Genomic DNA, 57,671 nt, shown 5'->3' on the forward strand with positions numbered 1-57,671 from the left:
GGATGGCTGGTCGCGCAGTTCCCCGCGCCCCTAGAGGTGCCCCTCCGGGGCATCCAGGGGATTGCCGCGCAGCGGCATTCAAGGGGCGCGGGGTTGTGACATTTGCGGCTCCGCCGCGTGGGCGCGACCAGCCCACCACCGGCCCGCGGACAAAGACCGGGCTCAAACAGCCGCGCTACGCCCCGTAGTTCGTCGGTTCCGTTTAGATTGGCCGCTGGACTCGGTTACGGACCTGGCTGGTCAGGGGGCAAAGGGTCGATGGACACCGAAGGCACGCACGACGCACGGGGCACCGAGGCGCGGTCGGTGCCGCGGCCTGCCGCGCCGCCGCCCGTCCCGGCGCTGCCGCCCGCCTTCCCGCCGCAGCCCGCCCGGCCCCCCGGGCGCCCGCCGCTGGGCGAGTGGCTGCGGACCCCGCGCGCCGCCGCCGAGCCGGGGCTGTGGCGGTACGGGCACCGGCCGCGCCCCACCGACGCCGTCCACCGGGTGCCGGACCGGGCGCTGCTCAGCGGCGCGGTGATCGCGCTGCTCGGGGCCGTCCTCGTGTGGTCGCTGTGGCGCAACGGGTACGTGCCGCACCGGATGGTGCTGCTCGAACTGTTCACGCCGTCCGACTGGTGGGGGCTGCACCGCAGGCCCCCGGCCGCACTGACCGCGCTCGCCGCCTACAACAGCCTGGTCGCGGTCGCGGTCATCTATGTCTTCGGCCACTTCGGCAACTGGCGCGAGGTCTTCAGGCGGTACGCGGTGGACCACCCGCAGCCCGCGCGCGCGGTGCGCACCGCGCTGGTCGCCGTCGCCCTGGCGTGGTTCGTGATCTGGGCCGACGACTGGCTGCCGTTCTACTCGCTGGCCTTCGGTGTGGTGCCGCACTCGTGGATCTTCAGCGACGACCCGGTGGCCACCAAGGACGCCACCGACACGGTGACCACCGTCTACCACGTAGTGGTAGTGGTGGCCGCGCTGTGGGTCTGCGGCCGGGCGGGCGACTGGCTCGGGCTCTTCCGCGAGCGCACCGGCCGTGCCCCGGACGGCCGGACGGCCGCGCCCGCCGGTGCCCCCGCCGACCGGACCCCCGCCGACTGGCCCCAGCTGCGCGAGGCCGGGCAGCACGCGGCCGCCGACCGGCTGGCCGCGGATGCGGAGAGCGGCAGGATGAACGACGTGGACTGCGCCCGCGTCCGCCGCGCCTGGACGTCGGTGGTCGCCGACCCGGCCCGGCTCCCCGCGTTCACGGACGCGGTGCTGCGCGACGGCTCGCGCGCCTGCCTGCACCCCTCCGGCGACCGCGACCTGCCCGCCCGCGCCGCCACCCACGACCTGCTCACCTCCCAGGTGCGGATCGGCCGGTTCGCGGACCTGGAGAACAACCCGCCCGCCCGCCGGGGCGCGGGCGCGGCCGTCGACCCGGCGGCGCTCGGCACCTCGCTGCTCGCCCTCGGCCCCTCCGGCGCGGGCAAGACCCGGCAGCTGGTGCGGCCCGTGGTGGAGTCGCTGGCGCTCCAGGCGCTCGCCGGACAGGCCGCCGTGGTCGCCGTCGGCGCCGCGGGCACGCCGCTGGGCGCGGACGAGGCGTACGACGTGATCGTGCGGCCCGGCGACCCGGCCTCCGAGTACGACCTGGACCTCTACGGCGGCACCGCCGACCCCGACGAGGCCGCCGCCCTGCTCGCGGAGGCCTGCGCCGGGGACCTGCCCGACGCCGACGTCCGGCGCGCCGCGACCGCGCTCGCCCAGCTCCTCGGGCCCTACCGGGCGGCGTACGGCCGCTTCCCCTCGGTGCCCCGGCTGCGCGAGCTCCTGGACGGCTCGGGCGACGCGCTGGACGAGCTCCGCGCCGACCTCGACCGCCAGGCGCACCCCGCGCTCCACCGCGAACTGGACGCGCGCGCCCGGCAGGCCGACATCCCCGGCGACCCGGGCCTGGTCCTCGCGGACCGCCTGGCCTGTCTGGACCGGCCCGCCTTCGCCGCCTTCTTCGACACCACCGGCCACAGCCGCCCGTTCTCGCTGCGCGCCCTGGAACACCCCGTACGGGTGAGGGTCGACCTGCCCGAGCGGGCGCACCCGGAGGCGGCACGGCTCCTCAACCGGCTGCTGCTCGCCCAGTTCACGACGAACGCCGTGGCCCGCCAGGACCGCTCCCTGTTCGCCTGTCTGGTCCTGGACGACGCCACGCACGCCGTGACCGCGGGCTCCGTCCGGGCCCTGCAGCGGCTGCGGCAGGCCAACGCCGGGGTGGTGCTCACCCTGCGCGCGCTCGGTGACGTGCCCGAACGGCTGCACACCTCGCTGCTCGCGGCGGTCGGCTGCCACATGGCGTTCTGCGGGGTCACCACCTGGGACGGGCAGCTCCTGGCGCAGCTGTGGGGCACCGAGTGGGTCGAGACGACGGAGGTCGCCAAGCACGCGGTCTTCGCCGACCAGCCGCTGACCCGGGCGCTGCACTCGCTGCGCAAGCTGGCCACGGGCAAGCCGGTGACCCGGGACGCGGTCACCGTGCGCAAGGTCGAGCGGGAGCGCTGGTCCGCCTCCCAGCTCGCCCACCAGGTGCCCGCCGGGCACGCGGTGCTCTCCCTCACCGACGTCGGGGGCGAGCACGCGCCGCCGCTCCTGGTGGACCTGCGGGGCTGAGACGGGCAACGCGGCGGGGTCACGGCGGGCGCCGTGACCCCGCCGTCCTGGCAGAATCGAGGTGCGCCCTTCATACGGGACGGCGCATTTCCCCTCGTACCGTCGAAGGTCGTCGAATTCCCCCATGCCGCCCACCCTCGCCTCCCTCGTCCAGCACTCGGCGCTGAAACTCACCGTGCGCGCGGGCGGGGACCGGCTGGACACGCCGGTGCGCTGGGCGCACGTCAGCGAGCTCGCCGACCCCGTCCCGTACATGGAGGGCGGCGAGCTCCTCCTCATCACCGCGATGACACTGGACGCCGAGGACCCGCAGGCGATGCGGCGCTATGTGCGCAGGCTCTCCGGCGCCGGGGTCGTCGGGCTCGGCTTCGCCGTCGGCGTCAACTACGAGACGGTGCCGGACGCGCTGCTCGACGCGGCCCGCGAGGAGGACTTCCCCCTTCTGGAGGTGCCGCGCCGCACCCCGTTCCTGGCCATCTCCAAGGCCGTCTCGGCGGCCATCGCGGCCGATCAGTACCGGGCGGTGACGGCGGGCTTCGAGGCCCAGCGCGAACTGACGCGGGCCGCGCTCGCCGGTCCGGGCGAGCTGCTCGCCCGGCTCGCGGCGCACGTGGACGGATGGGCCGCGCTGTACGACACGGCGGGCGCGGTGGTCGCGGTGCAGCCGGAGTGGGCGGGGCGCCGGGCGGCCCGGCTCACCGCCGACGTGGCCCGGCTGCGCGACCGGGCCGCCCCGGCCAGCGCCGTGGTCGGCGGCTCCGACGACCGCTCGGACGACCGCGTCGAGCTCCAGTCGCTCGGCACCGGGCGGCGGGTGCGGGGCGCGCTGGCGGTCGGTACGGGGGCGCCGCTGGGCACCGCCGAGCGGTACGCGGTGCACTCCGCGGTCGCGCTGCTGACCCTGACCACCGAGCGGTCGCGGGCCCTGCAACTGGCCGAGCAGCGCCTGGGCGCGGCGGTGCTGCGGATGCTGCTGTCCGGGCAGCAGGACCACGCCCGGGCGGTGGCGGGCGATCTGTACGGCGGGCTCCTCGACGCCCCGTTCCGGCTCGTCATCGCGGAGGCCGAGGGGGAGTCGGCCGACCTCGGGGTGCTCGCCGAGGCGATGGAGTCGGCGGCGGCACGCTCCGGCGAGGCGGTCCTGGTGGTCCCCGAGGGCGACCGGCTCGTCGTCCTGGCCGCGGACGGCGGCGACGCGGTGGCCGCCTGTGTCTCCTTCGAGCCGGAGGAGGGCGCCGAACTGGTGATAGGCCTGTCCGCCCCGGCCGGGCCGATCGCTGCGGCGTCCGCGTACAAGCAGGCCGAGCAGTCGCTGTCGGTGGCGCGGCGGCGGGGGCGGCCGCTGGTCGAGCACGAGGAGCTGGTGGCGGGCTCGCTGGTGCCGCTGCTCGCCGACGACGCGGTACGGGCGTTCGCGGACGGGATGCTGCGGGCGCTGTACGAGCACGACGCGACCGGGCGGGGCGATCTGGTGGCGTCGCTGCGGGCGTGGCTGTCGCGGCACGGCCAGTGGGACGCGGCGGCGGCGGACCTGGGGGTACACCGGCACACGCTGCGGTACCGGATGCGGCGGGTGGAGGAGATCCTGGGCCGGTCCCTGGACGACCCGGATGTCCGGATGGAGCTTTGGCTGGCGCTGAAGGCGGGGTCGCAGGGCGGGGGCTGAGTTTCGTCTGCGGGCCGTCTGTGGCTGGTCGCGCAGTTCCCCGCGCCCCTAAAGGCACCTCCAGCCCCGGCGGCACGAAAGTCAGCCCCTCGGGCGTTTGAGGAGCGGGGTCCGGGGCGGAGCCCTGAAAGCGGGGTGCAGGGGCCGCAGGCCCCGCTCGGGGGTCCGGGGGCGCAGCCCCCGGAAAACCACCTCCACCCCCCACCCACCCCCGGAGGGTCTAGGCGAAGGGGCGGGGTGGGGCCATCCAAACCGGCGCACCCCCCACCCCCACCACTCCACCCCGGACAAACGCCGACCCGGCCTGACCGGCCTACGGTGGGAGGGACAGTAGACCCACTACCTCGGAAGGGCCGGGATTCGTCATGACTTCCACCCACGCCTTCTGGCTCGCCGGCCGCCAGGCCACCGGTGAGGACAGCTTCGACGTCACCTCTCCCTGGGACGGGCGGCTGGTCGGCAAGGTGAGCGTGCCGACCGAGGCTCAGGTCGAGGAGGCCGTCGCGGCCGCGCACGCCGTGGTCGACGAGTTCGCCGCGACCCCCGCGCACGTACGCGCCGCAGCCCTCGACCACGTCTCGAAGCGCCTCGCCGAGCGCACCGAGGAGATCGCCCAGCTCATCTCCGCCGAGAACGGCAAGCCCATCAAGTGGGCCCGCGGCGAGGTCGGCCGTGCCGTGTCGGTGTTCCGCTTCGCGGCCGAGGAGGCCCGGCGGTTCAACGGCGGCGAGGCCCAGCGCCTGGACACCGACGGCGGCGGCGTGGGCCGGCTCGCCCTGACCCGCCGCTTCCCCAAGGGCGTCGTCCTCGGCATCGCGCCGTTCAACTTCCCGCTGAACCTGTGCGCCCACAAGGTCGCCCCGGCCATCGCCGTCGGCGCGCCGATCATCCTCAAGCCCGCCCCGGCCACCCCGCTCTCGGGTCTCATCCTCGGTGAGCTGCTCGCCGAGACCGAGCTGCCGGCCGGCTCGTGGAGCGTCCTGCCGGTCGCCAACGAGAAGATGCCGGCCCTGGTGCAGGACGAGCGGCTGCCCGTCATCTCGTTCACCGGTTCCGACAAGGTCGGTTACGCGATCATGGACTCGGTGCCGCGCAAGCACTGCACCCTGGAGCTCGGCGGCAACGGCGCGGCCGTGGTCCTCGCCGACTTCGCCTCCGAGGCGGATCTGGACTGGGCGGCGACCCGTATCGCCACCTTCTCCAACTACCAGGGCGGCCAGTCCTGCATCTCCGTGCAGCGCGTGATCGCGGACGCCGCCGTGTACGACCGGCTGCTGCCGAAGATCGTCGCGGCCGTCGAGGCGCAGGTCACCGGTGACCCGTCCGACGCGTCCACCGACGTCGGCCCGCTGGTCAGCGAGGACGCCGCCAAGCGCGTCGAGTCCTGGGTCGACGAGGCCGTACAGGCGGGCGCCAAGCTGCTCGCCGGCGGCAAGCGCGACGGCGCGGCCTACGCTCCGACCGTCCTCACCGAGGTTCCGGCCGACACCACCCTCGCCTGCGAGGAGGTCTTCGGACCGGTCCTCACGGTGCACAAGGTGGACGGCGAGGAGGAGGCCTTCGCGGCCGTCAACTCCTCCAAGTACGGCCTCCAGGCGGGCGTCTTCACGCACGACCTGCAGACCGCCTTCCGCGCCCACCGCGCTCTGGAGGTCGGCGGCGTGATCGTCGGCGACGTCCCCTCGTACCGCGCGGACCAGATGCCGTACGGCGGTGCCAAGGCCTCCGGCGTCGGCCGCGAGGGCGTCCGCTACGCGATGGACGACTACACGTACGAGCGCGTCCTCGTCCTGACGGGCCTCGCCCTCTAGGACGTACGTACGCAGACGGCCGGAGCCCACCAGCGGGCTCCGGCCGTTTCGCGTCCCAGGGGTGGTCGGGCCGCCCGGAATCGGGTACATACGGACGAGTAGCACTGTCCGGTAACGGGGTGCGTGCGCGCCCCGCACACGTCGCGGCGAGGAGAACCCCTCAATGACCGCACCACACGGCACACCGAAGGTCTCGGAGCGCGAAGCGCGCCGGGTCGCCGAAGCCGCGCGCGAGCAGGACTGGCGCAAACCGAGCTTCGCGAAGGAACTCTTCCTCGGGCGCTTCCGGCTCGACCTCATCCACCCGCATCCGCTGCCCGCCACGGACGACGTGGACCGTGGCGAGGCGTTCCTAGCCAAGCTGCGGGACTTCTGCGAGACGAAGATCGACGGCGCCCTCATCGAGCGCGAGTCCCAGATCCCCGACGAGGTGATCAACGGGCTCAAGGAGCTCGGTGCCCTCGGGATGAAGATCGACACCAAGTACGGCGGCCTCGGCCTCACCCAGGTGTACTACAACAAGGCGCTCGCCCTTGCCGGTTCCGCCAGCCCCGCGATCGGCGCGCTGCTCTCGGCGCATCAGTCGATCGGCGTACCGCAGCCGCTGAAGCTCTTCGGCACCCAGGAGCAGCGGGACACGTTCCTGCCGCGCTGCGCCCGTACCGACATCTCCGCCTTCCTGCTCACCGAGCCCGACGTCGGCTCCGACCCGGCCCGGCTCGCCACCTCGGCGGTCCCGGACGGCGACGACGCGTACGTGCTCGACGGGGTGAAGCTCTGGACCACCAACGGCGTCGTCGCGGACCTGCTGGTCGTGATGGCCCGGGTGCCGAAGTCCGAGGGGCACAAGGGCGGCATCACGGCCTTCGTCGTCGAGGCCGACTCGCCCGGCGTCACCGTGGAGAACCGCAACGCCTTCATGGGCCTGCGCGGCATCGAGAACGGCGTGACCCGCTTCCACCAGGTCCGCGTCCCCGCCTCGCACCGGATCGGCCCCGAGGGCGCCGGTCTGAAGATCGCCCTGACCACGCTCAACACCGGTCGCCTCTCGCTGCCCGCGATGTGCGTCGGCGCGGGCAAATGGTGTCTGAAGATCGCCCGCGAGTGGTCGGCGGCGCGCGAGCAGTGGGGCAAGCCCATCGCCCAGCACGAGGCCGTGGGCAGCAAGATCTCGTTCATCGCGGCCACCACCTTCGCCCTGGAGGCGGTGCTGGACCTCTCCTCGCAGATGGCCGACGAGGACCGCAACGACATCCGCATCGAGGCCGCGCTCGCCAAGCTGTACGGGTCGGAGATGGCCTGGCTGATGGCGGACGAGCTGGTCCAGATCCGCGGCGGGCGCGGCTTCGAGACCGCCGACTCGCTGGCCGCCCGCGGCGAGCGGGCCGTACCGGCCGAGCAGATCCTGCGTGATCTGCGCATCAACCGGATCTTCGAGGGCTCCACCGAGATCATGCACCTCCTGATCGCCCGGGAGGCCGTCGACGCCCATCTGTCCGTCGCGGGGGACCTGATCGACCCCGACAAGAAGCTGCCCGAGAAGGCGAAGGCAGGCGCGGGCGCCGCCGCCTTCTACGCCCGCTGGCTGCCCAAACTGCTCTCCGGTCCCGGCCAACTCCCCAACTCCTACCAGGAGTTCGGCGACCTGGCCCAGCACCTTCGGTACGTGGAGCGGTCCGCCCGCAAGCTGGCCCGCTCCACGTTCTACGCGATGTCGCGCTGGCAGGGCCGGATGGAGACCAAGCAGGGCTTCCTCGGCCGGATCGTGGACATCGGCGCCGAGCTGTTCGCGATGAGCGCCGCCTGCGTACGGGCGGAGCTGATGCGCACCACCGGCGAGCACGGCCGCGAGGCGCACCAGCTGGCCGACGTCTTCTGCCGCCAGGCCCGGATCCGGGTGGACGAGCTCTTCGAGCGGCTCTGGGCCAACACCGACGACCTGGACCGCAAGGTCGTCACCGGCGTCCTGGCCGGTTCGTACACCTGGCTGGAGGAGGGCGTCGTCGACCCCTCCGGCGACGGCCCGTGGATCGCGGACGCGACACCCGGACCGGCGAAACGGGACAACGTCCACCGCCCGATCCGCTGAATCCGCCGGGCAGTTGGGACACCGGAGGGGCCCCGCTCCCCGGTGTCCCGGCGGCCCCCGGACAGCGCCGCGCGGGCCCGGCACGGGGGAGTGCTGTCCCGGCGCACAGCCGATGCGGCAAGAATGGGGGCATGAGCGACAGCCCAGCCCCCCTCGCCGACCCGCACATCGCCTTCGATCCCGCCGAAGGCCGCCGGGACATCGTCGTCCTCGGCTCCACCGGGTCCATCGGCACCCAGGCCATCGACCTGGTGCTGCGCAACCCCGACCGGTTCCGCGTCACCGCGCTCGCCGCGTCGGGCGGACGGGTCGCGCTCCTGGCCGAACAGGCGCGCCGGCTGCGCGTCCGCACGGTCGCGGTCGCCCGGCCGGACGCGGTGCCCGCGCTGCGCGAGGCGCTGAAGGAGGAGTACGGCGCCGAGCCGCTCCCGGAGATCCTCGCCGGACCCGACGCGGCCACCGAGCTCGCCGGCTCCGACTGCCACACCGTCCTCAACGGCATCACCGGCTCGATCGGCCTCGCGCCCACCCTGGCCGCCCTGACGGCGGGCCGCACCCTGGCGCTCGCCAACAAGGAGTCGCTGATCGTCGGCGGCCCGCTGGTGAAGGCGCTGGCGAAGCCCGGCCAGATCATCCCGGTCGACTCCGAGCACGCCGCCCTCTTCCAGGCCCTGGCCGCCGGCACCCGCGCCGACGTACGGAAGCTGGTGGTCACCGCCTCCGGCGGCCCCTTCCGCGGCCGTACGCGCGCCGAGCTCGCCGATGTGACCCCCCAGGACGCGCTGGCCCACCCCACCTGGGCCATGGGCCCGGTGATCACCGTGAACTCGGCCACCCTGGTCAACAAGGGCCTCGAAGTCATCGAGGCGCACCTGCTGTACGACATCCCCTTCGACCGGATCGAGGTCGTCGTGCACCCGCAGTCGTACGTCCACTCCATGGTCGAGTTCACCGACGGCTCCACGCTCGCCCAGGCCACCCCGCCCGATATGCGCGGCCCGATCGCCATCGGCATCGGCTGGCCCGAGCGGGTGCCCGACGCGGCCCCGGCCTTCGACTGGACCAAGGCGTCGAGCTGGGAGTTCTTCCCGCTCGACACCGAGGCCTTCCCCTCGGTCGGACTCGCCCGGCACGTGGGGGAGCTGGGCGGAACGGCGCCGGCGGTGTTCAATGCCGCGAACGAGGAGTGCGTGGACGCTTTCCTCGCGGGACGGCTGCCTTTCAACGGAATCATGGATACGGTCACAGAGGTCGTCGCCGAGCACGGCACCCCCGCCGAGGGAACTTCCCTTACGGTCTCGGACGTCCTGGAAGCGGAGACCTGGGCACGGGCCCGGGCCCGTGAACTAGCGGTGAAGGCGACAGCGGAGGCGCGCGCATGACGATTTTGATGACGGTTCTCGGCATAGTCGTCTTCGTGGTCGGCCTGCTCGTCTCGATCGCGTGGCACGAACTGGGCCACCTCTCCACGGCCAAGATGTTCGGCATCCGGGTGCCGCAGTACATGGTCGGCTTCGGCCCGACCATCTGGTCGCGGAAGAAGGGCGACACCGAGTACGGCATCAAGGCGGTCCCGCTCGGCGGATACATCCGCATGATCGGCATGTTCCCGCCCGGCGAGGACGGGCGGATCACCGCGCGCTCCACCTCGCCCTGGCGCGGCATGATCGAGGACGCCCGCTCGGCCGCCTTCGAGGAGCTCCAGCCCGGCGACGAGACGCGGCTCTTCTACACGCGCAAGCCGTGGAAGCGCGTGATCGTGATGTTCGCCGGGCCGTTCATGAACCTGATCCTCGCCGTGGCGATCTTCTTCGGCGTGATGATGACGTTCGGCGTCAACACCCAGACCACCCAGGTGGGCAAGGTCTCCGACTGCGTGATCTCGCAGAAGGAGCAGCGCGACAGCTGCAAGGCCTCCGACCCGGTCGCCCCGGCCAAGCAGGCCGGTCTGAAGGCCGGTGACAAGATCGTCGCGTTCAACGGCGAGAAGGTCGGCGACTGGTCGGCGCTGCAGAAGCACATCCGCGACACCATCGGCCCCGCCACCATCACGGTCCAGCGCGACGGCAAGCCGCTCGACCTGCACGCCAGCCTGATCAAGAACGATGTCGCCAAGATCGACGGCTCCGGCAACTACACCTCCGGCACCACCTCGGCGGGCTTCCTCGGCTTCAGCCCCGCCACCGGCATCATCCAGCAGTCCTTCGGCGAGTCCGTGGACCGCATGGGCGACATGATGCGCTCGGGCGTGAAGTCGCTGATCGCGATCCCCTCCAAGGTCCCGGACCTGTGGAACGCGGCCTTCAACGGCGAGGACCGCAAGGCCGACTCCCCGATGGGCGTCGTCGGCGCGGCCCGGGTCGGCGGCGAGGTGTTCACCCTGGACATCCCGCCGGAGAACCAGATCGCGATGATGCTGTTCCTGGTCGCGGGCTTCAACCTCTCCCTCTTCCTCTTCAACATGCTGCCGCTGCTGCCACTGGACGGCGGGCACATCGCGGGCGCCCTGTGGGAGTCGCTGCGCCGCACGGTCGCGCGCGTCTTCAAGCGCCCCGACCCGGGCCCGTTCGACGTGGCGAAGCTGATGCCGGTCGCGTACGTGGTGGCCGGGATCTTCATCTGCTTCACGCTGCTCGTGCTGGTCGCGGACGTGGTGAACCCGGTGAAGATCTCCTGACGCTCGTACGTGAGTGTGGGCGGCCCGGGGCGCATGGAGCGCCCCGGGCCGCCCCTTCGCGTGAACTCTTGGGGCACGGTGTGCTCGGGTGCCCCCGCGTGACGTAACCTCGAAGGCTGGAGCCCGCCGATCTCGGGACCTGATCCACACCTTGATCCATACGTTGGGGTTGCACAGCAGATGACTGCGATTTCACTGGGAATGCCGTCCGTACCGACCAGGCTGGCCGAGCGCCGCAAGAGCCGCCAGATCCAGGTCGGGTCCGTGGCGGTCGGCGGGGATGCTCCTGTGTCGGTGCAGTCGATGACGACGACGCGGACGTCGGACATCGGGGCGACGTTGCAGCAGATCGCGGAGTTGACGGCGTCGGGCTGTCAGATTGTGCGGGTGGCCTGCCCCACGCAGGATGATGCGGATGCGTTGGCGGTGATCGCGAAGAAGTCGCAGATCCCGGTGATCGCGGATATTCATTTCCAGCCGAAGTATGTGTTCGCGGCGATTGACGCGGGGTGTGCGGCGGTGCGGGTGAATCCGGGCAACATCAAGCAGTTCGATGACAAGGTGAAGGAGATCGCGCGGGCGGCGAAGGACGCGGGGACGCCGATTCGTATCGGTGTGAACGCGGGGTCGCTGGATGCGCGTCTGCTGAAGAAGTACGGGAAGGCGACGCCGGAGGCGTTGGTGGAGTCGGCGCTGTGGGAGGCGTCGCTCTTCGAGGAGCATGATTTCCGGGAGATCAAGATCTCGGTGAAGCACAACGATCCGGTGGTGATGGTCGAGGCCTACCGTCAGCTGGCGGCGCAGTGTGACTATCCGCTGCATCTGGGTGTGACGGAGGCGGGTCCGGCGTTCCAGGGGACGATCAAGTCTGCGGTGGCGTTCGGTGCGCTGTTGAGTCAGGGGATCGGGGACACGATCCGGGTTTCGCTGTCGGCGCCGCCGGCGGAGGAGATCAAGGTGGGGATGCAGATTCTGGAGTCGTTGAATCTGCGTCAGCGTCGTCTGGAGATTGTGTCGTGTCCGTCGTGTGGTCGGGCGCAGGTGGATGTGTACAAGTTGGCGGAGGAGGTCACGGCGGGTCTGGAGGGCATGGAGGTGCCTTTGCGGGTCGCGGTGATGGGGTGTGTGGTGAACGGGCCGGGTGAGGCGCGTGAGGCGGATCTGGGTGTGGCCTCGGGTAATGGCAAGGGGCAGATCTTCGTGAAGGGTGAGGTGATCAAGACGGTTCCCGAGTCGAAGATCGTCGAGACGCTGATCGAAGAGGCGATGAAGATCGCGGACCAGATGGAGCGGGATGGGGTGGCGTCGGGAGAGCCGCAGGTGTCTGTGGCGGGTTGATTCCCCCACCCCGCCCGTTCCCTTAACCCTCCGGGGGTGGGTGGGTGGGGGGTGAGGGTGGTTTCCCGGGGGCTACGCCCCCGGACCCCGGGCGGGGCTGCGCCCCTGCACCCGCTTGCGGGGCCTGCGGCCCCTGCGCCCCGCTCACGGGGTCTCCGCCCCCGATACCCCCCGCTGGGGCTGCGCCCCGCTCCCGGCACGGGGGTGGGTGGGTTACGTGAGTGGCGCCCCCGCTCCCGCTTCGGGGCTCCGCCCCGGACCCCGCTCCTCAAACGCCGGAGGGGCTGAATGTGCCCGGCCCCAGCTCCTCACACGTCGGAAGCGCTGGATTTGCTCGGGCCCCGCTCCTCACACGTCGGAGGAGTTGGATTTGCCCGGGCCCCGCTCCTCGCACGCCGGAGGAGCTGGATTTTGCCCCGGCCCCGCTCCTCACACGTCGGAGGCGCTGGATTTGCTCGGGCCCAGTTCCTCGCCCGCCGGAGGCGCTGAATGTGCCCGAGCCCCGTTCTGCCTTGAGGGGCGCGGGGAACTGCGCGACCAGCCCCCACCGGCCCGCAGACAAACACCGGGCCGAACAGGGGCGCGGGGAACTGCGCGAGCAACCACAACCGACCCGCAGACAAACACCGGGCCGAGAAGGCGCGCGGCCAGCCACCCACGGTCCGCGGACGAACACCGGGCCAAGAGGGGGCGCGGCCAGCCCCCACCCGCCCGCACACGAAGCACCCCCCCCGGCAGGGACAGGGCAGGGACAGGGCAGGGAAGGGCAGGGCGGCGCCCGGGACCTCCCGGCGGGTACAGTGCGGAGATCAGCAGACCGTATGGTGAGGCCCCACGTGTTGACGCAGACCACCACCCGGGTCCTCGAACCCGGTGACCTCGGCGCGGCGCTCGCCGTCCTGGAGAGCGATCCGGTCGCCAACGCCTTCGTGGCCTCGCGAGTGCAGGTCGCGGGCCTCGACCCGTGGCGGCTCGGCGGCGAGATGTGGGGCTGGTACGCCGGCGGCAAACTGCGCTCGCTCTGCTACTCCGGCGCCAACCTCGTTCCCATCTGCGCCACCCCCGAAGCCATCCGCGCCTTCGCGGACCGGGCCCGCCGCACCGGCCGCCGCTGCTCCTCCATCGTCGGCCCGGCCGAGCCGACCGCCCTGCTCTGGAAGCTCCTGGAGCCGCAGTGGGGCCCGGCCCGCGACGTCCGCCCGAATCAGCCGCTGATGGTCACCGAGCGGATGCCCGACGACATGGTCCCCGACCCGTACGTCCGCCGGATCCGCAAGGACGAGATGGATGTGATCATGCCCGCGTGCGTGGCCATGTTCACCGAGGAGGTCGGCGTCTCCCCGATGGCGGGCGACGGCGGGCTGCTCTACCAGGCACGCGTCGCCGAACTCGTCGGCGCCGGGCGCTCGTTCGCCCGCGTCGAGGACGGCAAGGTCGTCTTCAAGGCCGAGATCGGCGCGGCCACCTCGCGCGCGTGCCAGATCCAGGGCGTCTGGGTCGCCCCCGAGTACCGGGGCCGGGGCCTGTCCGTCACCGGCATGGCCGCCGTCCTGCGGTACGCCCTCGCCGACGTGGCCCCCGTCGTCAGCCTCTACGTGAACGACTTCAACACGGCGGCACGCGCCTGCTACCGCCGCGTCGGCTTCCGTGAGACGGGGGCTTTCATGAGCGTGCTCTTCTGACAGTAGGGTGCGGCCATGGCACCTTCCTTTGGGGCCGGTCCCCAGACCCCCGAGGTGGCGGTCGGACCGCTCGACCTCGCCGCCCGCGTGGACGAGGCCCTCGCCGTGCAGGCGGTCGCCTTCGGGCTCAGCCCGGAAGAGGTCGGCGTGCGCCGCCACATCGTGCTGCGCCACCTCGCCTGCCCCGGCGCGCGCGCCCTGGGCGCCACCACCCCCGACGGACGGCTCGTCGGCTTCGTGTACGGGATGCCCAACGACCGCGTGCACTGGTGGTCCACGGTCGTCGAACCGTATCTGCGCCACAACGGCACCGACGCCTGGCTCGACGACTCCTTCGTGATCACCGAGCTCCATGTCCACCCCTCCCACCAGGGCCGGGGCGTCGGCCGCGAGCTCATCACCCGGATCACCGACAGCGCGGCCCAGCCGAGGTCGATCCTCTCCGCGATCGACACGGAGAGCCCGGCGCGGGCGCTCTACCGGGCGCTGGGGTATCTGGACCTCGCCGGGCAGGTCCACTTCCCGAGCGCGCCGAGGCCGTACGCGGTCATGGGAGCGCATCTGCCGCTGCGGCGACCGTAAACCGATTTCCACGCGCGCGTGGCGCGCGGATAACCTCCTGACACCACCCGTGTACGTACAGGAGAGAACCCCATGGCAGCCGCCCAGGTCCAGCGCATGTCCCGTCTGATGGTCAAGACATTGCGCGACGACCCGGCGGACGCGGAGACGCTCAGCCACAAGCTGCTGGTCCGGGCCGGATACGTACGGCGCAACGCGGCCGGTATCTGGACCTGGCTGCCGCTCGGCAAGAAGGTCCTCGACAACATCTCCAACATCGTGCGCGAGGAGATGGACGCCATCGGCGCCCAGGAGGTGCTGCTGCCGGCCCTGCTTCCCAAGGAGGCGTACGAGGCGAGCGGGCGCTGGGAGGAGTACGGCGACCTGCTGTTCCGGCTCAAGGACCGCAAGGGCGCGGACTATCTGCTCGGGCCCACCCACGAGGAGATCTTCACCCAGACCGTCAAGGACCAGTGCACGTCCTACAAGGACCTGCCGGTGATGCTCTACCAGATCCAGACCAAGTACCGGGACGAGGCGCGGCCCCGTTCGGGCGTGCTGCGCGGGCGCGAGTTCCAGATGAAGGACTCGTACTCGTTCGACACGACGGACGAGGGCCTGGCCGAGTCGTACGCGCTGCACCGCGAGGCGTACCGGAAGATCTTCGCCCGGCTCGGACTCGACTACCGGATCGTCTCGGCGGTGTCGGGCGCTATGGGCGGCTCGGCGTCGGAGGAGTTCCTGGCTCCGGCCGCCGCCGGTGAGGACACCTTCGTGGACTGCCCGGCGTGCGAGTACGCGGCGAACACGGAAGCGGTGACCTTCGTGGCCTCGCCCGTGGATGCCTCCGGCGTCGGACCGGTCGAGGAGCTGGACACGCCGGACACCCCCACGATCGAGTCCCTGGCGGCCCACCTGGGCGTCCCGGCCTCCGCCACCCTCAAGAACCTGCTGGTCAAGGTGGACGGCGAGATCGTGGCGGTCGGGGTCCCCGGCGACCGCGAGGTGGACCTGGGCAAGCTGGGCGAGCACCTGGCGCCGGCGGTCGTCGAGCTGGTCACCGCCGAGGACTTCGTGGACCGGCCCGATCTCGTACGCGGCTACGTCGGCCCGCAGGGCCTGGGCAAGGTCCGCTACATCGCCGACCCCCGGGTGGCGCCGGGCACGGCGTGGGTGACGGGCGCGAACCGGCCGGACACGCATGCGCGCAACGTGGTCTGCGGGCGGGACTTCGACGTCGACGACTACCTCGACGTGGTCGTCGTCCAGGAGGGCGATCCGTGCCCCGCGTGCGGCGCGGGCCTCCGGCTCGACCGGGCGATCGAGATCGGGCACATCTTCCAGCTGGGCCGGAAGTACGCGGACACGTTCCAGCTCGATGTGCTCGGCCAGCAGGGCAAGCCGGTGCGGGTGACCATGGGCTCGTACGGGATCGGCGTCTCGCGTGCCGTGGCCGCGCTGGCCGAGCAGACGGCCGACTCGCAGGGGCTGTGCTGGCCGGCGGAGGTCGCGCCCGCGGACGTCCACGTCGTGGCGGCGGGCAAGGCGCTCCAGACCGAGGTGGCGCTTGACGCGGCCGCGCAGTTGGCCGCGGCGGGGCTGCGGGTGCTGGTGGACGACCGGGCGGGGGTGTCGCCCGGGGTCAAGTTCACGGACGCGGAGCTGTTGGGCGTGCCGAAGATTCTGGTGGCGGGGCGGCGGGCCGCGGAGGGTGTCCTGGAGCTGAAGGACCGGCGTACGGGGGAGCGGGAGGAGCTGCCTCTGGCGGAGGCGGTCGCGCGCCTGCGGGGTTAGCCCCCACGCTGGTCGCGCAGTTCCCCGCGACCCTTAGGCGGCAGCCGGAGGGCTGGAGGTGCCGCTTTTAGGGGCGCGGGGAACTGCGCGACCAGCCCCCACCCACCCGCAGGCAAACCCCGCCCCCCTACAACCACCCCGCGAACTCCAGCAGCAACTCCGACTCCTGGGCGCGGCCCGCCGCTCGTGCGCGCAACCCCGACTCCACCGCTCGGAACAGGGTCCAGCCGTGCAGGCGGGCCGGGTCGACGTCCAGTGCGTCGGCCAGTTTGTTCACCCGGCGCCGCGCCAGCGACGCGCCGCTCGGGGCCGCGATCAGGTCCTCGACCCGGTCGCGGACCAGGCGGGCCAGGTCGTAGGCCCGTTCGCCCACCAGCGGCTCCGGGCCCACCGTCAGCCACGGCGAACGCTCGCCCGAAAGCACCTTGCTCTGGCGGAAGTTGCCGTGGAGGAGGAAGTGCTCCGAAGAGGAGGCCGTGAGCGTGTCCCGAGCCGTCAGGGCCGCCTCGGCCAGCGCGGCCACGTCGTCCGGCAACACACCCCGCATCGGGGTCGCCTGACGTTCCGTCCGTTCGGCGACGGACTCGAAGGGGTGGGCGGCAGGCGGCTCCACCCACAGGCGGCGCAGCGTTCCCGCCGCCTCCAGGAGCGCCTTCGCCTCCGGGAGCGAGCGCAACGACACCTCGGGGTGCAGGCGTTCCAGGAGGAGGGAGTCGGCGGCGTCCGTGTCCAGGAGTTGCGCCGTGCCCCAGCCGTTCCAGTGCCGCAGGGCCGTCCGCTCCAGCTCCGGCCGCGCCTCGGCGGGGGCCAGCTTCAGGGCCGCCGGGGTGCCGTCCTGCTGCCGTACGAGCAGGACCAGGCTGCTGCGGCCGCCGGGTGCCTGCACCCGGTCCACCGTGAGCCCGCGCCCCGCGACCGCCGCGTCGGCGAGCTCGGGCAGCTGCCCGAGCCAGCGCGCCGCGACGTCGTCCCCGTACGTCTCGCCGAGCGCGCGTACCAGCCGCTCAGGCGGTTCAAAAGCCATGCGTGCGTCGTCCCTTGGTCAGCTACCGGTCGGGCCCGGACGTTCGGCGAGCCCCGGAAAGGCTACGCTGCCGCCCCGCCACCTCCCCGCCCGCACCGCCGCCTCCCGCAGCGCGGCCGCGGCCTCCCGGCGCAGCGGCCCCTCGGCCGCCCGGACGAGATCGGAGTAGACCTCGGCCACCCGGTCCTCCAGCTCCGCCGCCAGTCGCACCGCGGCCGCCGCGTCCGGCACCGGGAACGGCAGCTTGTACGCGGGCGCCGACGCGACCGGCGCGGCGCCCAGGTCGCGCACGGTCCGGGTGAGCGCGTCGCGGCGGGCGCGGTGGGCCGCGTACGCCTCCCGGGCCTCGGCCCCGCGCGGCTCGGTGACCCGGCCGCCCAGCACCCCGTACCCGTACACCGCCGCGTGCTCCGCCGCCAGCGCGGCCTGGGCCGCTTCCAGAGCCGACATCAGCTGCCGCCCTCCCGCCGGGTCAGGAGGTACGCGTGGACCGCGCCCGCCGCCGCGACCGAGGCCAGCAGCCGGGCGAGTTCCGGGGGCGCCCCGGTGAGCGCCGCCGTGTGGGCGTCGGAGACCTGGCGCGCCGTCGCCGCCAGCTCCCGCAACGCCTCGGAGGGGTCGTCGGGGACGGCGGCGGGGAGTGCGGAGGATGGCGCGGAGGGCTGCTGTGCGTGGCCGGCCGCGAGCGCCGTCGCGTGCTGGGCCGCCTCCTCGCGCAAGGGGGCGAGCCGGTCCCGTACCAACGGATGGCGTACCGACACCGCCTGGTAGCGGTCGCGCAGCGCGGCGCTCGCGGCCGAGGTGCGCAGGCGCAGGGCGGCCTCGGCCCGCGCCGCGCGGGCCCGCTCCGCCGCGCCGCGGTCGGCGTCCGGCGCCGTACTGTCCGAGCAGGCGGCCAGGAGCCCGGCCGCGGCGGCCGCGCCGGTCGCCGCGAGGGCGGCTCTGCGAGAGGTCAGCGTCCTGGTCGCCGGCACGTCGGTCTCCCCTGTGGGCTCCGGGCCCGGGGGCCGCCAAGTGATCACCGCAGGCGAGCGTACCCGCGCCCCGCTCCAGGTGGACGGCAACACCCCCCGGGACCGGATACCCTTTGACCTGACGGCGCAGACGTATGCCGTACGCGACGATCCCACAACAGCACACGCGGCCGAGGAGTCACCCGGATGAGCACGACCCAGAGCGAGAGGCTGCGCGGACTGCTGGAACCGCTCGTCAGCGCGAAGGATCTCGATCTTGAGGAGATCGAGGTGTCCCGGGCCGGCCGCCGCCGCATGCTGCGGATCGTCGTCGACTCCGACGAGGGCGTGGAGCTGGACACCTGTGCCGAGCTGAGCCGCGACATCTCCGACGCGCTCGACGAGAGCGACGTCATGGGTGACGAGGAGTACGTCCTCGAAGTCACCTCGCCCGGCGCCGAGCGCCCGCTCTCCGAGCCGCGCCACTATGTGCGCGCCACCGGGCGGCTCGCCCGGTTCACCCTCGCCGAGGGCGAAGAGCTGGTCGCGCGCATCCTGAACGCCGACGAGGACGGGCTCGACCTTGAGGTGCCGGGTGTGAAGGGCCGCAAGGCCACCGCCCGCCGGGTCGCGTTCACCGACATCGTCAAGGCGCGCGTCGAAATCGAGTTCAACCGCAAGGACAAGAAGGAAGAGGAGGCGTAGCCATGGACATCGACATGAGTGCCCTGCGGGGTTTGGTACGGGAGAAGGAGATCTCCTTCGACCTGCTGGTCGAGGCCATCGAGTCGGCCCTCCTCATCGCCTACCACCGCACCGAGGGAAGCTTCCGCCGCGCGCGCGTCAAGCTCGACCGCGAGAACGGTCATGTGACCGTGTGGGCGAAGGAAGACCCGGCCGACCTGGAAGAGGGCCAGGAGGCCAAGGAGTTCGACGACACCCCGACCGGTTTCGGCCGGATCGCCGCCACCACCGCCAAGCAGGTCATCCTGCAGCGGCTGCGCGACGCCGAGGACGACATCACCTTCGGTGAGTTCGCCGGGCGCGAGGGCGATGTGATCACGGGCGTCGTCCAGCAGGGCAAGGACCCCAAGAACGTCCTGGTCGACATCGGCAAGATGGAGGCCATGCTCCCGGTGCAGGAGCAGGTCCCGGGCGAGGACTACACGCACGGACTGCGCCTTCGTACGTACGTCGTACGGGTGGCGAAGGGCGTGCGCGGTCCGTCCGTGACGCTGTCGCGGACCCACCCCAACCTGGTGAAGAAGCTCTTCGCGCTGGAGGTCCCGGAGATCGCGGACGGCTCGGTGGAGATCACCGCCATCGCCCGTGAGGCCGGTCACCGCACGAAGATCGCCGTCCGTTCGACGCGCTCGGGGATCAACCCGAAGGGCGCCTGCATCGGCCCGATGGGCAGCCGGGTGCGCAATGTCATGGCCGAGCTGCACGGCGAGAAGATCGACATCGTCGACTGGTCGGAGGACCCGGCCGAGATGGTGGCGAACGCGCTCTCCCCGGCCCGGGTCTCCCGGGTCGAGGTCGTGGACTTCGCGGCCCGCTCCGCACGGGTGACCGTGCCCGACTACCAGCTCTCCCTCGCCATCGGCAAGGAGGGCCAGAACGCCCGGCTCGCCGCGCGGCTCACCGGCTGGCGCATCGACATCAGGCCGGACACGGAGCAGCCCGCCGAGCAGGACTGAACAGACGGCCACGGGGTCCGGGAATAGGCCGGGCCCCGCTGCCGTTGCCGTCATGGCGATCTTTTAGGACAACGGCCGTTCGATTTTTGCCCCAAAGGGGTGAGGTCGGTACGGGGAGGTAGACTTAAACGTGTCTGGCCGGACGCATGCCCGCGCATGCCCTGAGCGCACCTGTGTGGGGTGCCGGGAGCGAGCGGCCAAGACCGATTTGCTGCGCATCGTGGAGGTCGAGGGCGTTTGCGTCCCCGATCCTCGCGGTACGCTGCCCGGCCGGGGTGCGTACGTTCACCCCGCCTCGGTCTGTCTCGACCTGGCGGTCCGTCGCCGGGCGCTCTCCCGGGCCTTCAAGGCCAAGGAGCAGCTGGACAGCGAGGCCGTGCGTCAGCACGTCGAGCAGGCAGCACCGTAAGAAGTACGGCACGGAACACCGTGCGGTCAGGTACCTCGCGAGTTGGAAGTAGGTCGAGATTGCGATGAGCACTCGATGAGTACGCGATGAGTACGCCCATGAAGTAGCGACGGTCCGGCGGTAACCCGGACCTAAAAGGAGCGAAGTGGCTAAGGTCCGGGTATACGAACTCGCCAAGGAGTTCGGGGTTGAGAGCAAGGTCGTCATGGCCAAGCTCCAAGAACTCGGTGAATTCGTCCGTTCGGCGTCCTCGACGATCGAGGCGCCGGTTGTACGCAAGCTGACCGACGCTTTGCAGGGGCCCGGTGGCAACGCCGGCAAGTCCGCTGCCAAGCCGAGCGCGCCCCGCAAGGCGACGCCTGCCAAGCCCGCCGCGCCCTCCCCGGCGCAGGCGGCACGTCCCGCTGCCCCCAAGCCCGGCGCCCCGGCCCCCAAGCCGGCCGCCGCCGAGGCCCCCAAGAGCAGCAGCACCCCGTCCGCGGCGCCGGCCTCCGGCCCGCGTCCGGGTCCCAAGCCCGCGGCGGCCAAGCCCGCCCCGGCGGCTCCGGTCCCCGCGGCCGAGTTCTCGGCTCCGGCGGCTCAGGCCCCCGCGCCGCAGCAGCAGCAGGCCCCGCGTCCCGCGAGCGCCACTCCCGGCCCGCGTCCGGCCGCCCGTCCCGCCGCCTCCGGCGGTCAGGGCGAGCGTGGCGGCGAGCGTCAGGGCGGCGGCGAGCGTCAGGGTGCCCGTCCGGGTGCCCCGCGTCCGCAGGGCCAGGGCGCCCCGCGTCCGGGCGGTGCCCGTCCGGCCGGTCCGCGTCCCGGCAACAACCCCTTCACCTCCGGCGGCTCCACCGGCATGGCGCGCCCGCAGGCGCCCCGTCCCGGCGGCGGCGCTCCCCGACCGGCCGGTGGCCACGGCGGCGCCGGTGCCCCCGGTGGTGCCCCGCGTCCGCAGGGTGGCCCCGGTGGCGCTCCGCGTCCGCAGGGCCAGGGTGCTCCCCGGCCGACCCCGGGCGGTATGCCCCGGCCGCAGGGCGGCGCCCCGCGTCCGGGCGGTGCCCCGGGCGGTAACCGTCCGAACCCCGGCATGATGCCGCAGCGTCCCGCTGCGGGCCCGCGTCCCGGTGGCGGTCCCGGCGGTGGCCGTGGTCCCGGTGGCCCCGGTGGCCGTCCGGGCGGCGGCGCCGGCCGTCCTGCGGGCGGCGGCTTCGCCGGCCGTCCGGCAGGTCCCGGCGGCGGCGGTCGTCCCGGTGGCGGCGGTGGCTTCGGCGGCCGTCCCGGCGGTGGCGGTGGCGCTCCCGGTGGTGGCGGCGGCTTCGGCGGCGGTCGTCCCGGCTTCGCCGGTCGTCCCGGCGGCCCCGGTGGCCGTGGCGGCACGCAGGGTGCCTTCGGCCGTCCCGGCGGGCCCGCCCGTCGCGGTCGCAAGTCGAAGCGTCAGAGGCGCCAGGAGTACGAGGCCATGCAGGCCCCGTCGGTCGGCGGCGTGATGCTGCCCCGCGGCAACGGCGAGACCGTTCGCCTGTCGCGCGGTGCGTCCCTCACCGACTTCGCGGAGAAGATCAACGCCAACCCGGCGTCGCTCGTCGCCGTGATGATGAACCTCGGCGAGATGGTCACTGCCACGCAGTCCGTCTCCGACGAGACGCTGCACCTGCTGGCCGGCGAGATGAACTACACGGTTCAGATCGTCAGCCCGGAGGAGGAGGACCGCGAGCTCCTGGAGTCCTTCGACATCGAGTTCGGCGAGGACGAGGGCGGCGAGGAGTACCTCGTGGCGCGTCCGCCGGTCGTCACCGTCATGGGTCACGTCGACCACGGAAAGACCCGACTGCTCGACGCGATCCGCAAGACGAACGTCGTGGCGGGCGAGGCCGGTGGCATCACCCAGCACATCGGTGCCTACCAGGTCGGTACCGAGGTCAACGGTGAAGAGCGCAAGATCACCTTCATCGACACCCCCGGTCACGAGGCGTTCACCGCCATGCGTGCCCGTGGTGCCAAGTCGACCGACATCGCGATCCTCGTGGTCGCGGCCAACGACGGCGTCATGCCGCAGACGATCGAGGCGCTCAACCACGCCAAGGCCGCCGGCGTCCCGATCGTCGTCGCGGTCAACAAGATCGACGTCGAGGGTGCGGACCCGGTCAAGGTCCGCGGTCAGCTGACCGAGTTCGGTCTGGTGGCCGAGGAGTACGGCGGCGACACCATGTTCGTCGACATCTCCGCCAAGCAGGGTCTGCACATCGACTCCCTGCTGGAGGCCGTCGTCCTCACCGCCGACGCCTCGCTCGACCTGCGGGCCAACCCGGAGCAGGACGCGCAGGGTATTGCGATCGAGGCCCACCTCGACCGCGGTCGCGGCGCCGTCGCCACCGTCCTCGTCCAGCGCGGTACCCTCCGCGTCGGCGACACGATGGTCGCCGGTGACGCCTACGGCCGAGTGCGCGCCATGCTCGACGACAAGGGCGAGAACGTGGAAGAGGCGGGTCCGTCGACTCCGGTCCTCGTCCTCGGTCTCACCAACGTCCCGGGCGCCGGCGACAACTTCCTGGTCGTCGACGAGGACCGTACGGCCCGTCAGATCGCCGAGAAGCGCGCCGCCCGTGAGCGCAACGCGGCGTTCGCCAAGCGCACCCGCCGGGTGTCCCTTGAGGACCTCGACCAGGTGCTCAAGGCCGGTCTGGTCCAGGACCTCAACATCATCATCAAGGGCGACGCGTCCGGTGCGGTGGAGGCTCTTGAGTCCTCGCTGCTCCAGCTCGACGTCGGTGAAGAGGTCGACATCCGCATCCTGCACCGCGGTGTGGGTGCGGTCACCGAGTCCGACATCGACCTGGCGATGGGCTCCGACGCCATCGTCATCGGCTACAACGTCCGTGCGGCCGGCCGTGCCGCGCAGATGGCGGAGCGCGAGGGCGTCGACGTCCGCTACTACTCGGTGATCTACCAGGCCATCGAGGAGATCGAGGCGGCCCTCAAGGGTCTGCTCAAGCCGGAGTACGAGGAGGTCGAGCTCGGCACCGCGGAGATCCGCGAGGTCTTCCGCTCGTCCAAGCTCGGCAACATCGCGGGTGTGCTCATCCGCTCCGGCGAGGTCAAGCGGAACACGAAGGCCCGCCTCCTCCGGGACGGCAAGGTCATCGCGGAGAGCCTCAACATCGAGGGTCTGCGCCGCTTCAAGGACGACGTCACCGAGATCCGCGAAGGCTTCGAGGGCGGTATCAACCTCGGAAACTTCAACGACATCAAGATCGACGACGTCATCGCGACGTACGAGATGCGCGAGAAGCCGCGCGGCTGATCGTCGTATTGAGTCGGGGCCGGTCGACGGAGCTTATTTCCGTCGATCGGCCCCGGCCGTTGCGTGTACGGTTCTGGTGTCCCCGCCAAGTCGTTGGCGGGGTCATCTACCCCGGACCGGCGGGATATCCGGACACATATGTATGTGGGGACGCTGTCCTTCGATCTGCTCCTCGGCGACGTACGGTCGCTGAAGGAAAAACGCTCCGTCGTCCGGCCGATCGTCGCCGAACTCCAGCGCAAGTACGCGGTGAGCGCGGCGGAAGTCGGCGGCCAGGACCTCCATCGCAGGGCCGAGATCGGCCTGGCGGTGGTCTCCGGCGACACGGGGCACCTCACAGACGTACTCGACCGGTGCGAGCGCATGGTCGCCGCCCGGCCCGAGGTGGAGCTGCTGTCGGTACGACGCAGGCTTCACAGTGACGAAGACTGAAACCTGAGCTTGAGCAAGGCAAAGAAGGAGAAGGACCAGTGGCCGACAATGCGCGGGCGAAGAAGCTGGCGGACCTCATCCGGGAGGTGGTCGCCCAGAAGCTGCAGCGCGGCGTCAAGGACCCGCGCCTCGGTACGCACGTGACCATCACGGACACCAGGGTCACCGGCGACCTGCGGGAGGCCACGGTCTTCTACACGGTCTACGGCGACGACGAGGACCGGGCCAGCGCGGCCGCCGGCCTGGAGAGCGCCAAGGGCGTCCTGCGCTCCGCGGTCGGGGCCGCCGCCGGCACCAAGTTCACGCCGACCCTGACGTTCGTGGCGGACGCCCTCCCGGAGAACGCCAAGACGATCGAGGACCTCCTCGACAAGGCGCGGGCCTCGGACGCCGCGGTGCGCGAGGTCTCCTCGGGCGCCAAGTACGCCGGCGACGCCGACCCGTACAAGAAGCCCGGTGACGAGGACGAGGACGACGAGGGTACCGCCGCCGAATGAGCCAGAACCGGACGCCGGACGGACTTGTCATCGTGGACAAGCCGTCCGGCTTCACTTCGCACGACGTCGTGGCCAAGATGCGCGGGATCGCGAAGACCCGCCGGGTCGGCCACGCGGGCACGCTCGACCCGATGGCGACGGGCGTGCTCGTCCTGGGCGTCGAGCGCGCCACCAAGCTGCTCGGGCACCTCGCCCTGACCGAGAAGGAGTACCTCGGTACGATCCGGCTCGGCCAGGACACGGTCACCGACGACGCCGAGGGCGAGATCACCTCGTCCACCGACGCCTCGAAGGTGACCCGCGAGGGCATCGACGCCGGTGTCGCGGCGCTGAGCGGCGACATCATGCAGGTCCCGTCGAAGGTCTCGGCCATCAAGATCGACGGCAAGCGCTCCTACGCGCGCGTGCGCGGCGGCGAGGAGTTCGAGATCCCGGCCCGGCCGGTGACGGTCTCCTCGTTCCGGGTGTACGACGTGCGCGAGGCGGTGGCCGAGGACGGCACCCCCGTCGTCGACCTGGTCGTCTCCGTGGTCTGCTCCTCCGGTACGTACATCCGCGCCCTCGCCCGTGACCTAGGCGCCGGGCTCGGCGTCGGCGGGCATCTGACGGCGCTGCGGCGCACCCGGGTCGGCCCTTACGGCCTGGACGCGGCGCGCACGCTCGACCAGCTCCAGGAGGAGCTGACGGTGATGCCGGTCGCCGAGGCGGCCGCCGTCGCGTTCGCCCGCTGGGACGTCGACGAGCGGCGCGGGGGGCTCCTGCTGAACGGGGTGCGCCTGGACATGCCCGAGGCGTACGGCAACGGCAAGCCGGTCGCCGTCTACGGGCCGGGCGAGCGCCTCCTCGCGCTGGTCGAGAGCCAGCGCGGCAAGGCGAAGAGCCTGGCGGTGTTCGGCTAGGGCCTGTCCGGCGGATCTGGTCGCCTGCGAAGGGTGCGGCCGGGACTCGTCCCGGGTTTTCAAACGTGTGGCGGGCTCCTTGCGAGCCCGCCACAGGTGTTTTCACCCTTGCGTGCAGGCGCTCGTAGTGAAAGAGGGGTGCACTGGGGGGCGCTTTCGCCTCGCGTTCTTCTCGGGCGGATCATCCCAGAACTACCGTTTCGGACATGGGACGCGGGGACGGTGACGGGGGGCGGGAGACGCTGGTACGGATCTGCGATCTGGCGGGACGTACCCGGGGCACCGGCTTCGTCGCCGACGACCGCGGCACCGTGGTCACCAGTCACGAGGTGGTGGACGGGCTCACCCGGGTGGTGCTGCACGCGCCCGGCGAGCGCACCTGCCTCGCCGAGGTCGACGCGGTCACCCCGCTGCCGGAGGCCGGACTCGCCCTGGTGCGCACCGAGGGGCTGGGGGTGCGGCCGCTGCCCGTCGCCGCCCGGGAGTCGGTCGCCGCGGGCACGTACGTGCGGATCGCCGCGCACGGCTGGCGCGAGGCGCGGGTGCTCGGCGAGTCGCCCGTCACCTACACCGCCACCGACCGCTTCCACCTCCTCGGCTCCGCCCTGGAGCTGGCGATCGGCACCGAGGGCGCCGACGCGCTGCGGCTCGGCGGCGAGGCGGCGGGCGGGCCGGTCCTGGACGCGGCGACCGGTGCGGTGCTCGGGGTGCTCGCCACCGCGCTGCACGCGGCGCACCGGGCGGCCGGGTTCGCGGTGCCGCTGCGGCCCGACGGGGGCCCGCTCGAAGAGCTGCTGCGGCGCAACGCGGCGACCGTGCCGGGGTACGGCGAGGACCTGAACCTGGCGGGCGCGCTCCAGCTCACCGCGACCTCGGTGGGCTCGGCCGGCGGGCCGGACGTCCGGCAGGACCCGGTCGAACGGCGGCTCACCGTACGGCACTTCACGGACTTCGCGGCCGGGAGCGCCAGTGTGCTCGGCCTGGTCGGGGACCCCGGCACCGGCCGCACCACCGAGCTCACCGCACTCGCCGCCCGCCGCGCCCGGGGCGCGGAGCCCGCCCCCACGGTGTGGCTGCGCGGCGCGGATCTGCGCGCGGGCGACGGTTCGGTGGCCGACGCGGTGGCGCGGGCGCTGCGGCAGGCGGGCCGGATCGTGGCGGCCGCGGGCGCCCCCGGCGACATGGAGTGCGCCACCCCGGACCGGGTGGCACGGTTGGCCTCGGACGCCGGGCGCCCGCTGCTCGTCCTGCTCGACGGGCCCGAGGAGATGCCGCCCGTCCTCGCGCACCGGCTGCCCGAGTGGACGGCCGGTACGGCGGCGTGGCTGCGCGAGGCCGGAGCGCGGCTCGTGGTCGCCTGCCGGCCCGAGCACTGGGAGCAGGCCGGGGCGCTCTTCCCGCCGGACGCGCTGCACCCGGCCGAGGCACCCCGGCTGCCGCACGCCGTGCGGATCGGCGACCTCTCCCGCAAGGAGGCCGCCCGGGTCCGCGAGCGGTACGGCATCCCGGACGGCGCCCTGGCCGACCGCGCCGGGCGCCATCCGCTGACGCTGCGGCTGATCGCCGAGGTGCGCGACGCGCTGCCGGGCGAGGTGCCGGGCCGCCCCGGCCGCGAGGACGTCTTCGCGGCCCATCTGGACCTGATGTGCCTGCGCATCGCGGTACGGCTGGCGGCCGCCCGGCGCCCCGCGCTGCGTGGCACGGCCGTACGACGGCTCGCCGCGCGGGTCGCGGGCCGGGTCCACGAGGCGGCCCGGCGCTGCCTGGGCCCCGGCCAGGGCGAGTTGGACCGCGAGAACTTCGAGGAGATCTTCCCCTGGCGCACCGGCTGGGCGTCGGCGGTCCTCACCGAGGGCCTGCTGGTCCCGGCGGGCTCCGGCTACCGCTTCGCACACGAGGAGCTGGCCGACTGGCTCCAGGCCGCCCACCTCGACCTGGACGCGGCCCTGCACGCCCTGGTGCACCGCTGGTGCGAGGACGCGCCCACCGCCGCCGACCGGGCCCCGGCCCGGCTGCCGTCCCGCCCGGGCACCAGCGGGCCGGGCGGGGAGAGCGGCGACGGGGCGGCGTATGTGCCGCCACCGCCGGGTTCGCGCGCCGCCGCGAACGCGGGCGAGGGTGAGGAACCCGCCGGGCCGCCGCACCCCGGCGTCCCCGACCAGCGGCGCACCCCCCGTCGTGAGGAGGGCAGGCGCGGGCGGCGGTTCCGGCCGGGGCCGCCGCCGCCCGCACCCGGGACGGAACCCGCGGCCCCGCAGGACGAGCCCCGTACCCTCCCCGTCCCCCGGCACCGCATCGGCCCCGTCCTGCAGGCCCTGCTGCTCCTCGACCGCGAACACGGGGCCGACCGGCTCGCCCCGCGCCTGGAGAAGCTCGTGGACGCGCTCGGCCGACTGGCGGCGGGGCCCGGCGCGGCCGAGCCGGACCGGACGGAGGACGCCTGCTGGTGGGCCGTCCAGCTGCTCGGGCAGACGCTGCTGCGGGTGCCCGAGCCCCGTCCGTACCTCGGTGTGCTGCGGCTGCTCGCGGACCGGATCAGCGAGCGGTCGGTGCGCGCGGGCGGGCCGGGGCGGCTCGGCGGGCTAGGGGAGTTCGGGCCGTGGTTCTGGCAGCGGCTGCGGATCGGCGACGACCGCCGGATGGAGCTGATGCGGCGGCTCGTGCCCGCCGACGGGGCGCCGGGCGGGGCGCCGGAGTGGGAGCGGTACCTGGACGCCGTGGACCGGCGGCTCGCGGCCGAGCCCCGGAGCGTACAGCCGCTGCTGTGCCGGTGGTTCACCGACGAGCGGCCGCTGCCCGCGCCGCCGGGCAGCGAGATGCGCCCGACCGTCGCCGGTGCCGCGCAGGCCTTGCTCTACGCCCGCCGCTCGCTGGCCATCGACGACCTCACCGAGGCGCTGGTCACCACCGCGCACGCCCGCGCCGACGAACTCCTGGACGCGCTCGCCGAGGACGAGCCGTCCGCGCTCTGCCGGGCCGTGGACCGCTGGGCCCACGACGACCGGCCCGAACGCCGGGTGGCGGCCGCCGCGTACGGGCCGCGCGTCGCGCCGTACGTCACCACCGGCGCCGACCGCGACCTGCTGCGCTACGCCGCGCTCGCCCTGCTCGCCCGGTCCGCCGACACCCCCCTGCACGGCGCCGCGCTCGGTCTGCTCATCCGCGACCCGCGCACCCGTACCCGCTACCTCGACAAGACGCTCGCGCGGTACGCGGGCGGCGATCCCCGGCTGCCCGCCGCCGCGCTCGTCGCCGCCCTCACCACCCACCCCGAGCCGGTGCTCGCCGCCTTCCAGACGCGCCTCGACCAGCCCGGGGACGCCGGGGCCGAGGTGCTGGAGGCGCTCGCCGAGATCAACACGCCCGCGCTCGCCCGCCGCGCGGCCGCCCTGGTCCGCGGCTATCTGGACCGCCACCCCGAGGGCGCGGCCCACGCCGCCGCGTTCGTGGAGCGGCGCCTGGAGTACGGACCGGCCGCGAGGGCCGTGCTCTTCCCGCTGGTCACGTCCGTACTGCGGGGCTGCTCGCCGCAGGTGCGGCAGGAGCTGGCGCCGGTGCTCGCGGCGCCCGGCAGCCGCACCTCGCGCCCCCTGCGGGCCGAGCTCCTGGACGTACTCCTCGAATTCGAGCGGTACGAGTCGCGGGACCCGGCGGTGCTGCACGCCCTGCTGAGGGCCGCGGCGCTGGGGGCCGAGGCGCGCCCCGAGGCGCGCACCCGCGACCTGGTCCACCGCACCGGGCTGCTCCTGGTGCGCACCCCCGAAGGGGCCTCCTGCTTCGACCGCCGGGTCGTCGAGCTGGCCAGGGAAGTACCGGAATTCGCCGTTCAGGTGGCGGGCTGGCTGGTCCAGGCACCGCACGAGTGGTCGGCCGTGATCGGGCCGAGCGCCCGCCGTACGGTCGAGACGCTTGCGGTGCCCATGCCGATGCGGGCCGAGCACGCCGGGCATGGCAGTCTTAGACCTGTGTGAGAGGCCTACTCTCAGGTACACGGGTTCGGTTTTCGGGCGAGTTTCGGGCGAGGAGCGGTCACAGTGCAGCGCTGGCGTGGCTTGGAGGACATTCCCCAGGACTGGGGACGCAGCGTCGTCACCATCGGCTCCTACGACGGGGTGCACCGCGGTCATCAGGTGATCATCGGGCGGGCCGTGGAGCGCGCCCGCGAGCTGGGCATCCCGTCGGTCGTGGTGACCTTCGACCCGCACCCCAGCGAGGTCGTGCGCCCCGGCAGCCACCCGCCGCTGCTCGCCCCGCACCACCGGCGCGCCGAGCTGATGGCGGGCCTCGGCGTGGACGCGCTGCTCATCCTCCCCTTCACCAGCGAGTTCTCGAAGCTGTCGCCGGCCGAGTTCGTGGTCAAGGCGCTCGTCGACAAGCTGCACGCGCGCGTGGTCGTCGAGGGCCCCAACTTCCGCTTCGGCCACAAGGCGGCCGGCAACGTGGAGTTCCTGGCCGAGCTGGGCGAGACGTACGACTACGAGGTGGACGTCATCGACCTCTTCGTCAGCGGCGAGGCGGGCGGCGGGCAGCCGTTCTCCTCGACCCTGACCCGGCGTCTGGTCGGCGAGGGCGACGTGGAGGGCGCGGCCGAGATCCTGGGCCGCCCGCACCGGGTCGAGGGTGTCGTGGTGCGCGGCGCGCAGCGCGGCCGCGAGCTGGGCTACCCGACGGCGAACGTGGAGACCCTGCCGCACACCGCGATCCCCGCGGACGGCGTGTACGCGGGCTGGCTCACGGCCGACGGCGAGCGGATGCCCGCCGCGATCTCGGTCGGCACCAACCCGCAGTTCGACGGCACCGAGCGCACGGTCGAGGCGTACGCGATCGACCGCGTCGGGCTCGATCTGTACGGGCTGCACGTCGGCGTCGACTTCCTCGCGTATGTGCGCGGGCAGGAGAAGTTCGAGTCGATCGAGGCGCTGCTCGAAGCGATCGCACGCGATGTGAAGCGCTCGACCGAGCTGATCGAGGCGTACGAGGCACGCGCCTGATCAGCCGCGTCCGGTAGGGGCGCGGGGAACTGCGCGACCGGCCACGCACGGTCCGCGGCCGAATCACCGCATCTCCAGCGCAGCGCCTGGCACCAGTCAAACGATGGTCAACCAGTGACCAGAAACCGCCCAAGACCTGGCATCCATTGACTATGGGTGAAGGCTTTGGGCGGTTTTCGTCGCATTGGCGAACTGGAGCGGCGCATAGGTTGAGACACGTGGCTGAACCGAACGCGTCCCGGATCCTCGGCATCGTCGGCGTCGACGCGGCCAGGACCGCGCAACCCGGCGTCCCCCCGTACCACACACCGGTGTTCGTCCCGGCCCACCCGCGCTATCCGGCCCAGGGCGCCGCCCCGCGCGTCGACTTCGAGCTGCTGAGACCGCCCTCGGGGCCGCCGGTCCCGGTGGCCTTCAGCACCGTGGCGAAGCTGGTCGACGCGCTCGGCCCCGTGCAGCCCTGGATCGCCGTCTCCATCGGCCCGTTCGCGGAGGCGATGCGGGAGGCCCGGCTGCCCAAGGTGCGCCTGGACCCGGAGGTGGCGCCGGGCGGCCGCAGATGGCAGCCGGAGGACCTGGAGCGTACCTACGGAGAGAACGGGGCAGGCGCATGAGCGCCGATGTGAAGATCATCCTGGCCGACCTCGACTCGATGGCGTCGACCTTCCACGAGGAAGCCGGCATCTACCGGGGCATGCACGCCAACGTGAAGCCCGCGGTGGCCGGTTCCGGCGACGCCGGGTGCGACGCGGCGGTCAAGTCGATGGCCGACCTGATAGCGGGCCTGCACGACAAGCTGTCGGACCGGCTGGAGGACAACAGCGACAAGGTGAAGTACGCGCACGACTCGATGCAGCGCAACGACATCGATGTGCACGGCCTCTTCGAAGACCTGATGTGAAGGGCGCGCGGTGAGCGACAGCTGGGTGGGCGGGGACATCGGCGGCATCCGCGCGATGGGCGACGCCTACAAGAACGCCAAGCACGACCTCGAATCGATCGTGAAGCCGCTGGGCACGGTCGTCGAGCGGCTGGCCAAGGACGCGGCCTGGGAGGGCGAGGCCGCCGAGTCGTTCCGCGCCAAGTGGAGCGAGGACGCGCTGACGGCGGGCGGATTCGCGGAGCTGGTCCACGCGACCGGCGAGATCCTCTGCACGCTGGCCGACCATCTCTCGGCCGCCGAGAGCGCGCTGCAGAACGCCGAGGACGTCGCCGTGAAGGCGGGCGTCCCGATGGGCCCCAAGGGCGTCCCCGGCCAGCTGGTGACCAACAACCCGCCCCATCCCGACGAGCAGAGGGCGATCGACGGGCTCACCAACTACGGGGCCGTGCGCACCGACATCCTGCACGCGGCCCAGCAGGCCCGCCTCGACGCCGCCGAGGCGCTCAACAAGCTGTACGAGGAGGACACTTCGAAGGTGTCCAAGGGCGACAAGGTCACCATCGCCGACTATCTGCGCGGCCTGTACGCGTACGACTCCGAGCGCACCCGGGTCAAGGGCCACGACGCCGCCACCAAGCTGGACGACGCCAGGAAAGAGGCGGCCGAGGCGAAGAAGGACCTGCGCACCGAGCGCGGTGCGTGGCAGAAGCAGGGGAGGACGCTCCCCAAGGACTCCCCGGCCCGGCTCGCCTACAAGGACGCGCTGACCAGGCTCGACGGCCTGGAGACCGACATCGCCCGCGCCGAGCACGGCAGTTCGGCGCTCCCGTACGACCACGCCCTCAATGTGAAGGTCGGGGACGCGGCGGAAGCGCTGCGGCTGGGCAAGAGCCTGGAGAAGCTGCCGGAGTTCCTCAAGGAGATCCCGGTCGTGGACGTCGCCGCGGCGAGCGTGTGCGGCCTCATCGAGGCCAAGGACGACCACGACAAGGGCTGGTCGTGGACGCACTCGGTGGTGGTGGACGGGGGTGCGGCACTGGGCGGGCTCGCGGCCGGCACCGCCGCGGTCGCCCTGGTGGCGAGTTCGGAGATCACCGTGCCGGTGGCCGTGGTCGCCGGAGTCGGCGGCCTGGTGATCATCGGTACGACGGACCTGCTCGACGAGGCGTTCCACGAGCACTGGAGCGAGGACATCCACGACCACGGCGTGGTCGGCGGCATCCTGCACGGCTCCGCCAACGTGGCGTCCGACACCTGGGGGGACGTCAAGCGACTCGGCGGCGATGCCAAGGACGGAGCGAAAAAGGTGTGGCATGGCTTCACGAGCCTCTTCTGAGGGCACGACTCCCGCGAAGAGCACGACTCCCGCGAAACTGCCCGTGGTCGGGACCACGTGGTACCGCAGGGGTCCGCGCTACTGGCTGCGGCGCGCCGGATTCGGCTGTGCGGCCCTGCTGACGGCGGTCCTGGTGTGCGCCGCCGCCGGCGCACTCTTCGACGGCCTGGTCTCCGGGCTGCCCGACGGCTGGCGCGAGGCCAGTTACGTCGTCGAAGGGGCGGCGGCCGTCGTCGGTCTGGCCTGGGGATGGGTGCGCGGGCGCCGGCAGATCCGCGAGCGGCTCGCCGACCCGCCCACGCCCGCGCAGAGTTGGGCGCGGCAGCGGGACGCGCGGCGGGGCGCGGCGAGTGGGGTCAGCAGCCGGGGCCTCATGTTGCTCATGCTGCCGCTGTTGCCGGCGGTGATGGCGTGGTGGCTGGGCACGATGTGTGCGGCCACGTTCGTCCGCGAGCTGCCCTCCGAGGTCGGCGCCCGCCGCGCGATGGCCCGCTAGCGCGGGAGAACAGCGAAGGGCCCGTGCGGTCGTCACGACCGCACGGGCCCTTTCGCGTCTGCCCTGGCTACTGCTGCGGAGGCTGCGGCTGCTGCCACGCCTGCGGGGGCTGCTGGCCGCCGTACGGCTGGGGCGGCTGCGGCTGCTGCGGGGCGTACGGCTGGGGCGGCATCGGCTGACCCGGGTACGGCTGCTGGGGCATCGGCTGCCCCGGCGCCTGCTGGCCGGGCCCGGGCTGACCCGGCTGACCCGGCTGACCCGGCTGTCCCTGCTGTCCCGGGAACGGCTGGCCCGGCTGCTGGGCCTGCTGGTGGCCCGGCATCGGCGGGGCCAGGTGCGGCGGCGGGTTGCCGTCCGCGGTCCACAGGCCCTGCTGCTGCTGGGCCCGGATGAAGTCCTCGGCCACCAGCGCCGACAGATGGAAGTACGCCTCACGCGTCTTGGGCCGCATCATGTCGAGGTCGACCTCGGCGCCCGCCGCCAGATGCTCGTCGAACGGGACCACCACGACCCCGCGGCAGCGCGTCTGGAAGTGCTGGACGATGTCGTCCACCTTGATCATCTTGCCGGTCTCGCGGACCCCGGAGATGACGGTGAGGGAGCGCTGGACGAGGTCGGCGTACCCGTGCGCGGAGAGCCAGTCCAGGGTCGTGGACGCGCTCGACGCACCGTCGACGGACGGGGTGGAGATGATGATCAGCTGGTCCGCGAGGTCGAGGACGCCGCGCATCGCGGAGTACAGCAGACCCGTACCCGAGTCGGTGAGGATGATCGGGTACTGCTTGCCCAGGACGTCGATCGCCCGCCGGTAGTCCTCGTCGTTGAAGGCCGTGGAGACGGCCGGGTCGACGTCGTTGGCGATGATCTCCAGACCGGACGGGGCCTGCGAGGTGAACCGGCGGATGTCCATGTACGAGTTGAGGTACGGGATCGCCTGGACCAGGTCGCGGATGGTGGCCCCGGTCTCGCGGCGCACCCGGCGGCCGAGCGTGCCGGCGTCCGGGTTGGCGTCGATCGCCAGGATCTTGTCCTGCCGCTCGGTCGCCAGCGTCGCACCGAGCGCCGTCGTGGTCGTCGTCTTGCCGACACCGCCCTTGAGGGAGATCACGGCGATCCGGTAGCAGGAGAGGACCGGGGTCCGGATGAGGTTGAGCTTCTGCTGCCGCTCCGCCTCCTCCTTCTTGCTGCCGAACTTGAAGCGCGAGGCGCTGCCCGGGTTGCGGCTGCTCTTCGCCTTCTGCTTGTTGTTGCGCAGCAGCCGGTCGGAGGAGAGCTCCACGGCCGCCGTGTACCCGAGCGGCGCACCCGGCACGGACCGCTCGCGCTGGTCGTGCGCCACGGGGGAGGGCCAGGCGGCCCCGCTCCGCGGATCCACCGGCCCGGCGGGCGGCTGCGCCTGGGGCAGCGGCTGCGCCGGGGGCTGGGCCTGCTGGTGGGGTACGGGGAGGTGGGGTACGGGGAGGTGGGCATCGGCGGCCGTACTGGCCGGGCCCGGCTGCGGGAAGCCGTAGCCGCCCTGGGGCGCGTGGGGTGCCTGCGGCGCGGGCGGGTTCGGGGCCTGGGGCGGCTGCGGGAACCCGTAACCGCCTTGCGGGGCGGGGAAGTTGGGGTCGGCGGCGGCCGGGGTCCCGGGGCGCGGGAAGCCGTAGCCGTCCTGCTGGGCGGGAGCGTTGGGCGCGACCGCCGGGGCCGGGGTCGGGAGGTTCGGCGTGCCCGGTGCGCCCTGCGTGCCCGGCTGGGGGAACCCGTAACCGCCTTGCGGGGCAGGGGTGTTGGGGGCGGTGGCCGGGGTCGGGGCGCTGGGTGCGCCTGGCGTGCCGGGGTGCGGGAAGCCGTAAGCACCCTGCGGGGCAGGGGCGTTCGGGTCGGCGGTCGGAGCCGGAGCCGGGGTGTTCGGCGTGCCGGGGTGCGGGAAGCCGTAGCCGCCCTGCTGGGCCGGGGCGTTGGGCTGGGGCAGCGGGAAGCCGCCCTGGTGGGCCGTCGGCGGTACGGGCTGCGGCGCCGGAACGTTCGGCGTGGCCTGGGCAGGCGGCTGGTCGCCCTGCGGCAGCGGCCACGCGGGCTGTCCGGCCTGCGGCTGCTGCTGCGACGCCGGTACGGGCCACTGCGGCGCCGACGGGGGCGCGGCGGGCTGGTACGCGGGCGGCAACGGCGGCAGCCCAGGCTGCTGGGCCGGCGCGGCCCACGGCTGCTCGGCCGGGGCGCCCGGCGCGTCCTGAGGCGCGGCGTCCTCGGGGGTCGCGTCCGCGGCGGCGTGTACGGCGTCGGGTACGGCGTCGGTCGGAGCGGCCGCGGCCGCCTGCGCCGCCACGGCGTCAACCGGCTCGGCGACCGGCGGCGCGGGAACGGGCTCGGCGGGCACGGCATCTGCTGCCTCGGCCGGCACCGGCGCGGCGGTCACATAGTCGCCGGAGTCGGTGAAGTCGGCGAAGTCGGTGGGCTCGCCGGGCGCCTGGTCGGTGTCGGCCGATGCGGCGGACTCGGCACCGGCCGTCTCCGCAGCGGCGACCGGGGCTGAGGCGCTCGGCTCGGGCTCACCCGAAGCCGCGTCGGCCTCCGGCGTCGTGCCCTCGGAGCCGCCCGGACCCGTGGCCCCGGCTTCGGGCTCGGCCTGGGCCGTACCGTCGGAGTCCTGGGCAGCGCTCACAGCGGGCTCGTCCTTGACGGCCGCGTCGACCGGCGCGGGAGCGGCATCAGTTACGGCGGCGCCCGACGGCACATCCGCATCCGTACCCGTAGCCGTACTCGTATCCGCATCAGCCTCGGCGTCGGGCTGTGCGGCGGCGGCCTTCGCCGCGTCCGCCGCGGCCAGCCGCTCCGCGAGCTCCCGCTTCAGGGAGCCCGGCGAGAACCGCATCGTCGCGCCGCTCTCGATGTCCCCGCCCCCGAACGGCTGCGGCTCGGCGGCCGGCTCCGGGGAGGGGGTCTGGGCCGGGACCGGGGCGGGGCCCGGCGGCGGAGGTGTGGTCGTCCAGTTCGGCTGGAAGCCGCCGCTGGAGGGCAGGCCGGGCACGGCAACGGGCGGTCCGGCGGGCGGCGGGGGAGGCGGCGTCGCCGCGTCCGCGCTCGGCGCCGCGTTCTGCGTGTACCAGGCCGGCGGGGTGTAGTCGATGGTGAACTCACCCGTGGGCTCGGGATCGGCGTCGGACCGATTCTCGTCGCGCGCGTTCCCGCCGGTGCGGAACTGGTCCTGATCGCTGTTCACCGGATTCCTTTCGTTCGCAGGCCGTCCCAGCCTAATCGCCGACAACACCGCACCGGCAGGCCCGGCCACCCCTCACCGACTGTCCCCTCCATCACGTCGTGCCCGCACGCTGCCGTCAAGTGACAGCAGGGCGTCGCCGTGTGGCCGGAGTGTGAACGAACCTTCACGTACCCGGTCAGGGTCAGTCGTACCTGCTCAATTCCTTATGGTCTTTGTGACGGAATGGTCTTTGTGACGGAACGCGCGCGGCGCGGACCGCTCAGTCCATCCGCCGGGCGGAGCCGAGCAGTCCGGTCTCCGCGTCCGTGGCCTGGGTCATCACGAACTGGCGGTCGCGGGCACTGCACCACAGTGTCACCCCGTCCGCCAGCGTGGACAGCGCCTCCGTCTCGGCCTGCGGGAGGTGCATGATCCGCCCGATCTGCGCGGCCTCGTCCGGCGAGACCCGCTGCACACCGACCAGATCCGACTTCTCCAGCAACCGGGGCGCCACGGGGCTCAGATACGGCAGCAGTGTCAGCACCGACTGCCACGGCCCCGAGACCACCCGCCCGCGCGGCGGCCGCATCCCGCAGTCGCGGACGACCACGACCGGCGATCCGGCGGACGCGCCCTGCGGCGGCACCCGGCCCACGTCGTGCAGCGCGATGCACTGCTGGCCGCCGCCCGCCGCCTGGGCGAGCGCCGTCCACGCGGGGGCCCGGCCCGTCTCCACGGTCACGCGCGCTCCCGTCGCGGCCGCCCGCAGCGCGAGCACCTGCGCCGTCCAGAGGCCGCCGATCAGCGTCACGTCGTACGCGGTCGGGCGGTTGATGCCGAGGACCGACGGGCGGCCCTCCGCGTCCACGCCTATGACCATGCCGTCGTCGCCGACGGGCAGTGCCAGGGCCGCCACCTGGTCGGCGGAGAGCGCGTGCCGGTCGCGGCGCGGCCCGAGCAGCCCGAAGCCCATCCGGGCGCGCCCTCTGCGTACCTCGGGAGAGGCGGGCGGAGTGACAGGAGAGACAGAGGACGTGGTCATCAGCGCGCACCCCCGAGCGGCAGTGTGGCCAGCATGCCCGGCAGCTGTTCGCGGTCCAGGCGCACCAGGCCGGTCTTGACTCCGCGCGCGGTGCGCTCCAGCTCCCGGCGGGCGACGACCAGTTCCTCGTCGCTGCGGCCGGTGATCCGGACGTGTCCGGTGAGTGTGACCTCCTGGCGGTCGCCGGCGGCCAGCGTCAGGCTGAACGTGGTGGCGAGCGCCGGAAGCGAGGTGAGCAGGGCGACCAGCTGCGGCATCGAGGCCCCGCCGCCGCCCAGTTGGGGCCAGCGGCCCACCCAGTACGTCGTGTGGCGGCGGTCGTCGCAGCGCCAGGTCCTGGCGGTCTCCTGGGTGCGCCGCCCCGGCGTGCCCGCGCGGCCCGCCTGGGCGATCGCCATCGGGTTGGCGCAGGTCGAGGTGGCGATGGCGCCGGTCAGCTCCTGCTCGGTGAGGACCGTCGTACGGAACCCGGCGCCGGTGAGCCGGCTCGCCAGCTGGTCCGCCGCGCGCACCAGGCACTTCTGGGCGCCGGTCAGACCGCCGCCGCGCGCCGCCACCGCCTCCGGGCACAGCTCGGGGTCGAGCTTGAGCGCGATCCAGGTGAGGCGCACCGCGGGGGAGCCGGTCTGGGCCTGCAGCGGTGCGTAGTTGCGGGCGGCCACCGACTGCTGCGGCAGGTGCGGGGCGGGCGCGGGCTGGGTGTGCTGGACGATCTGCGCGGACTCCAGTCGGATGCCGTCGACGTCCAGCGCGTCCCGTACGAGGGCGACCGGCAGCGGGCGGGTGCCGCGCTCCGGGCGCAGCGCCGTGGCGTCCATCTCGACCTGGAGGACGGCGGTGAGGAAGGTGCCGTCGCCGACCATGCCGACGGGGCGGCGGTCGCGGTCGCCGAACGTGTACGTCCGCAGTGCCGGGTCGCATTCCACCGCGGGGGCGAAGCCCGGTTCCGTGCCCTCCGGGACCGGCAGGCTCGCCGCCCTGCGCGTACGCGCGCGCAGCGCCAGCACCGTGCTCAGCCACTCGGGCAGCGAGCGGCGGTGGCGGCGGACGACCGCGAGCAGCACGAGCAGCGCGGCGACCACGCCGGCGGGCACCAGCATCAGCGTGTCGATCACCCACGCGGTGAGCAGCACGGCGGCGGCGAGCTCCACCAGTACGAGTTGTTGCAGTCGGAACGACCCGAAGTGTCCGGGCCGGGCCTTCAGCCGGGGTGCGGAGGCTCCCTGGGCGGGGGCCGACGGTCCGGTGGCGGCAGGCCGCACACGCGTCGCGGACGCCATCACTCCACCACCCCCCAATCGTGCGCAAGCACCCAAAACATCCGGATTCCCCCAGCTCGGCAAGGGGTCTTGACGGCGGCTTCACCCTACCCGCCCCACAGGCACCCTCGGTCAACAGGCATAGTAGGGGGCCGGTCTGACAATCGAGGCCCGGGGACCGCAGGACCAGGTCCGATCAGGGGGCCGCGCGGGGAGAGACAGAGGCGCATGGCATCACGGCGGGACGAGCTCAACGCGTACACCTTTGCGAAGAAGCGCACGGTGGCGGCGTTTCTGCAACCGTCTCCCACGGGCACGGAGGAAGGTGCTCCGCGCCCGCTGAAGGCCATCGTGCCGAGCGTGATCGTGGCCGCGCTCTGCCTCGCCGGCTTCGGCGCCTGGGGGATGTTCAAGCCCAAGGCGCCGCAGGGCTGGGACACCCCCGGCGCCAAGGTGATCGTCGGCAAGCAGTCGACGACCCGTTACGTCGTCCTGTCCACCGGCAAGGGCAAGGACAAGAAGGTCCTGCTCCACCCGGTGCTCAACCTGGCCTCGGCGCGGCTGATGCTCGATCCGCAGAAGTTCGACGTCATCCAGGTCAGCGACGACATCCTGGACTCGGGCAAGCTCTCGCGCGGCCCGATCCTGGGCATTCCGTACGCCCCGGACCGGCTGCCCGGCGCGACCGAGGCCGGCAAGGCCAAGCGCTGGGCGGTCTGCGAGCAGCCCGGCGGCGGCAAGGACTCGGTCCAGAAGGCCGCGTTCGTCTTCGCCGACCGCGACTTCAAGCTGACCGACGACAAGCGCCGACTCGCCGGCGGCCAGGTGCTCTACGTCCAGGGCCAGAAGAACAAGGCCCGTTACGTGGTGGACGCCAAGGGCACCAAGTACCTGGTCAAGGGCGCCCCCGGTGATCTGCTCGCGCGTACGCTCTTCGGCGCCGACGAGCAGCCGCAGCCCGTCACCGACGACTGGCTGGCCACCCTCGGCGACGGCACCCCGGTCGACTTCCCGGCGATCCCCGGCACCGTAGGCGCCCCGGCGGGCACCGGCGGCGGCCTCTCGCCGCAGGAGGACAAGGTCGGCATGGTGCTGCGCGCCCAGACCGGCGCGGGCCCCCAGCAGTACGTAGTACTACAGGGGAAGGTCCAGCCCGTCTCCGACTTCACGGCCTGGCTGCTGCTCAACTCCCCGCAGACCACGAAGCTCGGCATGCGCGGCGACGTCAAGGATGTCGACGCGGCCTCCATCGCCCCCAAGCCCGACTACTTCGGCGCCGCCAACAACTGGCCGGAGAAGAAGGCGAAGCAGGTCAACGCGGGCGGCGGCGCGGCCGCTCCGGGCGCGCGGAGCACCGTGTGCAGCGTGCTGCGCAAGGTCGACGACAAGGGCGGCACCACGCTCTCCACCTGGGCGGGCACCGAGTACCCGGCGGCCATCACCGCGGGCGGCACCAGCACATACGTCACCCCCGGCACGGGCCTGCTCTACACCCAGGTGCAGGGCAAGCAGACCAAGCCGGACGGCTCGCTCTTCCTGGTGACCGACACCGGGCTGCGGTACGCGGTGCAGGCCAACGGGGACAGCGACGCCGCCCGCTCCGACATCGGCACCGGCGACCAGCAGAAGCAGGACGACGGCCGTCCCGAGCCGAGCCAGGCGCAGCAGCGCCTCGGATACGAGAAGGTCACCCCGGCCCTGGTGCCCATCAACTGGTCGGAGTTCCTGTCCAAGGGCCCGCGGCTCGACACCAACAGCGCCCGCCAGCCCCAGGGCTCGTAGGGAAGGACTGACCTCAGTGTCGATGGTGAAGCCATACAGGAAGCCGGTGTTGGTGGGCGTGGCCACGGCCGTCGCCTCGCTGGCGCTCGCCCCGTCCGCGTACGCGGCCCCCGCACCCGTGCCGCCCGCCCTCGGGGTCGACGGCAGCGGCGAGTGCACCTTCCCCATGAAGAAGCAGATCGAGGGCCGGCCCTGGTCGCTCCAGCGGGTGCTCTTCGACGAGCTGTGGCAGGACACCAAGGGCAAGGGCGTACGGGTCGCGGTCATCGACACCGGTGTCGACATCGCCAACCCGCAGCTGAAGTCCGCGGTCGACGCCAAGAGCGGCAAGGACTACCTCAAGCCCGAGAAGAACGGCTCCGGCGAGCAGAACGACAAGCGGGGCAAGACCGGCGGCACGGTCGACGAGGTCGGCCACGGCACCAAGGTCGCGGGCATCATCGCCGCGCGCCCCCGCGCGGGCACCGGCTTCGTCGGCCTGGCGCCCGAGGCCACGATCATCCCGATCCGCCAGAACGACGAGAAGAACAGCGGCAAGACGGACACGATGGCGGACGCGATCGACCACGCGATCGCGCAGCACGCCGACGTCATCAACATCTCGCAGGACACGACCGAGCCGCAGGGGCCCAACTCGGTCCTCGCCAAGGCCGTTCGGCGCGCACTGGACAAGCAGATCGTGGTGGTCGCCTCGGCGGGCAACGACGGCATGGACGGCAAGGCGAAGGACACCTATCCGGCGGCCTTCCCGGGCGTGCTCGCCGTCGCGTCCTCGGACCGCAACAACGAGCGCGCGGTGTTCTCGCAGCCGGGCACGTTCGTCGGGGTCGCGGCGCCCGGCGTCGACGTCGTCTCGACCGTGCCGGGCAACGGCCAGTGCTCGGACAACGGAACGAGCTTCTCCGCCCCGTACGTCGCCGGGGTCGCCGCGCTGCTGCGCGCCAAGTACCCGTACGCGACGACGAAGTGGACGGCCGCGCAGATCATCGCGCGGATCGAGCAGACGGCGGAGCGCTCCGTCAACGGGCACGACAACTTCGTCGGGTGGGGCGTGGTCGACCCGGTCCGCGCGGTGACCGCCGACTCGCCCCCGGAGGCGGCCGCGCACCCGGACCCCGGCCCGCCCAAGGCCGCGGCCCCGGACGTGACCGCGCTGGCGCTCTCCGAGACGCCCCAGGAGCGCAACGAGCGGTACGCCACGTACGCGTTGGGCATCGCCGCCCTGCTCGTGGCGGTGGTCGCGGGCACCGCGACGGTGATCCGGGACGCCCGGAAACGGGGTTTGCAGAAGGTGAACGGGGTGAACGGGGTGAACAGGGTTTCGGGACGAACCTGAGACGTCTTTGAGTACGGATACTCATTCGGCTCCGAAACCGGAGTGACTAGAGTGATCACATGCTTCGCGCGCTTCACGAGTGTGACGAAGCGACAGCGGTAGCGCGGCACCGGTGGCAGAGCGGTGCCGACGGGGATTTACGGGGAGGAACAGTGGCCGAGCCGAACGGTGGCGGCAGCGGCGGCAAGGGCAGTGGCGGCGGAAAGCCGGACCTGGGCGTCGACGGGGTGAGCCTCGCCGACTTCAAGGGCCGCATGGAGCAACTGCTGCGCAGCCTGGACCAGTCCCCGGCCCGCCACACCAAGATCGCCGACCAGCGGGTGCAGCCCGCCTCGTACGGCAAGGGGTTCGCGGCCGCGGACGAGCTGCACAAGGCGTACGACAAGGTCCGTACGAACCTGGAGCGGCTCACCAAGATCTTCGGTGACCAGATCGAGGGCATGGGCATCGCGGTGCACATCGCGGACAAGGGCTACGGCGGGATCGACGTGGACGAGGCCCACCGCTACCAGGCCATCCGCAAGGAGACGGAGACGTACTACGAGTCTCCGGCGGCCGGTACGAAGGCCCCCGACAAGGGTCCTGGCGCGCAGGGCCCCGGGCAGGGCCCCGACAAGGGTGGCAAGGGCAACGACGCCGACTCCGGCGGCTTGAAGTAAAGGGGGCACAACGATGGCGACGGACGAGTTCGAGGGCATGACTCTCGAAGCCCTCAACGCGATGCTGGCGTCGGCCAAGCCGGGCGAACTGACCGGCGCGGCCGAGACGCTGGCCGCCGCGGCGCCCGACATCGCGGACATCGCGCGGGACCTGCGCTGGTACATCGACCAGGTCAAGTGGCACGGCGCCGGTGGCGACGCGTTCCGCGAGTGGGGCCGCGGCATGGTGTCGGAGACGCTGGTGCTGGCCGAGTACGCGGGCGTCGTCGGCCAGGAGATGGCCCACGCGGGCCAGGCCCTGACCGAGGCGAAGGCGGCGGTCCCGGCGTCGGACGGCATGTGCTACGCCGACCCCGAGAAGGAGAAGGCGCGCCTGAAGGCGCTGGGGCCGAAGACGAACGAGGCGATCAACCAGCTGAACCGGTTGTCGTCGTACTACAACGCGTCGAAGGATCGGATCTCGGCGCAGCCTGAGCCTAAGTTTGCGCCGTTGCCGGCCGGTGGCGGCGTCAGCGAGGGGAAGACGAGTTACGGCTCGGACGGGTCTGGGGCCGGCGGGACTGGCGGAGGATCGACAGGTCACACCTCCTCGGCGGTCGGCGGCACGCACGGCTACGGCACGACGGGGACGACGGGTACGACAAGCTCCCCCTCGCACACCACCGTCGCCTCGACCTTCACCCCGCACGAACCGGCGGGTACCGCCATCGACTCCGTGACGGTGACCCCGCCTCCGGAGACCACGACGCGTCCTACCGTGCCTACGGGTCCCACGCACGTGCAGGGGCAGACGCCGGTTCTCACGCCGCCGCCGGTCCTGCCCGGACCGCTCGGGAAGGGCGGCCTGGAGCGGCCGACCACGATGCCCCGCGTGCCTGGCGAGGGACCGGCCACCGGTCGCTCGACCGGAGGACTGCGCGGTCCGGGTATCGCTCGTCCGAGTGGTCTTCCGGGCACCACGCGCGGGATCACCCCCGAGGGCATCACCGGCGGGCGTCCCACGCCGCCGACCGGCCGTGGCTCGACGCCCCGGCTCCCGATGGGCACGGTCGTGGGCGAGGAGCGCGCTGGTACCGGCATGGGCCGTGGGCCCATGGGTGGCGGCATGGGGCACGGCCCCGGCGGTGCGCCGCGTGGCGCCACCGGTATGGGCGGTCGCAGGCTGGCCTCCGAGCCGGGTGGAACTGTTGGTGCTCCGCGTGCGTCTCTCGGCGGGCGTGGTGAATTCACCCCCGGTGGTACGGGGTTGGTGAACGGCAACAAGCGAGGCACGGACCGGCGTCGTTCCACTTCTTCCGAGGCCCCCGACTACCTGGTCGAGGACGAGGAGACGTGGGCGATGGACCACCGCAAGGTCGTCCCGCCGGTCGTCGACTGACGTACGCAAACCATCGCCGCTCAAGGAGTCCGCAGTCCCATGTTCAGCTCAGCCCGCGCAGTGCGCAGCCGCCCGGCACTTCTCGGTGCCGCGCTGGCTGCGGTGCTGGCCTGCTCGGTCGGCACCGCGCCGACGGCGCTGGCCGACGACATGCGGCCCAAGCAGTGGTACCTGGACGCGATGGACGCGGACGCCATCTGGAAGGTCAGCACCGGCAAGGGCATCACGGTCGCGGTGGTCGACAGTGGTGTCCGGTCCGAGCCGGAACTGACCGGACGTGTCCTGGACGGCCGTGACTTCACTGGAGCGGGTGGCTCCCTGAACGACGCGGACGGGCACGGCACGGATATGGCGGTGACCATTTCCGGCAGTGGCATCGGCGGCGGCGTCAAGGGGCTGGCACCCGACGCGAAGGTCCTTTCCGTCAGGGTGGCCGTCAAAGATCATGAGTTCGGCGGAATGGAGACGCTGGCCAAGGGGATCCGCTTTGCGGCCGACAGCGATGCCCGCGTCATCAATGTCTCGCGTGCGGGCGACTTCCCGGGCGCTGCGGCGAAGCAGGTACTCGCCTCCGCCGTCGACTACGCCCTCTCCAAGGGCAAGTTGATCTTCGCCGGTTCCGGCAACGGCGGTGACAAGGGCAACCCGATCGAGTACCCGGCCGCAACCCCCGGCGTTGTGGCGGTCGGCTCGGTCGGCACCGACGGCAAGCTGTCCAAGTTCTCCAGCACCGGCAGCCATGTCGGGCTCGCCGCGCCGGGCGACAAGATCCCGGCGCACTGCAGCGACGGCAACGGCTACTGCGAGGCCCGGGGAACCAGTTACGCCACCGCCCTAACCTCCGCCACAGCCGCCCTGATCTGGTCCGCCCACCCCGGCTGGACCGGCAACCAGGTGCTGCGCGTGATGATGGAGACCGCCGGGCACAACGGCAAGGTGCCGAGCCAGTACATCGGGTACGGCACCGTCCGCCCCGCCCAGGTCCTCCTCAAGGGCAACGGCAACCCGGGCCCCGCCGACGTAAATCCGCTGCTCGCCGCCCGGGGTGGCGCGGCAGCCACGACTTCCCCCTCTCCCGCAGACACAGCAGACAAGGGGGCAGGCGCCGGCGGCCAGGAGGCGCCGAAGGCCGAGAAGGCCGACGGGGAGTCGAAGGACTCCGCGCCCTGGACCGTCATCGCCATCATCGCCGCGGCCGCCGTCCTCATCGGCGGCGCCTTCGCGGCGGTACGTGTACGCAACAAGCGAGCGTGAACACTCGCTCGGACACTCACGAGAGGGAAGAGAATGAGCTCCAATCCCGGTGGTCAGAGCATTGGCTACGAGGCCGTCACCAAGGCCAAGAACGCCATTGAGGAAACCGCCCACGACATGAGCCAGCAGATCCGTGTGCTGGCCGACGCGATCGCCACGGTCGGTTCCGGGTGGTCCGGTTCCGGTGCCAGCCAGTTCGTGACCGCCCAGGACACGCTGAACCGGCGCCACGACGACATCCGCCGCAAGCTGGACGTCCTCTACAACGCCGTGATCGGGACGAAGAACCTCAACCAGGAGAACGACGAAGAGGTCGACGCCGCGTTCCGGGCGATCAACGCGGAGGGCGGCGCCACCAGCGGCGGCGTGCCCAACACCTCCGGCCTGAACAGCCTCTAGGCGTTCCAAGGCACTCTGAGGAACTCCGAGGCACCCTTCCGGCGTTCCGGCGCCGCACGCGCCGCGGCTCATCCGCGTACGTACATACGTACGCACCCAGCACACTTCAGACTTCGTTCAGACTTCACGAGGAGCAGACATGGGCGACACGGGTCCCGACCTCAAGATTCGGTATGAGAACGTCCAGGAGATCGCGAACAGCATCCGCGCCATCTCCAAGCGCATCACGGACGACCTCGGTCGCATGGAGGCGGCCGTCAACGTCGTCGCCGCCACCTGGGACGGCGAGGCGCACGGTCAGTACCTGAAGGTCCAGAAGGACTACCGGGCCGACGCGAACGACATCCAGCAGACGCTGGAGAAGATCGCCAGGACGATCGAGACCGGCAAGGAGAGCTACCACGCGACCGACCTGAAGGCGTCGCGGCTCTTCACCGAGGGCTACTGATCCAAGGGCAGGCGCAGGGAAAGGGGGTCACGCCCGCATCGGGCGTGACCCCCTTCCGTATACCCGATACCCGCTCACGGCTCCGTCAGGAGCCTCAGCGCAGGTCGAACTCGCCGTCCCGCGCTCCCAGGACGAACGCGGTCCACTCCGCCTCCGTGTAGCGCAGCACGGTGTCCGGGTCGAGCGACGACCGCATCGCGACGGCACCGCCGGGCAGATGGGCGATCTCCACCCGCTCCTCGGCCTCTTCGGTGCCGGGTGCGCTCACCCACTCCACGCCCGCGATGTCCAGGGCGTAGAGCTCTTCCTTCTCACGTTCGCTGCCCATGTAGCACGTTCCCTTCGAAGTTCAGTGCCTGTCAGCGTAGTTGGAGCGGGCGGGTCGTACCGCCCGTTCCCACTACTGTCACCGCCCGGCCGTCACTGCTCCGGGAGCCAGCCCAGCTGCACCAGCGGTGTGCCGCGCTTGCGGGAGACGAAGTAGCCGCGGCCCTGCGGCATCGGGCGGGGGCGGACGTTGCCGAGGACGTCGCCCTCGTTCGGGTCGCCGGACAGGACCACGCCCTGCGCGCCGAGCTCCTTGATGCGCTGCATGAAGGACTCGTACATCGAGCGGGACGCGCCCGCCGAGCTGCGGGCGATGATGAAGCGGACGCCGACGTCCCGGGAGAACGGCAGGTTCTCCACCATCACCGAGAGCGGGTTGCCCGCGTTCGTCGAGACCAGCTCGTAGTCGTCGACGATGATGAAGACCTGCGGGCCCGTCCACCAGGAGCGGTCGCGCAGCTGCTGCGGTGTCACGTCCGCCGGGGGCTGGCGGCGCACCATCAGGTCCGCCAGGGCGTTCATGTGCATCTCCAGCGCGCTGGACAGCGGCGCGTACTCCAGCAGATGCGTGTCCGGGACCACGTCCAGGAGCGAGCGGCGGTAGTCACCGACCACGATCTTCGCCTCGTCCGGCGAGTACCGCTCGGAGATCTTCTGGGCGAGGTGGCGCAGCAGCGCCGTCTTGCCCGACTCGCTCTCGCCGAAGACGAGGAAGAACGGGTCGGTCTCGAAGTCGACGAACACCGGCTCCAGATTGGTCTCGTCGATGCCGATCGCCACACCGTGCTGCGGGTACTCGAAGCCCTTCGGCAGCTGGTCGGCCGGGAGCCTGCGGGGGAGCAGCCGGACGGTCGGGGCCGCCGGGCCCTGCCACGCCTCCTTGACCGTGCGCACGAACGCCTCGGTCGCCTCGGAGAGCGTCTCGGGCTCGCACGAGCCGTCCATGCGCGGCAGCGACGACATGAAGTGCAGCTTCTCCGCGACCTGGCCGCGGCCCGGCATGCCCACCGGCACGTTCGCGGCGACCTTGCGGTCGAACTCGGAGTCCATAGAGTCGCCGAGCCGCAGTTCGAGCCGGCCCAGGATCTGGTCCTTGAGCGCGGCGCGCACCTCCATGTAGCGGGAGGCGGTGAGGATGACGTGGATGCCGTAGCCGAGGCCCCGGCTCGCGATGTCCTGGACGACGCCGTCGAGCATCTCGTAGTCGCCGCGGAACGCGCCCCAGCCGTCGATGACCAGGAACACGTCGCCCCAGGCCTCGCCCGGCAGCTCACCGGCCGCGCGGCGGCGCCGGTAGGTGGAGATGGAGTCGATGCCGTTGGCGCGGAAGAATTCCTCGCGCCGGTTCAGCACGCCCGCGACCTCCGCCACCGTACGCCGCACCCGCTCGGGGTCCAGGCGCGAGGCGATGCCGCCCACGTGCGGCAGGTCGGCGACGGCCGACAGACCGCCACCGCCGAAGTCGAGCCCGTAGAACTGCACTTCGTGCGGGGTGTGGGTGAGTGCGAACGACGAGATCAGGGTGCGCAGCAGCGTCGACTTGCCGGACTGCGGGCCGCCGACGAGCAGCATGTGGCCCGCCGCGCCCGAGAAGTCCCGGTAGAGCACCTCGCGGCGCTGCTCGAAGGGCTTGTCGATGAGGCCGAGCGGCACGATCAGACCGCCGGGGCGGGTGTACTCCGTCGCGTTCAGACCGCGCTCCGCCGTCGTCGCGATGCCCGGCAGCAACTGGTCGAGCGAGGGCGCGTCGTCCAGCGGGGGCAGCCACACCTGGTGGGCCGGCACGCCCTGCCCCTCCAGGCGCCGCACGATCACGTCGAGCACCGTGTCGGCCAGCGCGTCGTCCTCGCCCGGGCCCCTGAGGGCCGCCGGGTCGGGCGCCGCGTAGACGACCGGCACCGGGGTCGCGGTGAACAGCGCGGGGCGCCGCTCGATGGGCAGCGGGCCCACCGACAGGTCGGGGCCGCCGGAGCGGTAGGTGCCCGACACGTACGCCGCCTTGAAGCGGACCATCTCGTCCGTGCCGAACTTGAGGTAGCCCGAGCCCGGCACCGACGGCAGGTGGTAGGCGTCGGGGACACCGAGCGCCGTGCGCGACTCGGCCGCCGAGAAGGTGCGCAGACCCACGCGGTACGAGAGGTACGTGTCGAGGCCGCGCAGCTTGCCCTCCTCCAGGCGCTGCGAGGCCAGCAGCAGGTGCACGCCCAGGGAGCGGCCGATGCGGCCGATCTGGATGAACATGTCGATGAAGTCGGGCTTGGCGGTGAGGAGTTCGGAGAACTCGTCGATCACCAGGACCAGCGAGGCCAGCGGCTCCAGCGGGGCGCCCGCGGCGCGCGCCTTCTCGTAGTCGTGCATGTTGGCGTAGTTGCCCGCCGAGCGCAGCAGCTCCTGGCGGCGCTGGAGCTCGCCGCGGATCGCGTCGCCCATGCGGTCGACCAGGGTGAGGTCGTCCGCCAGGTTGGTGATGACCGCCGCCACGTGCGGCATCTGCGACATACCGGTGAAGGTCGCGCCGCCCTTGAAGTCCGCGAGGACGAAGTTCAGCGTCTCCGAGGTGTGGGTGACCGCGAGGCCGAGCACCAGGGTGCGCAGCAGCTCCGACTTGCCGGAGCCGGTCGCGCCCACGCACAGGCCGTGCGGGCCCATACCTTCCTGCGCGGCCTCCTTGAGGTCCAGCATCACCGGCTGGCCGTCCTCGCCGACGCCGATCGGCACCCGCAGCCGCTCGGCCGTCGAGCGCGGCCGCCAGGTGCGGGCCACGTCGATGGAGCCCGCGTCGCCGAGGTTCAGCAGGTCGGTGAAGTCCAGGTTGGCGAGCAGCGGCTCGTCGTCGTCACCGCCGCCCATCTGCAGCGGCGCGAGCTGGCGGGCCAGCGCCTCGGCGGCCGGCAGCGACATCTGGTCGGGCACGCCCTCGTACGCCATGCCGAAGCCCGACTCCAGGCGCAGCCGGCCCGGCCGCACGACCACCGAGAGACCGCCGCGCGGCTCGTCGAGCTCGCCCGGCACCACCTCGATGATGGTGACGCCCTGCAGCCCCTCGGCGGCCGCGAACATCGAGTCCGGCGGCACCATCCCGCCGTCGAGCACCACTACCAGGTGCGGCTGGTCCAGGACCGGCTGGTTGTCCCGGCTGAACCGGGGCCGCCCGTCCAGCCTGCTGTGCAGCAGCAGCTCCAGTTCGCCCAGGTCGTCACCGAACAGCCGCTTCGTACCGGCCCCGTCGACCTGGCCGGGCACCTGGGTGTGCGGCAGCCACTTCGTCCAGTCCCAGCGCTCCACCGCGCCCGGCGCCGCCACCACGGCGACCATCAGGTCGTCGGCGGAGTGCAGCGTCACCAGCTGCGCCACCAGCGCGCGCGCCGCCGACTGGGAGGCGTCCGGGTCGCCGGAGACCGTCACGTGGTAGAAGGCGCGCATCGAGACCGCCATCGGCAGCCCGTCCAGCGAGCCGTGCACCGCCAGGAACTGCTGCATCGCGCCCGCGCACAGCGGCTCCAGCTCGTCCACCGGCGCCGTCTCCGGCGCTATCAGCGGGGTGGCGAGCTGCTGGGCGCCCAGGCCGATCCGGGCCTGCCCGAAGTCGTCGTCGCCGACCCGGCGCTCCCAGACCCGCGAGCCCTCCGCGACCACCGACCACAACTGCTCGGGTGCCGGGTGCAGATACAGCTGCGCGTCGCGCTGGCGGCGCGCGGTCTTGCGCACCGTACGCCGCGTCTGGGCGAGGTACTTGAGGTAGTCGCGCCGGACATCTGCCATTTGCCCCTGCGCACCCTTGCGGAACTTCACCAGCTGCGCGATCACCATCGCCAGCGTCGACACCAGCATCAGCGCGCCCATGATCTTCATGAACGGTGCCGAGTTCGGCATGAAGAAGAACACCACCGACGAGCCCATGCCGAGCATCGGCAGGAGCTGCATCAGCATCGACTCCTGCTGTCCGCGCGGCAGCTCCGGCGGCGCCTCCAGCCGCAGCTCGTCCGAGGACACTTCGGGCGGCAAGGACCGCGGCGGGCGTTTGACGACGATCTGGCTCACCGGAGCATCAATCCCTCAATACGGACGGTCACTTGCGTTCCGGCGCCCCCGTGACCGCTCATTTCGGGGACTCCCTGCGCGCGACGGTGATCCTACTTGCAGCCTGTGACACCGGAGCCCGGTAGGGTGGCGCGCGCAGTGTGCGCAACCGCGAATCAGGGGGTCCGAGGACGTGAGTACGACCGCAGCGACAGGCTTCTGCCGGGTCACGGTGGTGGCGCCCGACAGTCGCATCGATGTGGCCCTCCCGGAGGACATCGCCGTCGCCGACGTCTATCCGGAGATCCTCCGGCTCACCGGCCAGACCCAGCCGACGGGCTCACCCACCGGCTACCACCTGGTGCGCCGCGACGGCACCGTCCTCGACGGCGCCCGCACCCTCGCGGCCCAGCAGGTCCTCGACGGGGAGCTGCTGAGCCTGCGCCCGTTCGCCGAGTCGCTGCCGCCCGCCGTCTTCGACGACGTCTCGGACGCCGTCGCCTCGGCCGTCACCCGCGACCGCCATCTGTGGAGCGACGACCTGCTGCGCGGCGCCGGCCTGGTCGGCGGCGTCCTGCTGCTCGTCCTGATGGGCTTCGTCCTCTGGTACGCGGACCCGGTCGACCACGACATGCACGGCCTGCCCGGCATCATCGCGGGCTCCGCGGGACTGCTGCTCACCGCCTTCGCGGGGGTCAGGGCCCGGGTCTACTCCGACCGCGCCAGCGCCGTGGCCCTGGGCCTGGGCGCACTGCCGCTGCTGCTGATCGCCGGTTCCGGCATCATCGGCCCGGACAGCGGCGACGGACCCGGCAAGCTCCAGTTCCTGCTCGGCTGCGTCACCGTCCTGGTCGCCTCGGTGTCCCTGGTCGTCCTCACCCCGAGCGGCGACGCCCCGTTCGTGGCGGCCACCTTCCTGGCCGCCACCGGCACCCTCGCCACGTTCGTTGCGATCCTCACCGAGTCCACCGCCACCCGGACGGCCGCGGTGTGTGCCCCGGTCGCCATCGGCCTGGTCGCCTTCCTGCCGGGCCTCTCCGCCCGCTTCGCCCGGCTCCCCATCGGCTACGCCTCCCCGCGCAGCGCCGCCGCCGACGACTTCGGCGCCGAGCCCAGCAGCGCCCCCGACGCCCGCCCCGTCGACGCCGAGCGCATCGCCGCCCAGGCCCGGCGCGGCCACGAGATGCTGCTCGGCCTGGTCGGCGGCTGCGCCGCGACCGTGGTCGGCTCCGCCGCCGTCCTCGGCTTCTCGCACAGCGTCTACGGCCAGCTCCTCGCGCTCACCGCCGGGCTCGCCATGCTGCTGCGCGCGCGTCTGTTCCGCTACACCTCGCAGGTCGCCTGCGTCCTGGTGGCCGGGATCGCCGCGATCGCCCTGCTGGTCCTCGGCCTCTCCCTGAACCCGCCCGGCGACCTGCTGTACGACTTCGTCCGCTACGGCGACCGGGGCTCCCTCGACATCCGTACGATCTGGCTCTCCGCGGCCGTCGCGGCCGGCGCCGCCCTGATCACCGCCATCGGCCTGATCATCCCGAAGAAGGGCCTCTCGCCGTTCTGGGGCCGCACCCTCGACCTCGCCGAGGGCGCCGTGCTGCTCTCGCTGGTCCCGCTCTGCCTGGCCGTGCTCGACATCTTCGACCGGGCCCGCTCGCTCACCAGCGGCTGACACTCCCGAGCGGGCGCCCCCCGGGACACGCCCGGGGGCGAGCGACCCCCGATCGGACGAGTCCCGGCGTACTGGTACGCTGTGTGACGGCCGTTTGTGTACGCGTCTTCGGATTCTTCTGAAGGCTGCGCCCAGCGGATCCCCGCCTCCCGAGTAACGGAAGCTCCCCTGAGACCAAGACCAGGGGCACTCGGTGGCACATTTTGACTACGAGGAGTACCGAGTGTCTCTCGACGCCGCTACGAAGAAGCAGATCATGTCCGAGTTCGGCCAGAAGGAGGGCGACACCGGCTCCCCCGAGGTTCAGGTCGCCATGCTCTCCCGCCGCATCTCGGACCTGACCGAGCACCTCAAGACCCACAAGCACGACCACCACTCCCGTCGTGGTCTGCTGATCCTGGTGGGCCAGCGCCGCCGCCTGCTGCAGTACCTGGCCAAGAAGGACATCCAGCGCTTCCGTACGCTGGTCGACCGCCTGGGCATCCGCCGCGGTGCGGCCGGCGGCGCCAAGTAAGTCGCCGTGAAGGGAGCGGTTCCCACCTATTAGGGGGCCGCTCCCTTTGCTGTACGTGCGGGACGTACCGGACGCTCAGTAGTCTGGTCGTACAACGCACCACACAATGAGCGAGAAGCCTCCTCCCGCCGCCGGTCCTCGGTAGTGGCCTCCGGGGAGACAACGCCCCCGGATGCTTCGATCGAAGACCGGCCCGCAGCCCAGGAGGGCTTCTCCGCCACACCGTCCCCCCGCCACACGGGCCCGGGGACGAAAGACGATGAGTATCGGAGAAAACGCTAGTGGAGAACGAGACCCACTACGCCGAGGCCGTTATTGACAACGGATCCTTCGGCACCCGCACCATCCGCTTCGAGACGGGCCGCCTGGCCAAGCAGGCCGCCGGCTCCGCCGTCGCGTACCTGGACGACGACACGATGGTCCTGTCGGCCACGACCGCGTCCAAGAAGCCCAAGGACCAGCTCGACTTCTTCCCCCTGACGGTGGACGTCGAGGAGCGGATGTACGCGGCCGGCAAGATCCCCGGCTCCTTCTTCCGCCGGGAGGGCCGCCCCTCCGAGGACGCGATCCTCACCTGCCGCCTGATCGACCGCCCGCTGCGCCCGTCCTTCAAGAAGGGCCTGCGCAACGAGATCCAGGTCGTCGCCACGATCATGGCGCTCAACCCCGACCACCTGTACGACGTGGTCGCCATCAACGCCGCCTCCTGCTCCACGCAGCTGGCCGGCCTGCCCTTCTCCGGCCCGATCGGCGGCGTCCGCGTCGCGCTGATCCGCGGCCAGTGGGTGGCCTTCCCGACGCACACCGAGCTTGAGGACGCCGTCTTCGACATGGTCGTCGCGGGTCGCGCCCTTGAGGACGGCGACGTCGCGATCATGATGGTCGAGGCCGAGGCCACCGACAAGACGATCCAGCTGGTCAAGGGCGGCGCCGAGGCGCCGACCGAGGAGGTCGTCGCCGCCGGTCTGGACGCCGCGAAGCCCTTCATCAAGGTGCTCTGCAAGGCCCAGGCCGAGCTCGCCGCCAAGGCCGCGAAGCCGACCGGCGAGTTCCCGGTCTTCCTCGACTACCAGGACGACGTCCTGGAGGCGCTCACCGCCGCGGTCAAGGGCGAGCTCGCCCAGGCGCTGACCATCGCGGGCAAGCTGGACCGCGAGGCCGAGCTGGACCGCGTCAAGGAGCTGGCCGCCGAGAAGCTCCTGCCGGCCTTCGAGGGCCGCGAGAAGGAGATCTCCGCCGCGTACCGCGCGCTGACCAAGAAGCTGGTCCGCGAGCGCGTCATCAAGGACAAGGTCCGCATCGACGGCCGCGGGATCACGGACATCCGTACCCTGGCCGCCGAGGTCGAGGCCATCCCGCGCGTGCACGGCTCGGCGCTGTTCGAGCGTGGCGAGACCCAGATCCTGGGCGTCACCACCCTCAACATGCTCCGTATGGAGCAGCAGCTGGACACCCTTTCCCCGGTGACCCGCAAGCGCTACATGCACAACTACAACTTCCCGCCGTACTCGGTCGGCGAGACCGGCCGCGTGGGCTCGCCCAAGCGCCGCGAGATCGGCCACGGCGCGCTCGCCGAGCGCGCGATCGTGCCGGTCCTGCCGACGCGCGAGGAGTTCCCGTACGCGATCCGTCAGGTGTCCGAGGCCCTCGGCTCCAACGGCTCGACGTCCATGGGCTCGGTCTGCGCCTCCACCATGTCGCTGCTGAACGCCGGTGTGCCGCTCAAGGCCCCCGTCGCCGGTATCGCCATGGGTCTGATCTCCCAGGAGATCGACGGCAAGACGCACTACGTCGCCCTCACCGACATCCTCGGTGCGGAGGACGCCTTCGGCGACATGGACTTCAAGGTCGCCGGTACGAAGGAGTTCGTCACCGCCCTCCAGCTCGACACCAAGCTGGACGGCATCCCGGCCTCCGTCCTGGCCGCGGCCCTCAAGCAGGCCCGCGACGCCCGCCTCCACATCCTCGACGTGATGATGGAAGCGATCGACACGCCGGACGAGATGTCCCCGAACGCCCCGCGGATCATCACCGTCAAGATCCCGGTGGACAAGATCGGTGAGGTCATCGGCCCCAAGGGCAAGATGATCAACCAGATCCAGGAGGACACCGGCGCCGAGATCACGATCGAGGACGACGGCACCATCTACATCGGTGCCCAGGTCGGCTCGCAGGCCGAGGCCGCCCGCGCCACGATCAACGCGATCGCCAACCCGACCATGCCGGAGGTCGGCGAGCGTTACCTGGGTACGGTCGTCAAGACCACCACCTTCGGTGCCTTCGTCTCCCTCATGCCCGGCAAGGACGGTCTGCTGCACATCTCGCAGATCCGCAAGCTCGCCGGTGGCAAGCGCGTGGAGAACGTCGAGGACGTGCTCGCGGTCGGCTCCAAGGTCCAGGTGGAGATCGCGGAGATCGACTCCCGCGGCAAGCTCTCGCTGATCCCGGTCGTCGAGGGTGAAGACGGCGACGAGACGAAGGACGACACCGACAAGTGACGTCCCGTAGCTCCAAGGCGACGGCCCGCATCTCTTCGGAGGCGCGGGCCGTCGCCCGTACCCAAACGCTTCTCCAGGGCACCAACGGCATCGGCACCGTCCGCCGCACGACCCTTCCCGGCGGCCTGCGCGTCGTCACCGAAACGCTGCCCTCCGTACGGTCGGCGACCTTCGGCATCTGGGTCCAGGTCGGCTCCCGCGACGAGACGCCCACGCTCAACGGCGCCACGCACTATCTGGAGCACCTCCTCTTCAAGGGCACGCGCAAGCGCAGCGCCCTCGACATCTCCTCCGCGATCGACGCGGTCGGCGGCGAGATGAACGCCTTCACGGCGAAGGAGTACACCTGCTACTACGCGCGCGTGCTCGACACCGATCTGCCGCTGGCGATCGACGTCGTCTGCGACATGCTGACCGGCTCCCTCATCCTCGAAGAGGACGTGGACGCCGAGCGCGGGGTCATCCTCGAAGAGATCGCGATGACCGAGGACGACCCGGGCGACTGCGTGCACGACCTGTTCGCGCACACGATGCTCGGCGACACCCCGCTGGGCCGCCCGGTCCTCGGCACGGTCGACACGATCAACGCGCTGACCCGGGCGCAGGTCGCCCGCTTCTACAAGAAGCACTACGACCCGCGCCACCTGGTCGTCGCGGCCGCCGGAAACGTCGACCACGCCACCGTCGTACGCCAGGTCCGCAAGGCGTTCGAGAAGGCCGGCGCGCTCACCCGTACGGACGCGGTCCCGGTCGCCCCGCGCGAGGGCGTCCGCACCCTGAAGACGGCGGGCCGCGTCGAGCTCCTCAACCGGCGCACCGAGCAGGCGCACGTCGTCCTCGGCATGCCGGGCCTGGCCCGCACCGACGAGCGCCGCTGGGCGCTCGGCGTGCTGAACACGGCCCTGGGCGGCGGTATGTCGTCCCGCCTCTTCCAGGAGGTACGGGAGAAGCGCGGCCTCGCCTACAGCGTGTACTCGTACACCTCGGGCTTCGCCGACTGCGGCCTCTTCGGCGTGTACGCGGGCTGCCGCCCCAGCCAGGTCCACGACGTCCTCAAGATCTGCCGGGACGAGCTGGACCGGGTCGCCTCGGACGGACTGTCGGACGAGGAGATCGGCCGCGCGGTCGGCCAGCTCTCCGGCTCGACCGTCCTGGGCCTTGAGGACACGGGCGCGCTGATGAACCGCATCGGCAAGAGCGAGCTGTGCTGGGGCACCCAGATGTCGGTCGACGACATGCTGGCCCGGATAGCCGCGGTCACCCCGGACGACGTCCGCGAGGTGGCCCGTGATGTGCTGGGCCGGCGTCCCTCGCTGTCCGTCATCGGCCCGCTGAAGGACAAGCAGGCCGACCGCCTCCATGAAGCGGTCTCCTGATCCGTACGTGTACGCAAGGACGTAAGGAAGCAACATGAGCAAGCTGCGCGTGGCGGTTCTCGGCGCCAAGGGCCGCATCGGTTCCGAAGCGGTACGGGCCGTGGAAGCGGCCGAGGACATGGAGCTGGTGGCCGCGCTGGGCCGGGGCGACAAGCTGGAGGCGCTCGCCGACGCGGACGCCCAGGTCGTGGTCGAACTGACCACCCCCGCCTCGGTGATGGGCAACCTCGACTTCTGTGTGCGCCACGGGATGCACGCGGTCGTCGGCACCACCGGCTGGACCGAGGACCGCCTCGCGCAGCTCACCACCTGGCTGGACGGCTCGCCGTCCACCGGTGTGCTCATCGCGCCGAACTTCTCCATCGGGGCCGTCCTGACGATGAGGTTCGCGCAGCTCGCCGCCCCCTACTTCGAGTCCGTCGAGGTCGTCGAGCTGCACCACCCCAACAAGGTGGACGCGCCGTCGGGCACCGCGACGCGCACCGCGCAGCTGATCGCGGCGGCCCGCGCCGAGGCGGGTGTCGGCCCCGCGCCGGACGCCACGGCGACGGCGCTGGACGGGGCGCGCGGCGCGGACGTCGACGGCGTGCCCGTCCACGCGGTCCGGCTGCGCGGTCTGCTGGCGCACCAGGAGGTCCTCCTGGGCGCCGAGGGCGAGACGCTGACGATCCGTCATGACTCGCTCCACCACAGCAGCTTCATGCCGGGCATTCTGCTCGGCGCGCGCCGCGTGGTGACCACTCCGGGCCTGACCTTCGGCCTGGAACACTTCCTCGACCTGAACTGAGCTGGACTGCCGGTCATGCGCGCAAAGATCACTTACTTCGTCACGGCTGCCGTCCTGGTCTTCTACTTCCTCCTGGTCGGCAGCCGGGGCCTGATGCTCATCCAGGACGGCAAGCTGATCACCGTCACCATGGGGATCGCGGTCCTGGTGCTGCCGCTGATCGGCATCTGGTTCCTCTGGGCCAACACCCGCTTCGTGACCCGGGCCAACGCCCTCGCCGCCGAACTGGAGGCCGAGGGCGGTCTACCGGTCGACGAACTGGTCCGCACCCCGGCCGGCCGCATCGACCGTGACTCGGCCGACGAGGTCTTCGCCCGCCGCAAGGCCGAGACGGAGGACGCGCCGAACGACTGGCGCTGCTGGTTCCGCCTGGCCGTGGCCTACCAGGACGCCCGCGACACCCCTCGCGCCCGCCAGGCGATGCAGCGAGCGATCACGCTGCGGGAGGCCGCGGAGTAGTCCGTACGCCGGCGCCCCGCGGCCCCGGGTCAGGGGCGCCCGTACTCCGCGCCCCAGACCTCCACCGTGTCGGCCGCCCGGTCGAACGCCTCGACGCGCGACAGGAAGTCCGCGTTGTGGTCGGTGAGCAG

45 protein-coding genes (1 of these 45 only partly in view) are annotated in these 57,671 nt (G+C 72.2%); 36 read left to right on the top strand and 9 right to left on the bottom strand.

The window, feature by feature from the left end:
• Positions 1–258 precede the first annotated feature (258 nt).
• From OG965_RS29165 to OG965_RS29210, 10 genes are all read left to right on the top strand, one after another.
• The gene (locus tag OG965_RS29165) at positions 259–2,634 is read left to right on the top strand and encodes an ATP/GTP-binding protein (protein ID WP_371655008.1); all 2,376 of its coding nucleotides are present in this window, start codon (positions 259–261) and stop codon (positions 2,632–2,634) included.
• Between the two features lie 124 nt (positions 2,635–2,758).
• On the top strand, positions 2,759–4,300 hold the full coding sequence (locus OG965_RS29170; RefSeq protein ID WP_371655009.1) for a PucR family transcriptional regulator: 1,542 nt from the start codon (positions 2,759–2,761) through the stop codon (positions 4,298–4,300).
• Between the two features lie 365 nt (positions 4,301–4,665).
• Entirely contained in the window at positions 4,666–6,111 is a 1,446-nt protein-coding gene (locus OG965_RS29175; protein ID WP_371655010.1) for an aldehyde dehydrogenase family protein, read from the top strand.
• A 163-nt stretch (positions 6,112–6,274) separates the two neighbouring features.
• Complete coding sequence (locus OG965_RS29180; protein WP_371655011.1) at positions 6,275–8,200, top strand: acyl-CoA dehydrogenase family protein; 1,926 nt, start codon at positions 6,275–6,277, stop codon at positions 8,198–8,200.
• Between the two features lie 131 nt (positions 8,201–8,331).
• A complete protein-coding gene (gene dxr / locus OG965_RS29185; protein ID WP_371655012.1) occupies positions 8,332–9,582 on the top strand; it encodes a 1-deoxy-D-xylulose-5-phosphate reductoisomerase in 1,251 nt (416 codons plus the stop codon).
• Complete coding sequence (locus tag OG965_RS29190) at positions 9,579–10,877, top strand: RIP metalloprotease (RefSeq protein WP_371655013.1); 1,299 nt, start codon at positions 9,579–9,581, stop codon at positions 10,875–10,877. The genes dxr and OG965_RS29190 overlap by 4 nt, the downstream gene beginning before the upstream one ends.
• 180 nt (positions 10,878–11,057) lie before the next feature.
• Positions 11,058–12,215, top strand: coding sequence for a flavodoxin-dependent (E)-4-hydroxy-3-methylbut-2-enyl-diphosphate synthase (gene ispG, locus OG965_RS29195; protein ID WP_371655014.1), 1,158 nt, complete (start codon positions 11,058–11,060; stop codon positions 12,213–12,215).
• Between the two features lie 839 nt (positions 12,216–13,054).
• Positions 13,055–13,897, top strand: coding sequence for a GNAT family N-acetyltransferase (locus tag OG965_RS29200; protein ID WP_371655015.1), 843 nt, complete (start codon positions 13,055–13,057; stop codon positions 13,895–13,897).
• Between the two features lie 15 nt (positions 13,898–13,912).
• Positions 13,913–14,479, top strand: coding sequence for a GNAT family N-acetyltransferase (locus OG965_RS29205; protein ID WP_371655016.1), 567 nt, complete (start codon positions 13,913–13,915; stop codon positions 14,477–14,479).
• 72 nt (positions 14,480–14,551) lie between these two features.
• Positions 14,552–16,252, top strand: coding sequence for a proline--tRNA ligase (locus tag OG965_RS29210; RefSeq protein ID WP_371655017.1), 1,701 nt, complete (start codon positions 14,552–14,554; stop codon positions 16,250–16,252).
• Positions 16,253–16,379: 127 nt separating this feature from the next.
• Here the strand turns inward: OG965_RS29210 and OG965_RS29215 are convergent, their stop codons facing one another.
• The 3 genes from OG965_RS29215 to OG965_RS29225 are packed head-to-tail and all read right to left on the bottom strand — an operon-like array spanning position 16,380 to position 18,250.
• Positions 16,380–17,276, bottom strand: coding sequence for an aminoglycoside phosphotransferase family protein (locus OG965_RS29215; RefSeq protein ID WP_371655018.1), 897 nt, complete (start codon positions 17,274–17,276; stop codon positions 16,380–16,382).
• 18 nt (positions 17,277–17,294) lie between these two features.
• Positions 17,295–17,726, bottom strand: a complete 432-nt coding sequence (locus OG965_RS29220) for a ferritin-like domain-containing protein (protein WP_371655019.1) — start codon at positions 17,724–17,726, stop codon at positions 17,295–17,297.
• Entirely contained in the window at positions 17,726–18,250 is a 525-nt protein-coding gene (locus OG965_RS29225; RefSeq protein ID WP_371655020.1) for a hypothetical protein, read from the bottom strand. Before OG965_RS29225 ends, OG965_RS29220 begins: the two co-directional genes overlap by 1 nt.
• A gap of 186 nt (positions 18,251–18,436) precedes the next feature.
• On the opposite strand from OG965_RS29225, the gene rimP reads away from it, so the two are divergent.
• From rimP to OG965_RS29290, 13 genes are all read left to right on the top strand, one after another.
• A complete protein-coding gene (rimP, locus tag OG965_RS29230) occupies positions 18,437–18,934 on the top strand; it encodes a ribosome maturation factor RimP (RefSeq protein WP_371655021.1) in 498 nt (165 codons plus the stop codon).
• Positions 18,935–18,936: 2 nt separating this feature from the next.
• A complete protein-coding gene (nusA, locus tag OG965_RS29235; RefSeq protein WP_371655022.1) occupies positions 18,937–19,929 on the top strand; it encodes a transcription termination factor NusA in 993 nt (330 codons plus the stop codon).
• Between the two features lie 130 nt (positions 19,930–20,059).
• Positions 20,060–20,338 carry a YlxR family protein gene (locus OG965_RS29240; RefSeq protein WP_371655023.1) on the top strand — a complete coding sequence of 93 codons (279 nt, stop codon included), beginning with the start codon at positions 20,060–20,062 and terminating at the stop codon, positions 20,336–20,338.
• Positions 20,339–20,483: 145 nt separating this feature from the next.
• The gene (infB, locus tag OG965_RS29245) at positions 20,484–23,618 is read left to right on the top strand and encodes a translation initiation factor IF-2 (RefSeq protein ID WP_371655024.1); all 3,135 of its coding nucleotides are present in this window, start codon (positions 20,484–20,486) and stop codon (positions 23,616–23,618) included.
• A gap of 138 nt (positions 23,619–23,756) precedes the next feature.
• Positions 23,757–24,050 (top strand): DUF503 domain-containing protein, encoded by a 294-nt coding sequence (locus OG965_RS29250; RefSeq protein WP_283141210.1) that lies wholly within the window; start codon positions 23,757–23,759, stop codon positions 24,048–24,050.
• A 38-nt stretch (positions 24,051–24,088) separates the two neighbouring features.
• Entirely contained in the window at positions 24,089–24,547 is a 459-nt protein-coding gene (gene rbfA / locus OG965_RS29255) for a 30S ribosome-binding factor RbfA (RefSeq protein ID WP_371655025.1), read from the top strand.
• The gene (truB, locus tag OG965_RS29260) at positions 24,544–25,446 is read left to right on the top strand and encodes a tRNA pseudouridine(55) synthase TruB (protein ID WP_371655026.1); all 903 of its coding nucleotides are present in this window, start codon (positions 24,544–24,546) and stop codon (positions 25,444–25,446) included. The genes rbfA and truB overlap by 4 nt, the downstream gene beginning before the upstream one ends.
• Before the next feature lie 206 nt (positions 25,447–25,652).
• The gene (locus tag OG965_RS29265) at positions 25,653–29,417 is read left to right on the top strand and encodes a trypsin-like peptidase domain-containing protein (RefSeq protein ID WP_371655027.1); all 3,765 of its coding nucleotides are present in this window, start codon (positions 25,653–25,655) and stop codon (positions 29,415–29,417) included.
• A gap of 63 nt (positions 29,418–29,480) precedes the next feature.
• Complete coding sequence (locus OG965_RS29270; RefSeq protein ID WP_371655028.1) at positions 29,481–30,437, top strand: bifunctional riboflavin kinase/FAD synthetase; 957 nt, start codon at positions 29,481–29,483, stop codon at positions 30,435–30,437.
• A gap of 218 nt (positions 30,438–30,655) precedes the next feature.
• Positions 30,656–31,051, top strand: coding sequence for an SAV_915 family protein (locus tag OG965_RS29275; RefSeq protein ID WP_371655029.1), 396 nt, complete (start codon positions 30,656–30,658; stop codon positions 31,049–31,051).
• Positions 31,048–31,338, top strand: coding sequence for a DUF6317 family protein (locus tag OG965_RS29280; RefSeq protein WP_371655030.1), 291 nt, complete (start codon positions 31,048–31,050; stop codon positions 31,336–31,338). Before OG965_RS29275 ends, OG965_RS29280 begins: the two co-directional genes overlap by 4 nt.
• Positions 31,339–31,348: 10 nt before the next feature.
• Positions 31,349–32,656 carry a WXG100 family type VII secretion target gene (locus OG965_RS29285; RefSeq protein ID WP_371655031.1) on the top strand — a complete coding sequence of 436 codons (1,308 nt, stop codon included), beginning with the start codon at positions 31,349–31,351 and terminating at the stop codon, positions 32,654–32,656.
• The gene (locus OG965_RS29290) at positions 32,634–33,152 is read left to right on the top strand and encodes a hypothetical protein (protein WP_371655032.1); all 519 of its coding nucleotides are present in this window, start codon (positions 32,634–32,636) and stop codon (positions 33,150–33,152) included. Before OG965_RS29285 ends, OG965_RS29290 begins: the two co-directional genes overlap by 23 nt.
• Positions 33,153–33,219: 67 nt before the next feature.
• Here the strand turns inward: OG965_RS29290 and OG965_RS29295 are convergent, their stop codons facing one another.
• From OG965_RS29295 to eccE, 3 genes are all read right to left on the bottom strand, one after another.
• On the bottom strand, positions 33,220–36,357 hold the full coding sequence (locus OG965_RS29295; protein WP_371655033.1) for an SCO5717 family growth-regulating ATPase: 3,138 nt from the start codon (positions 36,355–36,357) through the stop codon (positions 33,220–33,222).
• A 259-nt stretch (positions 36,358–36,616) separates the two neighbouring features.
• Positions 36,617–37,378, bottom strand: a complete 762-nt coding sequence (locus OG965_RS29300; RefSeq protein ID WP_371655034.1) for a hypothetical protein — start codon at positions 37,376–37,378, stop codon at positions 36,617–36,619.
• Positions 37,378–38,658 carry a type VII secretion protein EccE gene (gene eccE / locus OG965_RS29305; RefSeq protein WP_371655035.1) on the bottom strand — a complete coding sequence of 427 codons (1,281 nt, stop codon included), beginning with the start codon at positions 38,656–38,658 and terminating at the stop codon, positions 37,378–37,380. Before eccE ends, OG965_RS29300 begins: the two co-directional genes overlap by 1 nt.
• Before the next feature lie 207 nt (positions 38,659–38,865).
• Between eccE and eccB the strand changes: the two genes are divergently transcribed.
• The 7 genes from eccB (at position 38,866) to OG965_RS29340 (ending at position 45,893) form a co-directional block, all read left to right on the top strand.
• Positions 38,866–40,419 (top strand): type VII secretion protein EccB, encoded by a 1,554-nt coding sequence (gene eccB / locus OG965_RS29310; protein ID WP_371655036.1) that lies wholly within the window; start codon positions 38,866–38,868, stop codon positions 40,417–40,419.
• A 22-nt stretch (positions 40,420–40,441) separates the two neighbouring features.
• On the top strand, positions 40,442–41,755 hold the full coding sequence (gene mycP, locus OG965_RS29315) for a type VII secretion-associated serine protease mycosin (RefSeq protein WP_371655037.1): 1,314 nt from the start codon (positions 40,442–40,444) through the stop codon (positions 41,753–41,755).
• Positions 41,756–41,907: 152 nt separating this feature from the next.
• Positions 41,908–42,414 carry a hypothetical protein gene (locus OG965_RS29320; RefSeq protein ID WP_371655038.1) on the top strand — a complete coding sequence of 169 codons (507 nt, stop codon included), beginning with the start codon at positions 41,908–41,910 and terminating at the stop codon, positions 42,412–42,414.
• A gap of 13 nt (positions 42,415–42,427) precedes the next feature.
• Entirely contained in the window at positions 42,428–43,792 is a 1,365-nt protein-coding gene (locus OG965_RS29325) for a hypothetical protein (RefSeq protein ID WP_371655039.1), read from the top strand.
• 39 nt (positions 43,793–43,831) lie between these two features.
• Positions 43,832–45,046, top strand: a complete 1,215-nt coding sequence (locus OG965_RS29330) for a S8 family serine peptidase (protein ID WP_371655040.1) — start codon at positions 43,832–43,834, stop codon at positions 45,044–45,046.
• 33 nt (positions 45,047–45,079) lie between these two features.
• Positions 45,080–45,445, top strand: a complete 366-nt coding sequence (locus tag OG965_RS29335) for a WXG100 family type VII secretion target (RefSeq protein ID WP_371655041.1) — start codon at positions 45,080–45,082, stop codon at positions 45,443–45,445.
• Between the two features lie 139 nt (positions 45,446–45,584).
• A complete protein-coding gene (locus OG965_RS29340; protein WP_371655042.1) occupies positions 45,585–45,893 on the top strand; it encodes a WXG100 family type VII secretion target in 309 nt (102 codons plus the stop codon).
• 94 nt (positions 45,894–45,987) lie between these two features.
• Here OG965_RS29340 and OG965_RS29345 read toward each other — a convergent pair whose 3' ends face one another.
• Entirely contained in the window at positions 45,988–46,221 is a 234-nt protein-coding gene (locus OG965_RS29345; RefSeq protein WP_371655043.1) for a DUF397 domain-containing protein, read from the bottom strand.
• Between the two features lie 92 nt (positions 46,222–46,313).
• Positions 46,314–50,261 carry a type VII secretion protein EccCa gene (gene eccCa, locus OG965_RS29350; protein WP_371655044.1) on the bottom strand — a complete coding sequence of 1,316 codons (3,948 nt, stop codon included), beginning with the start codon at positions 50,259–50,261 and terminating at the stop codon, positions 46,314–46,316.
• A gap of 172 nt (positions 50,262–50,433) precedes the next feature.
• On the opposite strand from eccCa, the gene eccD reads away from it, so the two are divergent.
• The 6 genes from eccD (at position 50,434) to OG965_RS29380 (ending at position 57,540) form a co-directional block, all read left to right on the top strand.
• Complete coding sequence (gene eccD, locus OG965_RS29355; RefSeq protein ID WP_371655045.1) at positions 50,434–51,906, top strand: type VII secretion integral membrane protein EccD; 1,473 nt, start codon at positions 50,434–50,436, stop codon at positions 51,904–51,906.
• A 223-nt stretch (positions 51,907–52,129) separates the two neighbouring features.
• Entirely contained in the window at positions 52,130–52,420 is a 291-nt protein-coding gene (gene rpsO / locus OG965_RS29360) for a 30S ribosomal protein S15 (protein WP_344078972.1), read from the top strand.
• Positions 52,421–52,701: 281 nt separating this feature from the next.
• Positions 52,702–54,918: a polyribonucleotide nucleotidyltransferase gene (locus OG965_RS29365; protein ID WP_371655046.1), complete on the top strand. Its 2,217-nt coding sequence runs from the start codon at positions 52,702–52,704 to the stop codon at positions 54,916–54,918.
• Positions 54,915–56,294 carry a M16 family metallopeptidase gene (locus OG965_RS29370; protein WP_371655047.1) on the top strand — a complete coding sequence of 460 codons (1,380 nt, stop codon included), beginning with the start codon at positions 54,915–54,917 and terminating at the stop codon, positions 56,292–56,294. Before OG965_RS29365 ends, OG965_RS29370 begins: the two co-directional genes overlap by 4 nt.
• 34 nt (positions 56,295–56,328) lie before the next feature.
• On the top strand, positions 56,329–57,081 hold the full coding sequence (dapB, locus tag OG965_RS29375; RefSeq protein WP_371655048.1) for a 4-hydroxy-tetrahydrodipicolinate reductase: 753 nt from the start codon (positions 56,329–56,331) through the stop codon (positions 57,079–57,081).
• 15 nt (positions 57,082–57,096) lie between these two features.
• Complete coding sequence (locus OG965_RS29380) at positions 57,097–57,540, top strand: hypothetical protein (protein ID WP_371655049.1); 444 nt, start codon at positions 57,097–57,099, stop codon at positions 57,538–57,540.
• A 29-nt stretch (positions 57,541–57,569) separates the two neighbouring features.
• Here OG965_RS29380 and OG965_RS29385 read toward each other — a convergent pair whose 3' ends face one another.
• Positions 57,570–57,671: the final stretch of a hypothetical protein gene (locus OG965_RS29385; RefSeq protein WP_371655050.1), read on the bottom strand. The gene runs 450 nt beyond the window's last position; the window shows 102 of its 552 coding nt (coding positions 451–552); the start codon falls outside the window, past its right edge; its stop codon occupies positions 57,570–57,572.

The sequence above is a fragment of the Streptomyces sp. NBC_00224 genome (assembly GCF_041435195.1).
GTDB lineage: Bacteria > Actinomycetota > Actinomycetes > Streptomycetales > Streptomycetaceae > Streptomyces.

Coding starts and splice junctions, on each gene's coding strand:
- OG965_RS29250 (WP_283141210.1), top strand. CDS start 23,757: ATGTATGTGGGGACGCTGTCCTTCGATCTGCTCCTCGGCGACGTACGG.
- OG965_RS29205 (WP_371655016.1), top strand. CDS start 13,913: ATGGCACCTTCCTTTGGGGCCGGTCCCCAGACCCCCGAGGTGGCGGTC.
- OG965_RS29345 (WP_371655043.1), bottom strand. CDS start 46,221: ATGGGCAGCGAACGTGAGAAGGAAGAGCTCTACGCCCTGGACATCGCG.
- OG965_RS29330 (WP_371655040.1), top strand. CDS start 43,832: ATGTTCAGCTCAGCCCGCGCAGTGCGCAGCCGCCCGGCACTTCTCGGT.
- OG965_RS29265 (WP_371655027.1), top strand. CDS start 25,653: ATGGGACGCGGGGACGGTGACGGGGGGCGGGAGACGCTGGTACGGATC.
- OG965_RS29340 (WP_371655042.1), top strand. CDS start 45,585: ATGGGCGACACGGGTCCCGACCTCAAGATTCGGTATGAGAACGTCCAG.
- truB (WP_371655026.1), top strand. CDS start 24,544: ATGAGCCAGAACCGGACGCCGGACGGACTTGTCATCGTGGACAAGCCG.
- OG965_RS29325 (WP_371655039.1), top strand. CDS start 42,428: ATGGCGACGGACGAGTTCGAGGGCATGACTCTCGAAGCCCTCAACGCG.
- OG965_RS29175 (WP_371655010.1), top strand. CDS start 4,666: ATGACTTCCACCCACGCCTTCTGGCTCGCCGGCCGCCAGGCCACCGGT.
- OG965_RS29380 (WP_371655049.1), top strand. CDS start 57,097: ATGCGCGCAAAGATCACTTACTTCGTCACGGCTGCCGTCCTGGTCTTC.
- OG965_RS29290 (WP_371655032.1), top strand. CDS start 32,634: ATGGCTTCACGAGCCTCTTCTGAGGGCACGACTCCCGCGAAGAGCACG.
- nusA (WP_371655022.1), top strand. CDS start 18,937: ATGGACATCGACATGAGTGCCCTGCGGGGTTTGGTACGGGAGAAGGAG.
- dxr (WP_371655012.1), top strand. CDS start 8,332: ATGAGCGACAGCCCAGCCCCCCTCGCCGACCCGCACATCGCCTTCGAT.
- OG965_RS29280 (WP_371655030.1), top strand. CDS start 31,048: ATGAGCGCCGATGTGAAGATCATCCTGGCCGACCTCGACTCGATGGCG.
- OG965_RS29210 (WP_371655017.1), top strand. CDS start 14,552: ATGGCAGCCGCCCAGGTCCAGCGCATGTCCCGTCTGATGGTCAAGACA.
- OG965_RS29335 (WP_371655041.1), top strand. CDS start 45,080: ATGAGCTCCAATCCCGGTGGTCAGAGCATTGGCTACGAGGCCGTCACC.
- mycP (WP_371655037.1), top strand. CDS start 40,442: ATGGTGAAGCCATACAGGAAGCCGGTGTTGGTGGGCGTGGCCACGGCC.
- OG965_RS29300 (WP_371655034.1), bottom strand. CDS start 37,378: ATGACCACGTCCTCTGTCTCTCCTGTCACTCCGCCCGCCTCTCCCGAG.
- dapB (WP_371655048.1), top strand. CDS start 56,329: ATGAGCAAGCTGCGCGTGGCGGTTCTCGGCGCCAAGGGCCGCATCGGT.
- OG965_RS29170 (WP_371655009.1), top strand. CDS start 2,759: ATGCCGCCCACCCTCGCCTCCCTCGTCCAGCACTCGGCGCTGAAACTC.
- OG965_RS29165 (WP_371655008.1), top strand. CDS start 259: ATGGACACCGAAGGCACGCACGACGCACGGGGCACCGAGGCGCGGTCG.
- OG965_RS29190 (WP_371655013.1), top strand. CDS start 9,579: ATGACGATTTTGATGACGGTTCTCGGCATAGTCGTCTTCGTGGTCGGC.
- eccE (WP_371655035.1), bottom strand. CDS start 38,658: ATGGCGTCCGCGACGCGTGTGCGGCCTGCCGCCACCGGACCGTCGGCC.
- rimP (WP_371655021.1), top strand. CDS start 18,437: ATGAGCACGACCCAGAGCGAGAGGCTGCGCGGACTGCTGGAACCGCTC.
- eccB (WP_371655036.1), top strand. CDS start 38,866: ATGGCATCACGGCGGGACGAGCTCAACGCGTACACCTTTGCGAAGAAG.
- OG965_RS29215 (WP_371655018.1), bottom strand. CDS start 17,276: ATGGCTTTTGAACCGCCTGAGCGGCTGGTACGCGCGCTCGGCGAGACG.
- OG965_RS29220 (WP_371655019.1), bottom strand. CDS start 17,726: ATGTCGGCTCTGGAAGCGGCCCAGGCCGCGCTGGCGGCGGAGCACGCG.
- OG965_RS29180 (WP_371655011.1), top strand. CDS start 6,275: ATGACCGCACCACACGGCACACCGAAGGTCTCGGAGCGCGAAGCGCGC.
- ispG (WP_371655014.1), top strand. CDS start 11,058: ATGACTGCGATTTCACTGGGAATGCCGTCCGTACCGACCAGGCTGGCC.